General features: G+C 66.7%; 55 protein-coding genes and 2 tRNA genes (1 of these 57 only partly in view). 33 read left to right on the top strand and 24 right to left on the bottom strand.

Features of this window, described 5'->3' with window-relative positions:
• Nucleotides 1-536 carry the 3' portion of a DUF3592 domain-containing protein gene (locus AAHH99_RS12760; protein WP_418768931.1) on the top strand. Its footprint begins 4 nt before the window's first position, so the window shows 536 of its 540 coding nt (coding positions 5-540); the start codon falls outside the window, past its left edge; the stop codon is at nt 534-536.
• Between the two features lie 3 nt (nt 537-539).
• Here the strand turns inward: AAHH99_RS12760 and AAHH99_RS12755 are convergent, their stop codons facing one another.
• Nucleotides 540-1,208 (bottom strand): DsbA family protein, encoded by a 669-nt coding sequence (locus AAHH99_RS12755; protein WP_418769615.1) that lies wholly within the window; start codon nt 1,206-1,208, stop codon nt 540-542.
• A gap of 132 nt (nt 1,209-1,340) precedes the next feature.
• Here AAHH99_RS12755 and AAHH99_RS12750 point away from each other — a divergent pair, with 132 nt between their 5' ends.
• Both AAHH99_RS12750 and AAHH99_RS12745 read left to right on the top strand, forming a co-directional pair.
• A complete protein-coding gene (locus tag AAHH99_RS12750) occupies nt 1,341-2,534 on the top strand; it encodes a glycosyltransferase family 4 protein (RefSeq protein ID WP_418768930.1) in 1,194 nt (397 codons plus the stop codon).
• Nucleotides 2,535-2,622: 88 nt separating this feature from the next.
• On the top strand, nt 2,623-4,206 hold the full coding sequence (locus AAHH99_RS12745; RefSeq protein WP_418768929.1) for an HNH endonuclease signature motif containing protein: 1,584 nt from the start codon (nt 2,623-2,625) through the stop codon (nt 4,204-4,206).
• Nucleotides 4,207-4,238: 32 nt separating this feature from the next.
• On the opposite strand, the gene AAHH99_RS12740 is transcribed toward AAHH99_RS12745, so the two are convergent.
• A complete protein-coding gene (locus AAHH99_RS12740; protein ID WP_418768928.1) occupies nt 4,239-5,063 on the bottom strand; it encodes an SDR family oxidoreductase in 825 nt (274 codons plus the stop codon).
• Between the two features lie 69 nt (nt 5,064-5,132).
• On the opposite strand from AAHH99_RS12740, the gene AAHH99_RS12735 reads away from it, so the two are divergent.
• Both AAHH99_RS12735 and AAHH99_RS12730 read left to right on the top strand, forming a co-directional pair.
• Nucleotides 5,133-5,825 (top strand): demethylmenaquinone methyltransferase, encoded by a 693-nt coding sequence (locus AAHH99_RS12735; RefSeq protein ID WP_418768927.1) that lies wholly within the window; start codon nt 5,133-5,135, stop codon nt 5,823-5,825.
• A 40-nt stretch (nt 5,826-5,865) separates the two neighbouring features.
• Nucleotides 5,866-6,924 carry an alpha/beta hydrolase fold domain-containing protein gene (locus AAHH99_RS12730; protein ID WP_418768926.1) on the top strand — a complete coding sequence of 353 codons (1,059 nt, stop codon included), beginning with the start codon at nt 5,866-5,868 and terminating at the stop codon, nt 6,922-6,924.
• Here AAHH99_RS12730 and AAHH99_RS12725 read toward each other — a convergent pair.
• Together AAHH99_RS12725 and AAHH99_RS12720 are read right to left on the bottom strand one after the other, a co-directional pair.
• Nucleotides 6,921-7,166: a hypothetical protein gene (locus AAHH99_RS12725; RefSeq protein ID WP_418768925.1), complete on the bottom strand. Its 246-nt coding sequence runs from the start codon at nt 7,164-7,166 to the stop codon at nt 6,921-6,923. The two genes, AAHH99_RS12730 and AAHH99_RS12725, sit on opposite strands and share 4 nt — an antisense overlap.
• A 114-nt stretch (nt 7,167-7,280) precedes the next feature.
• Nucleotides 7,281-7,721, bottom strand: coding sequence for a GAF domain-containing protein (locus AAHH99_RS12720; protein WP_418768924.1), 441 nt, complete (start codon nt 7,719-7,721; stop codon nt 7,281-7,283).
• A gap of 21 nt (nt 7,722-7,742) precedes the next feature.
• Between AAHH99_RS12720 and AAHH99_RS12715 the strand changes: the two genes are divergently transcribed.
• Nucleotides 7,743-7,997 carry a hypothetical protein gene (locus tag AAHH99_RS12715; RefSeq protein ID WP_064418881.1) on the top strand — a complete coding sequence of 85 codons (255 nt, stop codon included), beginning with the start codon at nt 7,743-7,745 and terminating at the stop codon, nt 7,995-7,997.
• Here the strand turns inward: AAHH99_RS12715 and menJ are convergent, their stop codons facing one another.
• Nucleotides 7,998-9,212 carry a menaquinone reductase gene (gene menJ, locus AAHH99_RS12710; protein WP_418769614.1) on the bottom strand — a complete coding sequence of 405 codons (1,215 nt, stop codon included), beginning with the start codon at nt 9,210-9,212 and terminating at the stop codon, nt 7,998-8,000.
• 87 nt (nt 9,213-9,299) lie between these two features.
• On the opposite strand from menJ, the gene grcC1 reads away from it, so the two are divergent.
• Together grcC1 and htpX are read left to right on the top strand one after the other, a co-directional pair.
• On the top strand, nt 9,300-10,307 hold the full coding sequence (grcC1, locus tag AAHH99_RS12705) for a nonaprenyl/(2E,6E)-farnesyl/geranylgeranyl diphosphat synthase (protein ID WP_418768923.1): 1,008 nt from the start codon (nt 9,300-9,302) through the stop codon (nt 10,305-10,307).
• 68 nt (nt 10,308-10,375) lie between these two features.
• A complete protein-coding gene (htpX, locus tag AAHH99_RS12700; protein WP_418768922.1) occupies nt 10,376-11,254 on the top strand; it encodes a zinc metalloprotease HtpX in 879 nt (292 codons plus the stop codon).
• A 4-nt stretch (nt 11,255-11,258) separates the two neighbouring features.
• Here htpX and AAHH99_RS12695 read toward each other — a convergent pair whose 3' ends face one another.
• Nucleotides 11,259-11,771 carry a nitroreductase family deazaflavin-dependent oxidoreductase gene (locus AAHH99_RS12695; RefSeq protein ID WP_418768921.1) on the bottom strand — a complete coding sequence of 171 codons (513 nt, stop codon included), beginning with the start codon at nt 11,769-11,771 and terminating at the stop codon, nt 11,259-11,261.
• A gap of 258 nt (nt 11,772-12,029) precedes the next feature.
• On the opposite strand from AAHH99_RS12695, the gene AAHH99_RS12690 reads away from it, so the two are divergent.
• Nucleotides 12,030-13,007 (top strand): LuxR C-terminal-related transcriptional regulator, encoded by a 978-nt coding sequence (locus AAHH99_RS12690; RefSeq protein ID WP_418768920.1) that lies wholly within the window; start codon nt 12,030-12,032, stop codon nt 13,005-13,007.
• Here AAHH99_RS12690 and AAHH99_RS12685 read toward each other — a convergent pair.
• The gene (locus AAHH99_RS12685; protein ID WP_418768919.1) at nt 12,922-14,148 is read right to left on the bottom strand and encodes a flavin-containing monooxygenase; all 1,227 of its coding nucleotides are present in this window, start codon (nt 14,146-14,148) and stop codon (nt 12,922-12,924) included. The genes AAHH99_RS12690 and AAHH99_RS12685 overlap by 86 nt on opposite strands.
• 132 nt (nt 14,149-14,280) lie before the next feature.
• Here AAHH99_RS12685 and AAHH99_RS12680 point away from each other — a divergent pair, with 132 nt between their 5' ends.
• On the top strand, nt 14,281-14,856 hold the full coding sequence (locus tag AAHH99_RS12680; RefSeq protein WP_418768918.1) for a hypothetical protein: 576 nt from the start codon (nt 14,281-14,283) through the stop codon (nt 14,854-14,856).
• Between the two features lie 3 nt (nt 14,857-14,859).
• On the opposite strand, the gene AAHH99_RS12675 is transcribed toward AAHH99_RS12680, so the two are convergent.
• Entirely contained in the window at nt 14,860-15,885 is a 1,026-nt protein-coding gene (locus tag AAHH99_RS12675; protein WP_418768917.1) for an NAD(P)H-dependent glycerol-3-phosphate dehydrogenase, read from the bottom strand.
• Between the two features lie 85 nt (nt 15,886-15,970).
• Nucleotides 15,971-16,462: a YajQ family cyclic di-GMP-binding protein gene (locus tag AAHH99_RS12670; RefSeq protein WP_418768916.1), complete on the bottom strand. Its 492-nt coding sequence runs from the start codon at nt 16,460-16,462 to the stop codon at nt 15,971-15,973.
• Between the two features lie 105 nt (nt 16,463-16,567).
• On the opposite strand from AAHH99_RS12670, the gene AAHH99_RS12665 reads away from it, so the two are divergent.
• Nucleotides 16,568-16,650: transfer RNA gene (locus AAHH99_RS12665), tRNA-Tyr, on the top strand.
• Nucleotides 16,651-16,706: 56 nt separating this feature from the next.
• On the opposite strand, the gene AAHH99_RS12660 is transcribed toward AAHH99_RS12665, so the two are convergent.
• Complete coding sequence (locus AAHH99_RS12660) at nt 16,707-17,384, bottom strand: TetR/AcrR family transcriptional regulator (RefSeq protein WP_064396605.1); 678 nt, start codon at nt 17,382-17,384, stop codon at nt 16,707-16,709.
• A 79-nt stretch (nt 17,385-17,463) separates the two neighbouring features.
• On the opposite strand from AAHH99_RS12660, the gene AAHH99_RS12655 reads away from it, so the two are divergent.
• From AAHH99_RS12655 to AAHH99_RS12640, 4 genes are all read left to right on the top strand, one after another.
• Complete coding sequence (locus AAHH99_RS12655) at nt 17,464-18,207, top strand: carboxymuconolactone decarboxylase family protein (RefSeq protein WP_418768915.1); 744 nt, start codon at nt 17,464-17,466, stop codon at nt 18,205-18,207.
• Complete coding sequence (locus AAHH99_RS12650) at nt 18,207-19,040, top strand: mycofactocin-coupled SDR family oxidoreductase (RefSeq protein ID WP_418768914.1); 834 nt, start codon at nt 18,207-18,209, stop codon at nt 19,038-19,040. The genes AAHH99_RS12655 and AAHH99_RS12650 overlap by 1 nt, the downstream gene beginning before the upstream one ends.
• A 7-nt stretch (nt 19,041-19,047) precedes the next feature.
• Nucleotides 19,048-19,854 carry an SDR family NAD(P)-dependent oxidoreductase gene (locus AAHH99_RS12645; RefSeq protein WP_418768913.1) on the top strand — a complete coding sequence of 269 codons (807 nt, stop codon included), beginning with the start codon at nt 19,048-19,050 and terminating at the stop codon, nt 19,852-19,854.
• Nucleotides 19,855-19,952: 98 nt separating this feature from the next.
• Nucleotides 19,953-20,807 carry a phytanoyl-CoA dioxygenase family protein gene (locus AAHH99_RS12640; protein WP_418768912.1) on the top strand — a complete coding sequence of 285 codons (855 nt, stop codon included), beginning with the start codon at nt 19,953-19,955 and terminating at the stop codon, nt 20,805-20,807.
• A gap of 279 nt (nt 20,808-21,086) precedes the next feature.
• Here the strand turns inward: AAHH99_RS12640 and AAHH99_RS12635 are convergent, their stop codons facing one another.
• The gene (locus tag AAHH99_RS12635; RefSeq protein WP_418768911.1) at nt 21,087-21,416 is read right to left on the bottom strand and encodes a hypothetical protein; all 330 of its coding nucleotides are present in this window, start codon (nt 21,414-21,416) and stop codon (nt 21,087-21,089) included.
• 155 nt (nt 21,417-21,571) lie between these two features.
• Between AAHH99_RS12635 and AAHH99_RS12630 the strand changes: the two genes are divergently transcribed.
• The 6 genes from AAHH99_RS12630 (at nt 21,572) to AAHH99_RS12605 (ending at nt 26,070) form a co-directional block, all read left to right on the top strand.
• Complete coding sequence (locus AAHH99_RS12630) at nt 21,572-21,946, top strand: lipoprotein LpqH (RefSeq protein WP_238382103.1); 375 nt, start codon at nt 21,572-21,574, stop codon at nt 21,944-21,946.
• A gap of 117 nt (nt 21,947-22,063) precedes the next feature.
• Nucleotides 22,064-22,528: a MarR family winged helix-turn-helix transcriptional regulator gene (locus AAHH99_RS12625; RefSeq protein WP_418768910.1), complete on the top strand. Its 465-nt coding sequence runs from the start codon at nt 22,064-22,066 to the stop codon at nt 22,526-22,528.
• A 182-nt stretch (nt 22,529-22,710) separates the two neighbouring features.
• Entirely contained in the window at nt 22,711-23,619 is a 909-nt protein-coding gene (locus AAHH99_RS12620; protein ID WP_418768909.1) for a SigB/SigF/SigG family RNA polymerase sigma factor, read from the top strand.
• A gap of 58 nt (nt 23,620-23,677) precedes the next feature.
• Nucleotides 23,678-24,607, top strand: a complete 930-nt coding sequence (locus AAHH99_RS12615) for a metal-dependent hydrolase (RefSeq protein ID WP_418768908.1) — start codon at nt 23,678-23,680, stop codon at nt 24,605-24,607.
• Between the two features lie 32 nt (nt 24,608-24,639).
• Nucleotides 24,640-24,831, top strand: coding sequence for a ferredoxin (locus AAHH99_RS12610; RefSeq protein WP_418768907.1), 192 nt, complete (start codon nt 24,640-24,642; stop codon nt 24,829-24,831).
• A 3-nt stretch (nt 24,832-24,834) separates the two neighbouring features.
• On the top strand, nt 24,835-26,070 hold the full coding sequence (locus AAHH99_RS12605; protein WP_418768906.1) for an NAD(P)/FAD-dependent oxidoreductase: 1,236 nt from the start codon (nt 24,835-24,837) through the stop codon (nt 26,068-26,070).
• Nucleotide 26,071: 1 nt separating this feature from the next.
• On the opposite strand, the gene AAHH99_RS12600 is transcribed toward AAHH99_RS12605, so the two are convergent.
• The 3 genes from AAHH99_RS12600 to AAHH99_RS12590 all read right to left on the bottom strand — a co-directional run bounded on the left by AAHH99_RS12600 (nt 26,072) and on the right by AAHH99_RS12590 (nt 28,671).
• Nucleotides 26,072-27,535 (bottom strand): APC family permease, encoded by a 1,464-nt coding sequence (locus tag AAHH99_RS12600; protein WP_418768905.1) that lies wholly within the window; start codon nt 27,533-27,535, stop codon nt 26,072-26,074.
• A 214-nt stretch (nt 27,536-27,749) separates the two neighbouring features.
• On the bottom strand, nt 27,750-28,232 hold the full coding sequence (locus AAHH99_RS12595; protein ID WP_418768904.1) for a hypothetical protein: 483 nt from the start codon (nt 28,230-28,232) through the stop codon (nt 27,750-27,752).
• A gap of 52 nt (nt 28,233-28,284) precedes the next feature.
• Nucleotides 28,285-28,671 (bottom strand): DUF2237 family protein, encoded by a 387-nt coding sequence (locus tag AAHH99_RS12590; RefSeq protein ID WP_418768903.1) that lies wholly within the window; start codon nt 28,669-28,671, stop codon nt 28,285-28,287.
• A gap of 79 nt (nt 28,672-28,750) precedes the next feature.
• Between AAHH99_RS12590 and AAHH99_RS12585 the strand changes: the two genes are divergently transcribed.
• Nucleotides 28,751-30,001, top strand: coding sequence for a KasA/KasB family beta-ketoacyl-ACP synthase (locus tag AAHH99_RS12585; protein WP_418768902.1), 1,251 nt, complete (start codon nt 28,751-28,753; stop codon nt 29,999-30,001).
• 3 nt (nt 30,002-30,004) lie between these two features.
• Here AAHH99_RS12585 and AAHH99_RS12580 read toward each other — a convergent pair whose 3' ends face one another.
• The 4 genes from AAHH99_RS12580 to AAHH99_RS12565 all read right to left on the bottom strand — a co-directional run bounded on the left by AAHH99_RS12580 (nt 30,005) and on the right by AAHH99_RS12565 (nt 35,970).
• Nucleotides 30,005-30,880 carry a cyclopropane mycolic acid synthase family methyltransferase gene (locus AAHH99_RS12580; RefSeq protein ID WP_418768901.1) on the bottom strand — a complete coding sequence of 292 codons (876 nt, stop codon included), beginning with the start codon at nt 30,878-30,880 and terminating at the stop codon, nt 30,005-30,007.
• Between the two features lie 82 nt (nt 30,881-30,962).
• Entirely contained in the window at nt 30,963-31,907 is a 945-nt protein-coding gene (locus tag AAHH99_RS12575; RefSeq protein ID WP_064396577.1) for a cyclopropane mycolic acid synthase family methyltransferase, read from the bottom strand.
• Between the two features lie 123 nt (nt 31,908-32,030).
• The gene (locus tag AAHH99_RS12570) at nt 32,031-34,406 is read right to left on the bottom strand and encodes a flippase-like domain-containing protein (RefSeq protein ID WP_418768900.1); all 2,376 of its coding nucleotides are present in this window, start codon (nt 34,404-34,406) and stop codon (nt 32,031-32,033) included.
• Between the two features lie 106 nt (nt 34,407-34,512).
• Complete coding sequence (locus AAHH99_RS12565) at nt 34,513-35,970, bottom strand: aldehyde dehydrogenase family protein (protein ID WP_418768899.1); 1,458 nt, start codon at nt 35,968-35,970, stop codon at nt 34,513-34,515.
• A 42-nt stretch (nt 35,971-36,012) separates the two neighbouring features.
• Between AAHH99_RS12565 and AAHH99_RS12560 the strand changes: the two genes are divergently transcribed.
• Nucleotides 36,013-37,398, top strand: a complete 1,386-nt coding sequence (locus AAHH99_RS12560) for a cytochrome P450 (RefSeq protein ID WP_418768898.1) — start codon at nt 36,013-36,015, stop codon at nt 37,396-37,398.
• Here AAHH99_RS12560 and AAHH99_RS12555 read toward each other — a convergent pair whose 3' ends face one another.
• Nucleotides 37,399-37,917 carry a hypothetical protein gene (locus AAHH99_RS12555; protein WP_418768897.1) on the bottom strand — a complete coding sequence of 173 codons (519 nt, stop codon included), beginning with the start codon at nt 37,915-37,917 and terminating at the stop codon, nt 37,399-37,401. It lies immediately after the preceding gene.
• Nucleotides 37,918-38,321: 404 nt separating this feature from the next.
• On the opposite strand from AAHH99_RS12555, the gene AAHH99_RS12550 reads away from it, so the two are divergent.
• From AAHH99_RS12550 to AAHH99_RS12540, 3 genes are all read left to right on the top strand, one after another.
• Nucleotides 38,322-40,130 carry a protein kinase domain-containing protein gene (locus tag AAHH99_RS12550; RefSeq protein ID WP_418769613.1) on the top strand — a complete coding sequence of 603 codons (1,809 nt, stop codon included), beginning with the start codon at nt 38,322-38,324 and terminating at the stop codon, nt 40,128-40,130.
• Between the two features lie 143 nt (nt 40,131-40,273).
• Entirely contained in the window at nt 40,274-40,408 is a 135-nt protein-coding gene (locus tag AAHH99_RS12545; RefSeq protein ID WP_418768896.1) for a hypothetical protein, read from the top strand.
• Nucleotides 40,405-40,881: a DUF5994 family protein gene (locus tag AAHH99_RS12540; protein WP_418768895.1), complete on the top strand. Its 477-nt coding sequence runs from the start codon at nt 40,405-40,407 to the stop codon at nt 40,879-40,881. Before AAHH99_RS12545 ends, AAHH99_RS12540 begins: the two co-directional genes overlap by 4 nt.
• Nucleotides 40,882-40,884: 3 nt before the next feature.
• Here the strand turns inward: AAHH99_RS12540 and selD are convergent, their stop codons facing one another.
• Nucleotides 40,885-41,892 carry a selenide, water dikinase SelD gene (gene selD, locus AAHH99_RS12535; RefSeq protein WP_418769612.1) on the bottom strand — a complete coding sequence of 336 codons (1,008 nt, stop codon included), beginning with the start codon at nt 41,890-41,892 and terminating at the stop codon, nt 40,885-40,887.
• A gap of 51 nt (nt 41,893-41,943) precedes the next feature.
• Here selD and AAHH99_RS12530 point away from each other — a divergent pair.
• Nucleotides 41,944-42,038 (top strand) — tRNA-Sec (locus tag AAHH99_RS12530).
• Between the two features lie 13 nt (nt 42,039-42,051).
• Here AAHH99_RS12530 and AAHH99_RS12525 read toward each other — a convergent pair.
• A complete protein-coding gene (locus AAHH99_RS12525) occupies nt 42,052-42,573 on the bottom strand; it encodes a DUF488 family protein (RefSeq protein WP_418768894.1) in 522 nt (173 codons plus the stop codon).
• Between the two features lie 112 nt (nt 42,574-42,685).
• On the opposite strand from AAHH99_RS12525, the gene selA reads away from it, so the two are divergent.
• Nucleotides 42,686-43,966: an L-seryl-tRNA(Sec) selenium transferase gene (gene selA, locus AAHH99_RS12520; protein ID WP_418768893.1), complete on the top strand. Its 1,281-nt coding sequence runs from the start codon at nt 42,686-42,688 to the stop codon at nt 43,964-43,966.
• A complete protein-coding gene (locus tag AAHH99_RS12515) occupies nt 43,954-45,639 on the top strand; it encodes a SelB C-terminal domain-containing protein (protein ID WP_418768892.1) in 1,686 nt (561 codons plus the stop codon). The genes selA and AAHH99_RS12515 overlap by 13 nt, the downstream gene beginning before the upstream one ends.
• Nucleotides 45,640-45,910: 271 nt before the next feature.
• Here AAHH99_RS12515 and AAHH99_RS12510 read toward each other — a convergent pair whose 3' ends face one another.
• The 3 genes from AAHH99_RS12510 to AAHH99_RS12500 all read right to left on the bottom strand — a co-directional run bounded on the left by AAHH99_RS12510 (nt 45,911) and on the right by AAHH99_RS12500 (nt 48,813).
• Nucleotides 45,911-46,381, bottom strand: a complete 471-nt coding sequence (locus tag AAHH99_RS12510) for a DUF1348 family protein (RefSeq protein WP_418768891.1) — start codon at nt 46,379-46,381, stop codon at nt 45,911-45,913.
• A gap of 75 nt (nt 46,382-46,456) precedes the next feature.
• Complete coding sequence (locus AAHH99_RS12505) at nt 46,457-47,974, bottom strand: glycosyltransferase family 39 protein (RefSeq protein WP_418769611.1); 1,518 nt, start codon at nt 47,972-47,974, stop codon at nt 46,457-46,459.
• A complete protein-coding gene (locus AAHH99_RS12500; RefSeq protein WP_068193267.1) occupies nt 47,968-48,813 on the bottom strand; it encodes a glycoside hydrolase family 16 protein in 846 nt (281 codons plus the stop codon). Before AAHH99_RS12500 ends, AAHH99_RS12505 begins: the two co-directional genes overlap by 7 nt.
• Nucleotides 48,814-49,035: 222 nt before the next feature.
• On the opposite strand from AAHH99_RS12500, the gene fdh reads away from it, so the two are divergent.
• The 4 genes from fdh to AAHH99_RS12480 all read left to right on the top strand — a co-directional run bounded on the left by fdh (nt 49,036) and on the right by AAHH99_RS12480 (nt 55,581).
• Nucleotides 49,036-52,287: a formate dehydrogenase gene (gene fdh / locus AAHH99_RS12495; RefSeq protein ID WP_418768890.1), complete on the top strand. Its 3,252-nt coding sequence runs from the start codon at nt 49,036-49,038 to the stop codon at nt 52,285-52,287.
• Nucleotides 52,284-53,174 carry a 4Fe-4S dicluster domain-containing protein gene (locus AAHH99_RS12490; RefSeq protein WP_066845730.1) on the top strand — a complete coding sequence of 297 codons (891 nt, stop codon included), beginning with the start codon at nt 52,284-52,286 and terminating at the stop codon, nt 53,172-53,174. The genes fdh and AAHH99_RS12490 overlap by 4 nt, the downstream gene beginning before the upstream one ends.
• Nucleotides 53,174-54,130 (top strand): NrfD/PsrC family molybdoenzyme membrane anchor subunit, encoded by a 957-nt coding sequence (gene nrfD, locus AAHH99_RS12485; protein ID WP_418768889.1) that lies wholly within the window; start codon nt 53,174-53,176, stop codon nt 54,128-54,130. Before AAHH99_RS12490 ends, nrfD begins: the two co-directional genes overlap by 1 nt.
• 101 nt (nt 54,131-54,231) lie before the next feature.
• Nucleotides 54,232-55,581, top strand: coding sequence for an MFS transporter (locus AAHH99_RS12480; protein WP_418768888.1), 1,350 nt, complete (start codon nt 54,232-54,234; stop codon nt 55,579-55,581).
• Nucleotides 55,582-55,775: the final 194 nt, after the last annotated feature.

Raw genomic sequence — 55,775 nt, 5'->3', positions numbered from 1 at the left:
ACCGCTTGCGGAATCCGATCCGGTGGGCGCGGAGGTTCCTACCCCGGCTGACCGCCGACCCGGACGAGTCGCGCCGTCAGCGGGTGTTCCGCCGGATCCGCGTCGGCATCGTGATCGCGGCATGCCTGGTGACCCTGCAGTCGGTGCTGATGGTGTTGGGCGCGTGGCGCAATGACCGCCAGATCGAGCGGCACATGGCCGTCGCCGCCGCCGAGGTGCTCGACGCCGGCCCGCGCCGGTCGACGATCGAGTTCGTCACCCCCGACCGCGTCACTTACCGTCCCGAACTCGGTGTGCTCTATCCGTCAGAGCTCGAGACGGGGATGAACATCTACGTAGAATACGACACGAACAACCCGGATCTCGTTCGCGTGCAGCACCGAAATGCGGCGCTGGCGATCATCCCGGCGAGTTCGATCGCGGTCGTCGGCTGGCTGATCGCCAGTGCCGCATTGGCCGGTGTGACGCTGATCGAGCGCAGAACCTCGCCGCGTCCGACTTCGGATCGGGAAGCCGAGCTGTCGCGCACGAGCTGACGGTCAGGACTGGATCAGTTTGTCGAGCCAGGCGTTGTCGTAGATGTCGATCTTCTCGCCGGCGACCAGGTCGTAGACGGTCGGCGTGCCGGTGGCCAACGGATCGACGTCGAATAGGAAGCCGAAGTTGCTCTCGTCCATCTCGACGATGTTCACCGCCGAGCCGCCACTGGCGACCCGCTTCACGGCCTTGTCGGGCATGCCGGCCGCGCTGGCCATGTCGGCCATCTCGTCGTCGCTCGGGCCCTTCCCGCCAGGATCCTGGTTGGCCCACAGCTCTTCGACGAACCGCTGGAACTGGGTGCCGGTCGCACCGCTACCGGTGGCGAGGAACAGCGCATTGCTCACCCGCGACGAGTGGCCGTCGGTCGCCTCGTCGAGGAAGATCAGCGGCCGGTACGTGACGTTGAGTTGGCCGACGCCGATGTAGTAGGCGAGCTGATTTCCGAAATCGGCTTGTAGGTCCGCGCAATGGGTGCATTGCGGCTCGGTGAAGATCTCGATCTTGACCGGTGCGTCGTCGAATCCGGCCACCACTCCGAAACCGTCTTCACTGACCTTCAGCGGGGCCTGGGCGGGATCGCGCTTGGCGGTGCCTGCGACATGGTTGGTGCAGCCGACGGCGGCGAGCAGGGTGAGCGCCAAGACCGCCAATGCCCGCGAGAACCGCATGTCAACCGCCCTTTCTCTGGACGCACGATACTCGATGCGAAGGCGCCGCAGCACCCGTTGGCGCACCAGCTTTTCGCGTGCCATATTCCTGGCCGCAACCTTCACGACAGGCTCCGCTGAGACGATTTGTTCGTGCGCGTGGCAATCGTCGCAGAATCGTTCCTCCCGAATGTCAACGGCGTCACCAACTCGGTCCTGCGGGTGATCGAGCATCTGCGCCGCACCGGACACGAAGCCCTCGTCATCGCTCCCGACACACCGCGCGGCGAACCGCCCGCCGAACGCGTGCACGACGGAGTCCGTGTCCACCGCGTACCCTCGCGGATGTTTCCGAAGGTCACCTCGCTGCCCCTCGGCGTACCCAGACCCCGGATCGTCGGTGTGCTACGGGGATTCGACCCCGACATCGTGCACCTGGCGTCGCCCGCATTGCTCGGGTACGGCGGCCTGCACGCCGCGCGCCATCTCGGTATCCCGACCGTGGCCGTATTCCAGACCGACGTCGCCGGATTCGCCGAGAGTTATGGCGTCGGCTTCACCTCCCGCGCTGCGTGGGCGTGGACACGGCATCTGCACAGCCGGGCCGACCGGACCCTCGCGCCGTCCACCGCCGCGATGGAAGACCTGACGTCGCATGGCATTCCGCGTGTGCACAGGTGGGCACGGGGCGTCGACATCACCAGGTTCGTGCCGTCGGCGCGCGACGACGCGCTGCGGCGCAGGTGGTCGCCCGACGGTAAGCCGATCATCGGGTTCGTCGGTCGCCTCGCGCCGGAAAAACACCTCGAACGGCTGGCGGTGCTCGCACACCGGAACGATATGCAGCTGGTCATCGTCGGCGACGGTATCGACCGCACCAAGCTTCAAAGCCTGCTTCCCTCAGCGGTTTTCACCGGTGCACTGTACGGCGGGGAACTGGCCACCGCGTACGCCAGCATGGATGTGTTCGTGCACCCCGGCGAGCATGAGACCTTCTGTCAGGCCGTCCAGGAGGCGATGGCGTCGGGCCTGCCGGTCATCGCCCCGGACGCCGGCGGTCCGCGAGATCTCGTCGCCCCCTACCGCACCGGATTGCTGCTGGCGGTCGACGAGTTCGAGGCCCGCCTGCCCGATTCTGTGAAGCATCTGATCGCCGAGCGACACCGGTATTCAATCGCTGCGCGCCGCAGCGTGCTGACCCGCACCTGGCCGGCGATCTGCGATGAACTCCTCGGCCACTACGAAGACGTGATCGCCACCCATTCCCGCGACGGTGCGCGTCTGCACCCGACACGCCGTGGAAGTTCGACACTTCGCGCACGGTCGCGCCCCAGCGAGAGTGCGTAACCGTCGAACCTCGAGGGTGATAACTCGCACGACGATGCGATGCGCAGGCCCGGTGTTATGTCTTGGACCCGTGTTTGTCGGTGGTCGAATGTATGTTCGAAGTATGTCGGGTGATGACCTGCAGGCCGCGGTGACCGCGTTGCGTGCCGCCTTCGAGGAGGCGGCCGCCTGTGACGTCGACTTGCTGACCCGCCAGAATCTCGTCACGGCTCTTGATGAGCTCGAAGCTCTCGGGTGCCAACTCCCCGCGATGCGCCACCGCTTGCTCGCCCGCCTGCAGGTCGAGGGGACGCCGCAACAGATGGGTGCGAAATCGTGGAAAGAGGTGTTGACGGTCCGCTGGCGGATCTCGACCACCGAGGCCAACCGGCGCCTGACCGAAGCTGCCCTGCTGGCGCCGCGTCAGGCGTTGACCGGGCCGTCGCTGCCGCCGACGTTGCCTGCAACGGCCGTCGCGCAAGCTCATGGGCTGATCAACGGCGAGCATGTGGAAGTCATCCGCAAGGCCGTTGACAGGTTGCCGGGATTCGTCGATGCGGCCACCCGGGAGCAGTTCGAGGTCGATCTGGTCCGCACGGCGGTCGGCGTCGGTCCCAAGGAACTCAAGGACAGCGCCGATCTGACGCTGTTCTTGCTCGATCAGGACGGGCCCGAGCCCGATGACACCGAGCGCGCCCGCAAGCGCGGGGTCACGAAGGGAAAACAGCGCTCCGACGGGATGATTGACATCTTCGGAACTCTGACCCCCGAAGCGTGGGCCGTGTGGGAAGTGATCTTCGCGAAGTACGCGGCACCGGGTATGTGCAATCCCGACGATCCCGAACCCTGCACATCGGGGACCCCGACACAGGCTCAGATCGACAACGACCACCGCAGTCTGGCCCAGCGTCAACACGACGCGATGATCGCCGTCGGGCGCATCGCCCTGATGAGCGGCGAACTCGGCCAACTCAACGGTCTGCCCGTCTCGATCATCATCCGTACCACCTTGCAGGACCTGGAGTCACGGGCCGGGGTCGGCACCACCGGCGGCGGCACCGTCATGCCGATCGCTGATGTCATCCGGATGGCCGGCCACGCCAACCACTACCTCGCGGTGTTCGACCGCGCGACCGGGTCGGCCCTGGATCTGTTTCGCGCCAAGCGAATCGCCACTCCGGCGCAACGGATCATGCTCATCGCGCGCGATGGCGGATGCACCAAACCGTGCTGCACCGTTGGCGCCTATGGCTCCCAGGTGCATCACGCCAAAGCCGACTGGTCCAAAGGCGGCAACACCAACGTCGACGAACTCGGTCTGGCCTGCGCAGCGGACAACCGCAGCGTCAACGAGGATGGCGGCTGGTCCACCCGGATGAACGAGCGCTGCGAGGTCGAATGGCTTCCGCCGCCCGAACTGGACACCGGCCAGGCGCGGCTGAACTATTACCACCGACCTGAACGGCTCCTGCGCCCGCCGGACGAGCAGGAAAGTCGCAGCCACAACGACACCGCTGCGCCGAGCGCCGCACCGGCTGACGACAGCCAGCCCGGCGACACGCAAACCAGCGTCGCACCGCCCGAACCCGCTGAGGTCGGCCAGCCCGGCGACACACCATCGAGCGCCGCCTCGCCCGTCGACGGTGCCGGCGAGCCCGGTGGGCCCGCGCCTCCAGGAGATTGGGCGGCCTGACAGCCGCGAATCTCGAGCACCGTCTTCCGGACTCAGCCCTGCGCCTCGACGGCGACCGGTTGCCATTCCTCCCATGTCTTGAGCCGGTTCTTGTAGTCGGCCTTGGCCAACTGCAGCGGAAGCTCACCGAAAAACACTCGCAGCGGCGGGTTTTCGGCGTCGACGACCTTGAGTAGAGCTCGCGCCGACGCCTGCGGATCGCCGGGCTTGGCCACGCGCTGACTGCGGATCCGGTCTGCTTCCTCGTGCACCTCTTGGTAGTCCGGCAACGGCGTCGAGCGTCGAGACGACGAGCCCGCCCAGTCGGTCGAGTAGCCGCCCGGTTCGATCAGCGTGACGTGCACCCCGAACGGGGCCACTTCCTGCGCCAGCGACTGCGAGAAGCCCTCAAGCGCCCACTTCGATGCGTGGTAGATGCCGACGTTCTGGAACGCGACGATCCCGCCGATCGACGACACCTGAATGATGTGCCCGCTGCGCTGCGCCCGCAGATACGGCAGTGCGGCCTGGGTGACCCACAACGCGCCGAAGACGTTCGTCTCGATCTGGTCGCGCGCCTCCTGCTCGGTCAACTCCTCGATGAAACCGAAGTGCCCATAGCCGGCGTTGTTGACGACGATGTCCAGCCGGCCGAAATGGTCGTGGGCCTGCTTGACCGCCGCGAAGTCCGCCTCGCGATCGGTCACGTCCAATGCCAGGGGCAGCAGTGCGTCGCCGTACCTGTCGACGAGATCGTCCAGTGACGAGACGTTGCGCGCCGTCGCCGCGACCTTGTCGCCGCGCTCGAGCGCCGCGATCGTCCACTCGCGTCCAAAGCCCCGCGACGTTCCGGTGATGAACCAAACCTTTTCGCTCATGCTCCCTATATCTCCTCTAGACGGACTCCGCATTCCCGCTTCAAGCATCTTCACAGCTACGGTTGCCTCATGAGCCGGGCGACGCTGGAGAAGAACCCCCGCGATGTGGCATCGATGTTCGACGCGGTAGCCCGGCGCTACGACCTGACCAACACCGTCATGTCGCTGGGCCAGGACCGGTTCTGGCGGCGAGCGACGCGGGCAGCACTGCGCATCGGCCCACACGACAGGGTGCTCGACCTCGCGGCGGGCACGGCCGTGTCGACGGTCGAGTTAGCCACTTCGGGCGCGTGGTGCGTGGCCGCGGACTTCTCGGTCGGCATGCTGGCCGCAGGGGCCTCGCGGGATGTGCCCAAGGTCGCCGGTGACGCGACGAGACTGCCGTTCGACGACGGTGTGTTCGATGCGGTGACGATCAGCTTCGGTCTACGCAACGTCGTCGACCATGTAGCGGGGCTGCGCGAGATGGCGCGCGTCACCCGTCCCGGCGGACGGCTGGTGGTGTGCGAGTTCTCCACACCGACGAACCGGTTGTTCGCGACCGTGTACAAGGAATACCTGATGCAGGCGCTGCCGAGAATCGCGCGGGCGGTTTCGTCCAACCCGGACGCCTACGTCTACCTCGCCGAGTCGATCCGCGCCTGGCCCGATCAGACGCAGTTGGCCCGTCAGATCGCCGACGCCGGATGGTCCTCAGTGCGCTGGCGCAACCTCAGCGGGGGCATCGTCGCGCTGCACGCCGCCACCAAATCCCAGCGCTGATTGTCGGTCGGGTACCGCGATCGCGCGCTACGGTCTGGGCATGTACGGACGACTTGCTGACCCGGACCGCACGCTCGGAACCGATCCCCGGTCCGACCCCCGAATGGTCAAGGCGTTCGCGCAGTTCGGTCTTGAGGGCCGACTGCCCGCCGCACCGCTGAGCGTCGACTCCCCGCTCGAGGACCGGATCGCCTTCGCGACCATGAGCGAGGAGGGGATGGGCGCCATCCTCGAGGCGCTGGGTAAGGACCTGCCTGCCGTCTCCGGGGTGACCACGTCGACGACAACGATCACCGGACCGGACGGCAACGACATCATGCTCTACATCAGCCGCCCAGAGGATGCCGCCGGCGGCCCGCTGCCCGCCGTCGTCCATCTGCACGGCGGCGGCATGGCGATCGGCAGCGCGGCCGACATCGGTTACGTCAGGATCCGCGAATGCCTCGCCGCCACTGGGCTTGTCGTGGTCGGTGTGGAGTTCCGCAATTCCGGCGGCAAACTCGGACCGCACCCATTCCCGGCCGGACTCAACGACTGCGCGGCCGCGGTGCGCTGGGTGGCCGCCAACCGCGCAGAACTTCGTGTCAGTCACCTGGTCGTCTCGGGGGAGTCCGGCGGTGGCAACCTCACACTGACCGTCGCGCACAAAGCCAAACGAGAGGGATGGCTGCACGAGATCGCCGGCTGTTACGCGCAGTGCCCGTACATCTCGAACCGTTGGCTCGACGAGTGCGAGGACCTGCCGTCGCTGGCGGAGAACGACGAGTATTTCGTCAGCCGCCACCAACTCGCACTGCTCGGTTCGATTTACAACCCTGACGGCTCCCATGCCGACGACGCCACGTGCTGGGCTGCGGTCGCCACCGACGAGGAGCTCAGCGGGCTTCCGCCACATGTCATTTCGGTCAACGAACTGGACCCGCTGCGCGACGAGGGCCTCGCCTACTACCGCGGCCTGCTCCGCGCGGGTGTTCCCGCGGTCGGCCGGGTGGTGGCGGGAACCTGCCATGGCGGCGACCTATTGTGCGGCGCTTACCTGCCCGAGGTGTTCGACGCATCCATCCGTGACGTCAGCGGGTTCGCGAAATCGCTCGGCTAGTCGTCGATGTCGATCGCCGCTTGCTGGCTGCCGCCGGCCGGAGGGGCGGTGTTGACGGCCGGCAGGGGCGGTTCGGACTTGGCGTTTGAGGACGGCTTTCCGGTGGCCCCTCGATACGGTGTGCACACACCGACGAAAGGCACGTCCTGACACGGCCCCTGCGGCAGAGCGGGTGCGACGGGAGCCGACAAAAGCGCGGCAGCGGCGACCGCGATCGCGGCAACTGCCGATCGAACCGTCACACCGAGCATCGTGGTTTCCTTCCGCCGATGCATATATGAACGCCGCTGTGCTCCAGGATAATCCCCGCACGCCGCCGAAAACAGGTCATCTAGCTGGGCTTACAGTTAGCCTGGTTACGAATCCTGATCCCTGCGGGCATCCCAGACGCGTTCCGACTGCGGGCCGACATCGGGGTCGTGCGTTTGCTGAAAGTTGCGCCCGCCGCGTGCGTAGGTCGCGAGAACCGCTGCGGGAACGTCGGGTTCGAGGATGGGTTCGCTGAGCCAGCGGCACGGCCGTATGTGAACCAGGTCGACAGCGGCGGCCTCGTCGGTGTCGTCACGGCGGTACGGACCATCGATACGGCCCAACCAGTAAAGACCGTCCGCGTCGCGGGCCCACACGAACGACCCGTCCTCGACATCGGCGAACCGGTCCACGCGACGAGTCAGCCGCTCGCCGAAACCCGCATCGCCGAACCCGACGACGCCCAGAGCCAACGCCCGGTCGAGCGATGCCTGCGGGTCGATGTCGTCGCGGCGGGATCGCATCGGAGCCCGGTACACGGCGGTCATCCGCGATATTCTGCCTGCGACATGGAGACGTTCAAGCGCTATCTGATGTTTCAGGGCATGATGTTCGTCTTCGGCATCGTCGGCCCGATCTTCCTCGTCTTGTACTTCGCGTCCCAACCGGACCCCACCATGCGGTGGGCGTACTGGATCGGGTTGTTCGTCACCGCGGCCGACATTCTGATTGCCTTGGGGCTCACCGCTTCTGCACACACGAACCGGGAGCCCGCGCACACCCGCATCGCAGTGAAGCTCGCCGAGCGGCGTCGCCACGACTGACTAGCTGAACGGTGTGCGGGCGTCGATGCGCCGCGACATGCGGCCGGCTCCGCGCCAGACCCGGGCGGTCCAGTCCTCGTCCTCGTCGGTGACGAAGTTGCCCATCACCCGCACCGCGACGTTCATCAGCGTCTCCGATCGCATGGCGAGCGGCCCGGTCGACGGCAGGAACCGCGGAAACGTCAGCAGCAGCGCGAGCCGCCGAGCCACCGAGAACCCGCGCGCATAGTGCGCCGTCAGCACCGCGGGCCACGCCTGCGAGAGATCGCCGGTGCCCAGCAGTTCGGCGGCCAGCCGGCCGGTTTCGAGGCCGTAGTCGATGCCTTCGCCGTTGAGCGGGTTCACGCAAGCGGCCGCGTCACCGATCAGCATCCAGTTCGGTCCGGCCACGCCCGACACCGCGCCGCCCATCGGCAGCAGCGCAGACAGGCCGGCGCGCGGTTCCCCGACGAAGCCCCACTCCTCACGACGTAGCCCGGTGTAGTACGACATCAGGGGCCGCAGCGCGGCGTCGGCCGGCCGCTTGGCTGTCGCGAGCGCGCCGACGCCGATGTTCACCTCCCCGTTGCCCAGCGGGAAGATCCAGCCGTATCCGGGCAACACCGCACCCTCCGGCGAACGCAACTCCAGATGCGAAGTGATCCACGGTTCGCTCGCGCGCGGCGTGGCGATGTAGCCGCGGATCGCCACGCCGTACACCGTCTCCTGATGCCATTCGCGGCCCAGCACGCGGCCCAGCGTCGAGCGGGCTCCGTCGGCGACAATCAGCTCGCCGCACCCGATCTCGGCTCCCGAGTCGAGGATCACCGCCTCCACGCACCCGGAGGCGTCATGGCGCACGTCGACGGCTTTCACGCCGAGCATCATCTTCGCGCCGTCGTCGACGGCGACCATGCGGATGCGGTCGTCGAGTTCGGTGCGGGGGACCGCGCTCGACGTCGACGGGAACGACGGCCCCGGCCATTCGATCTCGACGTCGGCCCCGAAGCCGGACATCCGCAGGCCGCGGTGCTGCACTCGGTCCTCCAGCCACGGCCCGAGGCCGAGGCGGCGCATCTCCAGCACCGCGCGCGGAGTCAGCCCGTCGCCGCAGGCTTTGTCGCGCGGGAACTGCGCCTTGTCGATGACGAGGACGTCGCGGCCGTTGCGCGCCGCCCACGCTGCGGCGGCCGAACCCGCCGGCCCGGCCCCGACGACGACCACGTCCCCCTTCATCGATCCCCCGGTCGTCCCCTGCCCTTCGGGCGTGGGCCCATCGCTCCTGCCCGCCGAACCATCCATGGTTCCCAGTATGTTGGCAGGGTGAGGACGCCAGCGACGGTGGTAGCCGGGGTGGACTTCGGAGATCCCGAATTCGCGCAGGAAGTGCGCGACGGGGTCGCCCGCATCGAAGACCTGATGGCCACTGAGCTCGGCAAAGCCGACGAGCTGATGGCCGAAGCGGTACAACACCTGTTTCAGGCCGGCGGGAAGCGGTTCCGCCCGCTGTTCACGGTGCTCTCAGCCCGACTGGGCCCGGACCCGGATGCCTGGCAGGTCACCGTCGCGGGCGCTGTCATCGAACTGGTCCACCTCGCGACGCTGTACCACGACGACGTGATGGATGAGGCGGAGGTCCGTCGCGGTGCCGACAGCGCCAACGCGCGCTGGGGTAACAACATCGCGATCCTGGCCGGCGACTACCTGTTTGCGACCGCCTCGCGTCTGGTCAGCAGGCTCGGGCCCGACGCCGTGCGCATCATCGCCGACACCTTCGCCCAGCTGGTCACCGGCCAGATGCGTGAAACCCGCGGCGCGGCCGAGCACGTCGACTCCGTCGAGCACTACCTGAAGGTCGTGTACGAGAAGACCGCATGCCTGATCGCGGCGTCCGGCCGGTTCGGGGCGACGTTCTCCGGCGCCGACGAAGAGCAGATCGAGCGGTTGAGCCGGCTCGGCGGCATCGTCGGCACGGCGTTCCAGATCTCCGACGACATCATCGACATCGACAGCGATCCGGACGAGTCCGGCAAGGTGCCGGGCACCGACCTGCGCGAGGGAGTGCACACGCTGCCGGTGCTGTACGCGCTGCGTGACGACGGTCCCGCCGCCGACCGGTTGCGCGAGCTGCTGGCCGGCCCGGTGGAGAACGACGATGACGTGGCCGAGGCGCTGCGGCTGCTGCGCGGCTCGCCGGGCATGGCGAAGGCCAAGCAGACCGTCGCGCAGTACGCAGTACAGGCCCGCGAGGAGCTCGCCCAGCTGCCCGAGGGGCCGGGCCGTCAGGCCCTGGCGACCCTGGTGGATTACACGGTCAACCGGCACGGCTGAGCGCCGGAACTTGCGGAGCCCAACTAAGCGTTGACTCAGCGAAGTCTTTCTTTCTGGAGGAGGAAGCGATGACCTGGCATCCGCACGCGAACACGGCCAAGACGTTCGCTCTGCTGGTGGGGTTCTCGGCGCTGATCGTGTTCATCGCCGCGCTGTTCCGCAATACGGCACTCATCGGCCTGGCGGTGCTTTTCGCCGTCGGCATGAACGCCTACATGTATTTCAACAGCGACAAGATCGCGCTGCGGGCGATGCACGCCCAGCCGGTCACCGAGATGCAGGCGCCGGTGATGTACCGGATCGTGCGCGAGCTGGCCACCACAGCCCGCCAGCCGATGCCGCGGCTGTACATCAGCGACACCGACGCGCCGAACGCGTTCGCCACCGGGCGCAATCCGCGCAACGCCGCGGTGTGCTGCACAACCGGCATACTGCAGATCCTCAACGAACGCGAGCTGCGGGCGGTGCTCGGCCACGAACTGTCGCACGTCTACAACCGCGACATCTTGATCTCGAGCGTCGCAGGCGCGATGGCCGCGGTCATCACCGCACTTGCCAACCTCGCCTACTTCGCGACGATATTCGGCGGTAGCCGCGAGGGCACGAATCCCTTTGCGATCCTTTTGGTTTCGATGCTCGGACCCATCGCGGCGATGGTGATCAAGCTGGCCGTTTCGCGGTCGCGGGAGTATCAGGCCGATCAGTCCGGCGCCGAGCTGACGGGCGATCCGCTGTCGTTGGCCAGCGCGCTGCGCAAGATCAGCGCCGGTGTCGAGCAGGCACCGCTGCCGCCCGACCCCAAGCTGGCCGATCAGGCGCACCTGATGATCGCCAACCCGTTCCGCTCGGGCGAGAAGATCGGCAAGCTGTTCTCGACGCACCCGCCGATCGGGGACCGCATCGCCCGCCTGGAGTCGATGGCAGGTCGAGGCCCGGGTTACTACTGACGCCTCACCGGTCAGAATCTGTCAGCCGCAGCTCGACCATCGGCAGGGCGGTGTTCTCGGTCGTGATCGGTGCGCCCAAGGTCGATTCGAGGACCGGCTTCATCGTCTCCCACGCCCGGCGGTGCCGGTCGATGTAACGACGCAGCGCGGCGTCGGCTTCGCCGGTGCTGAGCGGACGTGCGATCGCGGGCATCGACACCTGGGCGCCCACGGACACCCTCACCCGGGGCTCGGCCTGCACGTTCCTGTACCACTGTGCGCGGGTGCCGAATCCGGAGGCGACGATGTAGGCGTCCGGGTGAGGACGGTCGAGCACCTCGAGGACCACTTGCCGGGTACGCCCTGACTTGCGGCCGATATGTTCGAGCAACAGGATCCGCGAGCCGAAGATGAATCCGAGGCGAGCTCGATACAACCCGATCGGGGCCCGCATCAGCCGACGTGACCGCAGAGCCCTGGTGCCTGCGCCCACCAACACGTCCGAGGCTGTGCGACCCAGGTTCGAAAGCGCACTCATCGAAATCCTCCTTCGCTGTTCGTAATGCGCCACTCCGTGGGAGTGCGTTTTGTGAGCCGCCCGCAGAGTCCTTGTCTGCGTGCGTCAAAGGGGAGTAGAACCGACAGTACGGACCACCCCGACGGACGGCGAACCCCAACGGAAGGGCGGTGGGTCGGTATGTCATCGGCTATGTCATTGAGCGGGGCTGCCCGGTTGGAGCAGCGGGTCGCACGCATCTGTGCCCGGGCTCACGATCCGCTCGAACTATTGGCTGCGGTGGCTACCGCCGTGAGGGGGGAGATCTCCTACGCCGCTGCGGGCTGGCTGCTGACTGACCCCGACACGCTGCTCATCACCGGGGTGCACGCCGAGAACGTCACACGTCAGCAGAACCTCGCCCTCATTGAATGCGAGTTGACCACCGACGACGTGAACAAGTTCGTCGACCTCGCGCGGCGGGATGTCCCGGCGGCGTCGCTCGGCATCGAGACCGCCGGCGACCTGAACCGCAGCGCGCGGTGGTCGAAGATCTACCAGCCCAACGGGTACGGCGACGAGATGCGCGGCGTCTTCAGTTCCGGGTCGGCCACCTGGGGGCACTTCTGCCTGACCCGGCGGGCCGAGGACGCGTTCTTCACCGAGGGCGAGGTCGCGACGATGGCGAGGCTCTGCCCGCACGTGGCCAACGGCATCCGGGCATCCCTTCAGCTCGGCGAGAAGCCCCTGCCCAGTGTTGCCGCAGCGCCCGCATTGCTGATGCTCGCCGACGACGGCAGCATCGAGTCGATGACACCGCAGGTCACCGAGTGGCTGGGTCCCGTGGAAGACGAACGTCTTCAGAGCGCCATCGTGCTGCACGAGGTCGCTCACCAGGCACGTGTTCTCGCCGAAACCGGTGTCGGTGAGCCGGCGATGGCGCGCACCAGGGCGCGCTCGGGTGACTGGCTCGTGGTGCGGGGAGTCCGTATGGAGCGGGAAGGCTCGCAAACAGATTGCACTGCAGTGGTTTTGGAGCAGGCGCGGCGTTCGGACATTGCGCCGCTGCTGGTTCACCTGAGGCAGCTGACCCGTCGTGAGAAGGAGGTCACCCAGCTGCTGTTGACCGGCATGTCCACCAGGGAGATCGCCGGCCGGCTGTGGATCACCGCCGAGACGTTGCGTGGTCACATCAAGGCGATCTTCGCCAAGCTCGGTGTGAACAGCCGTCCGGAGCTTGCGGCACTACTCTCGCAAGATCTCGTCCTTCGGCGATGACTCTCGAAGGAGCAGCCAGCTGTGCGGCGATGTCGTCGGCTACCCGTCTGGCCAGCGTTCCGACGAATCTCGTCAGCCCCGGCCGGTACACGTAGCCGACGAAGCGAAGCCCCGGCAGCACCTCGCCACCGCGCCCGTCACGCGGCATGCCCCGCTGCTCGAGGACACCGAGGTGAGAGACCATGGCGTCCAGCCCCGTTCGGTACCCCGTCGCCGCGACAACGGTGTCGACCCGGACGGTGGTGCCGTCTGCCAGGACCGCCCCATCGGATTGCAGTCGGTCGACGGCTGCTACCACACGAAGCGAGCGGTCGCGGATCGCGTCGATGACTTGACGGTCAACGATCGCCGTTCCGGCGCCGCGGCGTTTGAGACCGGCGATCGGCCCCTCCGGCGGCTTGGAGAACCCGAAATCGCTGAGGTCGCCGATGATTCCGCGCTGCACGACGAGCAACATCTTGTCGACGAGGCGGGCGGGCAGCCGGAGAAAGAGCGGCATCGGCAGGTCGAAGGGCAGCCCGCCGACTTCGCGCAGAAGGATGTTCGGTGGAGTGCGCACCGCCAGCAGCACCTCCCGGCAACCCGATCGGCTCAACTCGTAGGCGATCTCGAGTCCGCTGGAACCCGCGCCGGCGACCAACACACGCTCGCCGTAGAACGGGTCGGCGTTGCGGTACTGGGCGGCGTGCACGACCCTTCCGGCGAAGCGGTCGCCGGCTGCCCAGTCGGGGAGAGCGGGCTGATTGAAGATGCCTGTGGCAACGACGACATGGCGTGCTTTCCGCAGACCGGCGTTCGTCGTTACGCCCCACCCTCCCTCGGGGACCGGGTCGAGCCGCTGAACGTCGACGCCGAACTCGACGGCAACATGATGGCGTCCGGCGTAGGTCTGCAGATAGTCGACGTACTGGTCGCGGGTCGGAAACTGCCCGAAGTGACGCGGGAACGGAGCGCCGGGCAGGGCCGAGTTGCGCCGGCAGGTGTTGAACCGTAGGGCGTCGTAGCGGCCGGACCAGGCGGCGCCGATCTGCCCGCCGCGCTCGACGACGGTCGCATCGATCCCGCGCGCGTGCAGTTCAGCGGCGCAGGACAGTCCGGCCGGACCGCTGCCGATCACCAGCACGGTGTGCGCGGTTCTCATTCGGTTCCTCCGTGACTTTGCCTGACTACAGCGTCGGTCGAAGCCGCTCTCGGCACCACCCCGCAGGTGGGGGGTTCACACCCGCAGGTCGACGCAGGTAACAGCGCGCCGACCTGCGGCGATGTGATTCGTATGCTGCGAGTATCAGCCGCACCCCTTAGGGTGTGGAACGTGCTGAACCGGGTGTTGATCGGCGTCGTCGGGTCCGCGGGGGCGGCCCTGATCGGTGCACAAGGTATCGCCGTAGCTCAACCGTCCGAACCACCCCCGCCACCGCCGCCGAACGTCAATGTGCTCGCACCGGTGAAGCTGTCGGAGTTCGCGAAAATGGACGGCCACTGGTACGCGTTCAAGACCCCGGACGGGTTGACATGCGTCCTGCAGCGCAACGGCGGCTACGGCTGCAGCGGCGCGATCCCCGCCGCACCGGACGGCGCAAACTTCGTCAGCGGCGGCCCGGGTGTTCCACAGTTCTCCGCGACGACGGCCGATGTGTTCGCCGTCGTCGGCGACGCCAAGCCACTTCCGGCCGGTTCGCGGATCAGCTTCCAGACCGTCAGCTGCGGCAGTGACGGCGGTGTGACGACATGCTCGGACAGCCGAAACCAGTCCGGCTTCGTGTTGTCCCCCGCGGGCAGCTACATCATCAACGGCGGCAGGGATCCGCTGCTCGAGCGGCCCGAGGGCACGAACCCCTTCTTCAACTGAGCGCTAGAACCCCGCGCCGTGCACCTCGTGCCCGGGCTTTTCGACCATCAGGCCGCGGTAGGCCTCTTCGACACTGGAGCCGTGGTTGACCACGGCGTCGACCTCGCGAGCGATCGGCATCGAAATCCCGTATTGGTCAGCGAATTCCATGATGACGCTCGCGGCCTTGACGCCTTCGGCGACCTGGTTCATCGACGCGATGATCTCGTCGATCGGCTTGCCCGCGCCCAACTGCTCGCCGACGTGACGGTTGCGGCTGCGCTGGCTGGTGCACGTGACGATCAGGTCACCGATGCCGGCCAGGCCGGCGAACGTGTCGCGGTGCCCGCCGGTCGCCTCGCCGAGTTTGGACATCTCGCGGATCGCGCGGGCCATCACCATCGCCCGCGTGTTCTCGCCGATGCCGAGCGAGTAACCCATGCCGACCGCGATCGCGTAGACGTTCTTCAGTGCCCCGGCCATCTCCACGCCGACCACGTCATCGGTGGTGTAGGTGCGAAACCGCTTGGTGCGGAACAGTCGTGCCAGGTCCGCCGCGAGTTGCGGGTCGGGCATGGCGAGCACCGCGGCGGCGGCGTACCCCTCGGCCACCTCGCGCGCTATGTTCGGCCCGGCCAGGATCCCGGCCGGATGTCCCGGCAGCACCTCGGAGACGACTTGGCTCATCCGGAAGTTGGTGCCCTGCTCGAGACCCTTGACCAGCGACACCACCGGGACCCACGGCCGCAGCTCCCTGGCCAGTTCGGTGAGCACGGCGCGGAAGCCGTGTGACGGCACGCCCATGACGATGACGTCGGCGCACGTTGCCGCCTCGGAGAAGTCCGTCGTCGCCTTCAGACCGTCCGGAAGTTCGACCTCGTTGCCCAGGTATTTCGAGTTGCGGTGGTTGTCGTTGATGTCGTCGGCGGTCTCCGCAGAGCGCACCCACTGCAGCGTCGGCCCGCGGCGGGCGCAGATGGACGCCACGGTGGTGCCCCAGGAGCCTCCACCGAGAACGACGACTTTGGGTTCGCGTTGCGCAGGTGCCATGCCGATCAGGGTAGGTCGGACGGGCTCGAAACCAGGGCCGATTCGGAAACGACGTCGCTGCTCGGCCGACCGAGTGGTCACCCGCTCAGCGGTAATTGACGAACTGCAGCGCCACGTCGAGGTCGGCGCCTTTGAGCAGCGCGATCACCGCCTGCAGGTCGTCGCGCTTCTTCGAGCTGACGCGAATCTCCTCACCCTGAATCTGCGCCCTGACGCCCTTGGGGCCGTCGTCGCGGATCAGCTTGGTGATCTTCTTGGCCTGCTCGCTCGTGATGCCCTGCTTGATCTGGCCGCTGACCTTGTAGGTCTTGCCCGACGCCTGCGGGTCGCCGGCGTCGAACGCCTTCATCGAGATGTCGCGGCGGACGAGCTTCTCCTTGAACACGTCGACGGCGGCCTTGGCGCGCTCCTCAGTAGAGCTGGTGATGAGGACGGTCTCCTCGCCCTGCCACTCGATGGACGTGTCGGTGCCGCGGAAGTCGTAGCGGGTGGCCAGCTCCTTGGCGGCCTGGTTCAGAGCGTTGTCCACCTCCTGGCGGTCGACCTTGCTCACGACGTCGAACGATGAATCCGCCATTGGATCCGTCCTCCCTGATGGTCTGGTGCCGTTTTCGTCTTAGGCCCATCCTCGTTGTACCCTGCAAGTCGCACCAAACCGGGTCACCCGGCGGTGCAGCACCCAGGCAGGTTGCCCGAGCGGCCAATGGGAGCGGACTGTAAATCCGTCGGCTAACGCCTACGCAGGTTCGAATCCTGCACCTGCCACGCTATTCAGGTCGTTCGAGCGGGCCTGATGTGTTATGACCGCTCGCTTCCACCTCCTACGGCAATGCCCGAAGCACCACGCCTCGCTGCCGAGAGCCCTTTAGCGCAGCGAGCGTCTCCTCGGACGGTGCAGCGGTGAGCATGGCGACGAAGTCGTCGAGCAGTGCGCTCACGTGCAACGCGTACGACGCGACCGGTTGTCCGAAGGAGCGATACCGGTGCCGGTCGGCGCACGCGTGCACACACATTGCGGAGACCTTGTGGATCCGCTCGTCGCGGATGGCTCGCGGAATGTGCTTGGTGAGATCGCCGACCCTTCGGACGTACTCGCGATGGGACTGCGCGTGCTCCTCCGGTAGCGAGGCCAGCGGGCTGACTGACGAGTCATAGCGCAGTAGCTGTTCGAGGAACGATACGTAGAAGCAATTCTCGTCCTCGGCCATCTCGATGAGCGGCAACTGGTGCGCCTCGACAATGCCCCGCAGGTCATCGGAGCCGGCGCGCGCCGCCAGCAGCCGGCGTCGCTGCGTCAGGTGTTCCAGCCGGTTCAGCAGGATCGCTTGCACCAGAGCCTCTTTGGACCCGAAGTGGTACTGCACCGCCGACTTGTTGGCCATGCCCGCCTCGGTGCCGATTTGACGAAGCGGCACACCGTCGAGACCGCGTTGGGCGAACAGCCGCTCCGCGGTGAGCACCAACTGTTGCTTCGGCGACAGTTCCACTGACACGGACATGGCAAGACAATCTCATACTGGACGGATTAAGTCTAGGGACTTAAAGTGCAGTCATTCGTCTTCACCGAGAGAGGTGCCTGTGAGCACGAACCCGCCTTATCAGGACGTGATGGTCGCCGACCCGGTCGTCGGGCCGGTGTGGGAACGGCCGGGGTTGAGTCGGCGAGACCGCCGGTTCGTCACGCTGACCTGCGTATGTGCACTCGAAAGCGTCGACCTCATGAACCAGCACATGTACGCCGCACTGGCCAGCGGCGACATCACCTACGAGGAACTGCTCGAATTCGTCTTGCACTTCGCGGTGTACTGCGGCTGGCCGCGGGCGTCGGAAGCCGAAGGGGCGGCACGTAATGAGTGGGTTCGATTAGCTGAAGAGCGGGGTGAGGAAGTACCGCCGAGGCCAGAACTCCCGACGGAATCGCTTGGGCCGACGGATCACGACGTTCGCCTCGACGAGGGTGAGAAGTGCTTCGTCGACGTGAACCTGCTGCCGGCTCCGCCGCGGGACTCGCCGTACTTCCAGGCCGGCATCCTGGCATTCGTCTTCGGCCACCTCTGGCAACGACCGAACCTCGGCCGTCGCGAGCGCCGGTTGATCACGGTCGCTGCGGTCGGGGTGTCCGGTGCGCTCGGGCCGATCTATTCCCATGTCGGATCGGCCCTGGAGTCCGGCGACATCAGCCGTTCGGAGATGAACGAAGTCATTTTGCAGTTCTCTGCCTACAGCGGATTTCCCAAGGGCCGGGTCCTCCAGACAGCCGCACACGAGTCGTGGCAGCGCATCGCGGCCGCCATGCCAACCGCCAATGCGAAAGGAGTCTGATGTCGAAGTCACTGGCAGGAAAGGTCGCCTTCATCACCGGCGCGGCGAGAGGGCAGGGCCGTGCGCACGCCGTGCGGTTGGCTCGTGAAGGAGCCGACATCATCGGAGTCGATATCTGCGAGAACATCGCGTCGATGACGTATCCGAATGCCTCGATGGCCGACCTCGACGAAACCGAGAGGCTCGTCGAGAAAGAAGGTCGACGCATGGTGGCGCGCAAAGGCGATGTTCGGAGCTATCGCGACATGCTGACCGCGGTGGATGCCGGTGTCGAGCAGTTCGGCCGTATCGACATCATCATCGCCAATGCCGGAATCGTCCGTCTAGCAGGCGAATCAGACGATTTCATGCAGGATTGGCAGGATGTGATCGACACCAACCTGACCGGCGTCTACCACACCATCCGAGCCGCGTTGCCCGTCATGCGCGGGGGCAAACAAGGTGGATCGATTGTCATCACAAGCTCCACAGCGGGTCTTAAGGGCACCGCCTCGCTCAACGCCAGCGGAAACGCCTACGCCGCAGCCAAACGCGGCGTGGTCGCGCTGATGCAGAACCTCGCCAACTACCTTGCCCCCGAATGGATCCGGGTGAACACCATCCACCCCACCGGAGTGCTCAGCGGAATGACGCAGAACGACGCGATGAACGCGTTGATGGCGCAGGCGGCTGAAGGCGGCCAGAATGCGATCTCGGGCATGGAGAACGCGCTACCGCTGCCCATCCTCCAACCCGAGGATGTCGCCCACGCTGTAGCTTTCCTGGTTTCGGAGGAGGCCAAATTCATCACCGGCATTCAGTGGCCGCTCGACGCAGGCTTCACGGTTCGGTGAGGCAACCGTGAGATCACTAAACGGTGCGACGGCCGTCATCACCGGCGGAGCCAGCGGCATCGGATTGGCGACCGCGCACTCCGTGGCCAAGCGGGGAGCGCGGCTCGTGATTGCCGACATCCACGCCGACAACGCGGATCGGGCAGTGGCGGACATCAGGGCCGACGGCCACACGGCAGAAGCCTTCGTGTGTGATGTCGCCAAGGAGCAGGCATTCGCAGATCTCGGCGAATTCACGCGGCAGCGCTACGGATCGGTCGACATCGTCATGAACAACGTCGGCGTGTTGACCAGCGGCCGACCCGACCATCTCCCGGTCGGCGAATGGGAACGGATCATCAAGATCAACCTGATGTCCGTCGTTCGAAGTAACGCCGTCTTCCTGCCTCAACTCATTTCGCAGGGGCACGGCCATATCGTCAACACCGCCTCGTTCGCCGGGCTCTACACGTATTCCTATGATCGGATTCCGTACGCGGCGACGAAGGCCGCAATTATCCAGATCTCCGAAGGCCTCCGGCTCTACCTGCACCCCCTGGGCATCGGCGTCACCGTAGTGTGTCCGGGTCCGGTGGCGACGAACATCCTCGCGACGATGCCCCCTACCTTCGGGCCAGAGGTCCAGACCGGCCTGCCCGGAGAACAATTCGGCATCCTGCAACCCGAGGAAGTCGGCGAGCAGGTCGCAGAGGCGATTCTTAACGACACCTTCATGGTCTACACCGACGATCAGGTGCGTGATGTCCTCGTCGAGCGCGCGACGGACTGGAACTCCTTCATCGCAAAACAGACCGAGAAGCTGGCTCAACGCTGAGTTCGGCGCGGCCGCGCGAGACACTTGACCGGCGGTCCAGCCAGGTCCAGTGTTTTTGCATAGGCCGCCCACCGCGCGCCGGCCAGTGAGGACTGCTGATGAGCATCGACGACGATCCGGTCACCACGCTCGACGACCTGCGCAGCGATCTGGCGCGCCGGCACAAGTGGACACCCAGCGGCGGCGCCTCGGTGGACCCTGCGGTCGTCGACGCCGATATGGCGGCCCTCGACCGCGACGGCTACCTCATCTGGGAGAACCTGCTTGACGCCGACGAATGCCGGCAGATCAAAGCGACTGTCGCACCCTGGCTCTCACACACCGGACGCAACTCCTTCGAAGGACATCGCACCCAGCGCATCTACAGCCTGCTGAGCAGGACCCGCGTCTGCGACCGACTCGTCGACCACCCACGGGTGCTCGCAGTCCTCGACCGATTGCTGATGGACAACTACCTCCTGTCGGCCCTGCAGGCCATCAACATCCAGCCCGGCGAGACCGCGCAACTGGCGCATCACGACGACGGGTTCTACCCGATTCCGCGGCCCCGCGATCCCCTCGCCGCCGCGACCATCTGGGCGATCGACGACTTCACCGCGGACAACGGCGCCACGGTCCTCTACCCGGGCAGTCACCGCTGGGGCAGGCGGCGGCCGGAGCCGGACGATCCCGCGATCCCCGTCGTCATGCCTGCCGGCTCGTGCGTCTTCTTCGTCGGCACCCTCTGGCACGGCGGGGGCGCCAACACCACGGACAGCGCGCGACTGGCCGTCACCGCCCAGTACTGCCAGCCGTGGCTGCGGCCGATGGAGGCGTTCACGCTGTCGATCTCCCGCGACACGGCGCGAGAGGTCTCCGACGACATCCGGCGCATGATCGGCTACAGCATTCACCCGCCGTTCGTCGGCGCCGTCGACGGTCTGCACCCGCTGCGGCTGTTGGAGCAGCCGTAGTCGGCCTTCACAGGCGGTCGGCGGGAAAGACCTGCTCCGCCAACGCCAACCAATCGATGGCGTCGTTCTCCGTGGTGTGAATATCGGCTTGGGACATGATCGAACCTCTCGGTGGTGTCATACCGCTGCGGGCGGCTCGATCAATGGTGGCCGCCGAATGGCTGCTGCCGTAATAGCGCTCGCGGCAGACTTTGCCGCGTTCAAGGGAAGTATCAGCTATCCCGTAGGTAAGGCATCAGCGCGGTCGGGCACAGGCCACATCGGTAGACCCTTGTCTCGTCAGCCAGTCTTCTGTCGTGACCGCACCAGCATCGTCATCCCGGCAGCGAGGATCAGGACACCACCCGCCGCCAGTGTTATCGACAGAATCCGTCGGTCCTCCAGCTCCATTCGGCACAACTCGGTGTAATCGATGCCGACGACCACCTCGTCGCTCTGCGGCAAATCGCTGACGTAATCGTTTGCAGCCCGAGCGGCGGAGAAGTCAGGCGAAACCGCACTTCCGCAGCCGACTGTTTGCAGTTCCGGCGAGACGGACACGGGCGTGAGGAGACCGACCACACCCACGATCAGCGTGACGGCTCCGGCGAGCACAAGGATTAATCGCATGCTGCTCCGTTACCCCACAGCGCCGATCTCATACGCCAACGGCCACACAGATGCAGCCGTCTGCTCGGTATCGGCGCAGCCCCCGATGGGTACTTCCCTTCATGGACCGAATTCATCTCACATCCACGGTCGCAGCCCTAAGCGCTGCAGTTCTTGTGACATCGGGATGTTCGACGGGCTACGCCGCGCTCGGTACCCATACGGCCACGGTGCTCATCAACGGCGTCGAAATCGGTGAGCGACTACCTGTCCGGTGTGAACAGGTCGAGTGGACCTGGCGCATCGAGACGCTCGAAAGCGCGCCCGGCTTCGTCGCACAGATCCAGACCGGTGACTCGATCATTGCGCGTGGAGTTCAGATCGAGGAGCTCGGCGGTTTCACGGGAAGCTACTGGGCGGGCACGGTTGGACAGGCTGACGCCGATATCTCCGACGGCACATTCCGGATAACCGGATCAGCTGAGGGCTACTACCATCACGACCCTTCGGAAGACGCCACAGCCGACTTCGTCATACGGACCGACTGCTGACGCTTCTTACTGGCGCGGAGCCACGCGCCGAACAGCGAGTTGCATTGGACGGCAACGATGATGAAGATATCCGACATGAAAGCGCCGGAGAGGGACCGCACGGAAGAAAACGGGCAAATGGCCGAACAGGTCGATTCCGTACTTCGTGCGTCCCGTGCGCTGGTCGGGATCGCCGCGACGTCCCTGGCTGCCGTTGACGATGTAGTGACCGTCCCGCAGTGGCGTGTGCTGGTCCTGGTTCATACTCGCGGACCCATGAACCTGGCGGCGGTCGCCGCGGAGTTGAACGTCAACCCGTCCAACGCGAGCAGGACCTGCGACCGGCTGACCAAGGCGGGGCTGCTGAATCGGCAGGAATCCGAAGTCGACCGCCGCCACGTCACGTTGACGTTGACGCCCGCCGGCCAACGGTTGGTGCAGAAGGTGACTCGGCAACGCCGCGCCGCAATTCAAAAGGTGCTGGCCAGCATGTCGATCGCCGACCGAGACCGGCTGGCCGCCGCCTTGAAGACCTTCGCTGAGGCCGCCGGCGAGGGGACCGACGGCGCCCTTGTCGCCGCACTGTGGCCGCCGTCGCGCTGAAGTTCGCGCGTCATGGGCGACCGCCCATCTGCCCGTCCTTACCCATGGTGCCCGGCCGGTCCATGTCATTGCTGCAACACATTTATTGTGGTTTCGCAACGATTGCGCTCAGCCGTGTGTAGCTGGTTGTCGCCGGGTAGGCGCTCGGGAGATCCACCACATGCTCGACGAGGAAGCGAATCATGACCGTCGTTGCCAGCGACCCGCAGGCACCGCTACGAACAGACACGGATCGCCGCCACCGGTCCGAGGAACACCGGCACGCGCGTCGCGGGCAAGAGCGCTGCGGCGGCGAGCGGGACTCCTTCGAGGACCTCGGAGTCGACGAGCTCTTCGGACGACTCGCGCGCAGCACGGACTGTGTCGAACGACAGCGCTGGCGGCAACGCATCGTCACGGCATGCGTGCCGATCGCCGACCGCATCGCTTCACGGTTCATGGGCCGTGGCGAACCGTCGGAGGACCTGTTGCAGGTCGCCCGGATGGGCTTGATCCACAGCGTGGACCGGTACCAGGCAGGCAGAGGTCATTTCCTCGCATTCGCCGTGCCAACGATCCGTGGCGAGTTGAGGCGGCACTTCCGGGACAAGACGTGGACGGTCCGGGTGCCGCGCAGAGTGCAGGAAACTCAGCTGCGGATACGCGAAGCCGTGAGCACGTTGTCTCAGCGGCTGAATCGCTCGCCCACGACGATCGAACTAGCAGAGGAACTGGGCGTGGACACTGAAGCCGTTTGCGAATCGGAAGCGGTGGCCTCCGCCTACCAGCCCGTGTCGCTCGATGCGCCGGTCGCGTACACACAGTCCGAGACAACCGAAGCGGTCGGCTCCCTCCAGGGCTCCGACGATCCGGGCTACGAGCAAGTCGAGGACATGTTGATGATCAAGGAGGCGCTTGCAGCGCTGGAACCTCGCCGCCGGGCAGTCGTGGGCATGATCTTCTTCGACTGCCTCACACAGCGCGAGGTGGCGGACAAGCTCAACGTCTCCCAAGTGCAGGTCTCCCGGCTGCTGAACGACACGTTGTCCCGGATCAGGCAGCGGGTGTGCGTCGAGGCGCCCGCGGCGCTGCGCGTCTCCGGCCGCAAATGAATGGCGCGGCGTTTGAAGACCGACGCGGTTGTCTACAGACGTGGAAGAGGAGGAACTGATGCCTGAGGTGCAACTACATCAGGACGGACACCCGGCATACCGTCGGCAGGTTCGCTTCGACTGGTCGAACCTGCCGCGGCATTGGGTGCCCGGTGATCCGTTTACGACCCACATGATCAACGTGTTGCATCTGCTGCTGCCCGAGGGCGAACGGCACTTCATCAAAGCCGTCCTCGAGGCGTCGTCACTGGTCGACGATCCAGAACTCGAGGCGGCCATCAAGCCCTTCATCCAGCAGGAGTCCTGGCACGCCTGGGCGCACCAGGTGGTGTTGGACCGGTTGGCCGAGCAGGGCATCGACACCGCTCCTTACACCGAACGGCTCGGCCGATCCTTGTCGATCATCCTCGGTGATCCGCCGAAGTTCTTTCCAGCGCCACTCAAGCGATGGTGGCTGTACCGGCGGCTGGCCGACGTGGCATCGCTGGAGCACTTCACCGCGGTGTTGGGGCAGTGGGTGCTGCGGAACAAGGGGCTGGAGCACGCGGGCGCCGACCCCGTCATGCTCGATCTGCTCCGCTGGCATGGAGCTGAAGAAGTGGAACACCGCTCGTTGGTGTTCGACGTCTACCAGCACGTGTGCGGAAGCTATTGGATCAGAGCCTTTTCGATGTTGATGACCGCACCGCTGTTCGTCGGCTGGTGGATCGCCGGAGCCCGCTATCTCATGAGCAACGACGACACGATTGACCAAAAATGGCGATGGCGGGACTGGCGGCGGGCCGCCCGCAAGGACCTGCTGCCGGGGCCGTGGAATTTCATATTCGTCGTGCCCCTGCGGTACATGCGCCGTGGTCATCATCCTGGGCCCGAGGCCGATACGCAGCTGGCATTGGAGTACCTCGAGTTCTCGCCGACGGCCCGCGAGGCACGCGAACGGGCCCAGGCGCACGAGCGGGCAATGGCCGCGCAGGCTGCGCACGACTGAACCGCGACCGCGACCAACCGAGAGGAGCGTCGATGATGAAGGTCTGGGTTGACTTCGACACCTGTGACGGCAACGGCGTGTGCATGAGCATCTGCCGGGAGGTGTTCGACGTCCGAGACGACGGTCTTCACCTCCTGCAGGAGCAACCGGGCGAAGAGTTGCGAAAACAACTGGTCGGCGCGGAAGTGTCGTGTCCAACCCGCGCGATCACGGTGGAGGACTGACGGATGTCGCCGAGTCGTCAGCTCAGCAAGGTCGTCGTCGTCGGGACCGGAGTGGCGGGCACGATGGCGGCGCAGACACTGCGGGCAGAGGGTTATGACGGTGAGCTGACGATCGTCGGCGGCGAACGCCATGCGCCCTACCACCGGCCGGCCCTGTCGAAGAAGTTGCTGACCGGTGAGGTGCACCGGGCCGGCATCGACATGGCGCCGCAGAGCGCACTCGAGGCGCATGCGCTGCGAGGGGCCACCGCCGTCGGTGTCGATATGGCGTCGCGCATTGTTCGCGTACGTGACGTCGGCCAAGACCGATCGCTGCCGTTCGACGGACTCGTCATCGCCAGCGGCGCGGTGGTACGCCAGTGGCCGGTCGGTCCGGTTCCCGATGGCGTGATGACGCTTCGGACGGTCGACGACTGCCTTGCCATCCGTTCGAAGCTCGGCAGGCGCAAGCGTGTCGTCGTGATCGGTGGCGGCTTCATCGGTGTCGAAGTCGCCGCGAGCCTGCGTTCGATGGGACTGAAGGTCACCCTGCTGTCCCGGACGGATGCCCTATTGCAGTCCGCTTTGGGTGAGGAGATGGGCCGCTACTGGACCGACCTGCATCGCCGCCATGGGGTGGATGTGCGATGCGGTGTCGAAGTGGATGGCTTCGTCGGTACCCGCCACGTCAAAGCGGTTCGCCTGAGCGACGGTTCGAAGGTGAAGGCCGATCTTGTTCTCATCGGGCTGGGAGTCGAGCCGGCCACCGATTGGCTGCAGGGCTCTGGGATCAAGGTGGATCGGGGTGTGGTGTGCGACGCCACCGGTGCCGCACAAGGTGCGACGGACGTCGTCGCCGCCGGCGATGTCGCGCGGTGGTGGCACCCGCTGTACGAGCAGCACTTGCGTATCGAGCACTGGGATCAAGCCTCCCGTCAGGGCATCACAGCGGCGCGCAATCTGTTGGTCGGACCCGCCAAGGCCCAAGAATACGATGCGGTGCCGTACTTCTGGTCTGACCAATACGACACCAAACTCCAACTACTCGGAGTACCAACGGATTACGACAGTGTTGAGGTCATCGAGGGAAGCACTTCGAGTGGAGGGTTCGTTGCCGCGTACGAGAGAGCCGGGCGGACGGCCGCGGTGCTCAGCACCATTCCCGGCCGGGTGAACGACTACCGCAGCGAAATCGCCCAACGGGCGGCCTTTCCTCCGCACTTCCACGCGGGCCAACCGGCGGCGAGTTCTTCACGCTGACTCAAAACGCGTCGGGATCACCGGGCTCGGTTTCGAGCACCTCACGGTTGAAGATCATCATCTTGGCGAAGTACAGCCCGCCCGCCGCCACGACGCCCAAGACAATCAGGTCGGGGACCAGTGAGTCCGAGGGCGACATCAGCGCGACCAACGAGAACACCACCCAGATGATGGCGGCGATCGCCACGGGGACCTCGAAGCGTCCCAACCCGAACGCACCCTCCCTGCGGCCCAGCCGCTTTCGCACCGACAGGTACAACACGGTGATGGCTCCGTAGATCAGCGCCGGAAGGATCGTCGACCCGACGATCAGCTGCAGCAAGGCCTGACCTGGCAGCTCCACCATGAGAGCGACGCCCACGACGAACATCAGCACGGTCGCGGGAATCGGCGTACGGGTGCGCGGGTTGACTCGGCGGAACAAGGTGTAGCCCGGGAAGCGGGAATCACGAGCCATGGCGAACACGATGCGAGAACACGAGGCCAGCATCACCATCCCCGCACCGAACATCGCAAACGCGATTCCCGACAACAGGATTCGCTCAGTGAGGGATCCCAGCTGATCGCGGATGATCGTCGCCACCGGTGATTCACTGTTGCTGACCTCCGGAATGCTCTTGATCCCGACGGTGAGGGTGAAGATGAAGATGAAACCCAGGACGGCCGATGCCAGCACCGAGGTGACGATCGCCCGCGGGACGCTGCGGTAGGGGTCCTTGGCCTCCTCGGCCAGGTTGGCCGCCGAGTCGAAGCCCACCAGCGTCACCAGTCCCATGACCATCCCGGCCATCAAGCCGCCGCCGATCGCGAAGTAGTCGGGTGAGCCGGCGGCGATGCCCTGCGAGACCATGTTGTCGACGGTTCCGCTGCCGCTGAACACCATCACAGCACCGAGTCCGATCACCAGCACCACGACGATCGTCAACTCCAGCGCCACCGCGGTCGAGGTGACCATTCCGAGCAGCCGGGTCGAGGCGATGACGAGCACGGTTTGCGTCGCCAACACCGCCAGCGTGATCAGCCGCGCCACATCCTCGTCGGGCGCCATACCCAGCAGCGGCATGAGCGCCTGACTGGCGAGCGCGTTGTCCATGGCCACCACTCCGATGGCCAGAAACCAGAACGTCAACCATCCGAAGAACCAGCCGACCTTCGGGTTCGCCAGCCTCGATGCCCACTGATAGGAGGAGCCGCTGAGCGCGATCCGAGCGGCGAACTGGGCGACGACGAGCGCGACCAGGGTCTGACCGATTGCCGCGACTAACCACAGCCAGATGCCGACGGGTCCCGAACTCTGAAGCACCGCACCATAACTGGCGAAGACACCGACCGCAACCGAGATGAACGCGAACGAGATTGCGAACACCTGGAACGAGCCGAGACTCCGCTTCAGTTCGGGCGTATAGCCGCATTCCCGAGACTCGTCATCGGCGGATTGACCCTGCACGACGCCCTCTATGGTCATCCGCCCACCCTTCTGAATTTAGTGAACAGCAAGGCACCAGAGTTTACGCGAACGTCAATTCCGCGATTGTTTTCGTGGCTCATCTGTTCGTTCGTGGAACGGTCCTCAGTCTTCGGAAGGTCAACGGTCATGACAGAGGTTGAACCGGACGATATAGATGGCGACGAATTACGTGAGGACGGTGGTTATGCGAGGTCGTCGGCAGACGTGTCGGTCACGCGGGGGTGAACCGCACCGCCGCGATGCGTTCCCGGCGAACCGCATCCGCGAAATCCTCGGCCGACGGGATGCCACCGTCGCGGAATTTGAGGCCCATCATCGTCGGCGCACGCTTCGGGCCCCAGGCCTTCGCGCAGCGGTGCGACAACTCGGCGACGAGCGCGGTGTCGGTCAGCAGTTCACCGCGCATCGGCGTCGTCCGCCCGTCGAGCAGCACGTCCGCCGTCGCCCCGTCACGGAAGTTGTTCTTCCACGCCGCTGCAGTCAGCGCATACAGTTCGCCGTCAATCCTGTGGGCGCTCAACGGGATTGAGTATCGACGCCCGCTCTTACGCCCGACGACGTTGATCACCATCATCCGACGACGCAGCGGCCCTGCCAGCGGCGTGCGCAGCAACCTGCCGATCAACGGATTCACGATCCGCAGCACCCTGTCGGACGGGTGCGCCGCCGCGACGGCGTGGGTTTGTTCAGCCATGGGTTCACGGTAGGACGGGCGCGTCCGGTTGACCGGGTTCTGGCGAAAGCGACTAGAGCGATCCGAGGTCGTCGGGCACGTCGACGGCGTGTTCGCGCAGCGCCTCCAGCGGAATCACCTCGAGCGTGCGTTCATGCGTCGACGCCAGCACCACCGGCGCGGCGAAGCCGTCCCGATAGGCCTTCAACCAGTTCACCGCGGTCACGCACCAGCGGTCACCCGGCCGCAGACCGGGAAAGCGGTACTCCGGTCGCGGCGTGGACAGGTCGTTGCCGATTGACCGTTGGTGCCGGAGGAACTCCGCCGTCACCACCGCACAGATGGTGTGGCTGCCGAGATCCTCGGGCCCGGTCGAGCAGCACCCGTCCCGGTAGAAGCCGGTCATCGGGTCAGAACTGCACGGCTCCATTGGCCCGCCGAGCACATTGAGGTCAGCCACAAGTCGTCCATCGTTTTGGAGGGTCCTAATATTCAGTACTACCCGAACATATTCTGGCGAGTGACGAGGAGCATCCGGCATGGCCGCGCTCAGGACTGGCGACGGATTTCCCGACATCGTCGTGACCGCTGTCGCCTCGACGACAGCGTTGGCCACTGACGCCGAAGAGACCTGGCAGCTGCTCCAGCAGGGCAGAAGCGGCATCCGGGCGCTCGACAAGTGGTTCGTCGACGAGTTCGACTCGCCGGTCCGCATCGGGGGCGCGATCCTCGAGAATCTCGACGAGCACCTGGACCGCGTCGAACGGCGCCGGACGTCGTACATGCAGAAGATGTCGACCGTCCTGAGCCGCAGGCTCTGGGAAATCGCGGGCGACCCCGACGTCGACACCCGCAGGCTGGCGGTCTCGGTCGGCCTCGCGCTCGGCAGCACCGAGGAAATCCCGCTCCAGCACGATCTCTGGCGGCAGAAGGGCCTGCGCGCCGTGTCGCCGCTGACCATCCAGATGTACATGCCCAATGGGGCGGCCGCGGCGGTCGGCCTGGATCGGAAGGCGAAGGCGGGCATCATCTCGCCGGTGATGGCCGATGCATCGGGCGCCGCGGCCATCGCACAGGGCTGGCGACACCTCGTCCTGGGCGAGGCCGACATGGTGATCTGCGGCGGGGTCGAGACCCACATCGAGGCGGTCCCGATTGCGGCGTTCAGCCTGCAGGAGCTGTTGTCGACCAACAACGATGATCCCGCGGGCGCCTGCCGACCCTTCGACAAGGACCGCGACGGCATGGTGTTCGGCGAGGGCGGTGCGCTGATGCTCATCGAAACCGAGGAGCACGCAAAGGCGCGCGGTGCGCAACCGCTGGCCCGGCTGATGGGCGCGAGCATGACCTCGGACGCCTACGACATCACCGAGCCCGATCCCGACGGCGAGCGCGCCAGCGACGCGATCGCCCGGGCGATCGAACTGGCAGGCCTCAGCCCGACCGACATCGACCACATCAACGCCAACGCCACCGGCACCGTCCACGGCGACCTGGCCGAGGCCAAGGCCATCCGCAAGGCGCTCGGCGACCACTCGCCTGCGGTGTACGCGCCCAAGGCGGCGCTGGGGCATTCACTGGGATCGGCCGGTGCGATCGAGGCCGTGTTGACGGTGCAGGCGCTGCGCGACGGGCTCGTTCCGCCCACGCTCAACCTCAAGGACCTCGATCCGCAGATCGACCTCGACGTGGTTGCCGAGAGTCCGCGCCGCGCCGACTACCGGTACGCGGTCACCAACTCGTTCGGGCTCGGCGGCTACAACGTGTCGTTGGTGTTCGGCGCCTACTAGCGGCTATTTGGTCAGCGTGAACTGTCCGACGTAGCTGACGTTGCGGCTGAAGAAGTCCGAGCAGCCGCGCAGGTACTTCATGTAGCGGTCGTAGACCTCCTGCGACGTCACCGCGATCGCCTGATCCTTGGCGGCCTCGAGCTTTTCGGCCCACGTGTCCAGGGTGCGGACGTAGTGCGGGGTCATGTCGTCGAAGTCGGCGACGGTGAAGCCGGCGTTCCCCCCGAACTCGTAGACGTCCTCGTCACACGGCACGGCGCCGCCGGGGAAGATCTCCTTGGCGATGAACCGCATGAACTTCAGGTCCGACATCACGATCGGGATGCCCAGCTCGGGCCAGCGCTTGAGCGGGTGCCCCATGATCGTCTGCAGCACCATCCGGCCGTCGGCGGGCATGACGCGGTAGCAGGTGTCGAAGAACGCCTTGTACTTCGTCTTGGGCCACGCCTCGAACGCCTCGATGGACACGATGCGGTCGACCGGCTCGTCGAACTCCTCCCAGCCCTTGAGCAGCACCCGCCGCGAGCGGTCCGTCTCGACCGCGTCGAGAATCTGCTGGCCGAGTGCGTGCTGGTTACGGCTCAGCGTCAGCCCGACGACGTTGACGTCGTAGGTCTCGATCGCGCGCTTCATCACCGAAGCCCAGCCGCAGCCGACGTCGAGCAGTGTCATCCCGGGTTTCAGGTCGAGCTTGGCGAGCGCGCGGTCGATCTTGGCGTACTGCGCTTCCTCGAGGGACATGTCGTCGCGTTCGTAGTACGCACAGCTGTAGGTCCGCGTCGGATCCTGGAAGAGGCCGAAGAAGTCGTTCGAAAGGTCGTAGTGGGCTTGAACGTCCTCGTACGCCACCTTCATCGTCGTCCCCGAACTATCCGACATCTTCCTTTGGCCTCCTATGCGGTTACGCGACCCCGACGACCCCGTAACGACCAAGCTTTATATCGCACTTTTCGTAAACCGGCTAAGCAGCCGCCTTCTCACACGTGAACTGAGCGACGTCGGTGTAGCCGTCGCGGAAAAGGTCGGCACAACCGGTCAGGTATTTGCGGAAGCGCTCGTAAATCTGCTCGGAGGTGATTTCGATCGCCTCGTCCTTCTTGGCCTCGAGGTTCGCTGCCCAGGTATCGAGCGTCTTGACGTAGTGCGACTGCAGGTGCTGTTCACGCGTCACCGTGTAGCCGGCCTTGTTTGCGTGCTCGCGCACCATCGAGGCCAGCGGCAAACGTCCGCCGGGGTAGATCTCGTCCATGATGAACTTGATGAATCTCACCCGGGACATGGTCAGCGGCAGTCCTTTTGCCTTGATCTCCTCGTCCTCGGGAATGATGATTGTGTGTAGCATCATCACGCCGTCGTCGGGCATCCAGTTGAAGGTCTTCTTGAAGTAGTCGTCGTACTTGTTGAAGCCGAAGTGCTCGAACGCCCCGATGGAGACAATCCGGTCGACCCGGCCCTCGAATTCCTCCCACGGCTGCAGCCGGACTTCCATCTTCCGGTCGCTCTTGATGTTGGCGAACCGGTTCTCCTCGATGTGGCGCTTCTGGTTCTCGCTGAGCGTGAGGCCGATGACGTTGACGTCGTACTTCTCAACGGCCCGCTGAATCGTCGAACCCCAGCCGCAACCGATGTCGAGCAGCGTCATTCCGGGCTTCAAGCCCAGCTTGCCCAATGAGAGGTCGACCTTCGCGAGCTGCGCCTGCTCCAGCGTGTAGTCGTCCTTCTCGAAGTACGCGCAGCTGTAGGTCTGCGATGGATCCTGCCAGAGCTTGAAGAACTCGTTGGAGATGTCGTAGTGGAACTGGACTTCGTCCTTGTCCGATCCGCGCGTCTGCGATGCGGATTTGGATAGCCACTTCGACTGCGCCTGGTCTGTCGAGCTCTGCTGTGTATCTGAGGTTCCCACCACGGCCCACCCTTAGAAACTGATCGAGGGACGAATATTCGACTATCGCGCAGTTTTCTTCGACACGATGGTGAAACAGTACCTCTGGCCGCTGCGGTAGTGAGTGGCGGCACCACGACATCAGGCCTAGATTTTCGAATTCCTGGTCATCCAGCGCATCACCTGCCAACCGACGAATACCGGCAGCCAGATCGTCAACACGCGATAGAGCAGAACCGACGGTACGGCCACGGCGGCGGGCATGCCGAACGCCGCCAAGCCGCCGATCAGCGCCGCTTCGACCGCGCCGATCCCGCCCGGAGTGGGCGCGGCCGAGGCCAGCGTGCCGCCCACCATCGTCACAACGGTGACCGTGATGAACGACGTGTCACCGCCGAAGGCTTCGATCGCCGCCCACAGCGCGAACGCGTTGCCCAGCGTCGTCGCGGCGCAGCCCGCCATGATGATCGCCAGCCGTCGCGGTTCCCGGGCCAGCGCGATGAGGTGCCCGATCACCTCCTCCAGCCGCGGCCGCACCGCCGTCGACAGCCACCGCCGCAGCTTCGGCACCAACAAGAACGTGCCGACCAGCCCGAGCAGCACACCGGCGATCAGGTACAGCAGCGTCACGTTGGGTACGAAGCGCGACAGGTCCGCCGACACGCCGGCCGCGGTGGAGAAGAAGATGAGCAGCCCGAGGTGGGTGATGACCTGGACAGACTGCTGCAGCGCGACGGCGGTGGTGGCACGCATCGGGCTGACACCGCCCTTCTGCAGGTACCGCGCGGACAGGGCCAGCCCGCCCACCCCCGCGGGCGTCGTGGTGGCGGCGAACTTGTTGGCCACCTGCATCACGATCAGCCCCCACAGGCTGACCAGCCCATCGGCACACGCCCAAAGTGCCGCCGCCGCACCGAGGTACGTCAGGCTCGTAGCGGCCAGGCCCAGTAGTGCCCACCACCAGTTCGCGGTACGCAGTTCGGTGACGAACGTCGGCACTGAGGACAGGAACGGGTACGCGACGTAGACCAGCGCGGCCAGCAGTACCAGCTGAATCACCTGGCCGCGGGTGAACCGCGTGACGGTCTCGGTGCGGATCTCGTCCACCAGGGTCTGACGCTTCACCTCGTCACGGGCGGCGGAGATGACGGTCTTGGCGGCGGTCACGGAGTTGCGGATGCGCATCGGCATCGCGGCCATGGTCAGCCGCCGCGACGCGGTCAGCACCGCTTCGTTGCCGAACGCGTCGATCGCCGCCCGCACTGCCGAACCCGCGTCGTAGAGATGCGTCGTCGTCACCAGCAGCTGAGCGATGTCGCTGCGCAACTGGGCGTCCGTGGCGCCGTACTCGGCGTTGTCGAATCCGCCGAACAACACCGTCTCTGCGTCGACGGTGATCTCGCTGCTGCGCAGGTCACCGTGGGAGATCTGGCAGTCGTGCAGTTCGCGCAGCGACTCCCACACCCGGCCGACGGGTATCGAGTCGGCACACTCGCTGATCGGAATTCCGCGCGGCGGGGTGTGGGCGTACAGCGTCCAGCCCCGGTCCAGCGCCGCGACGGCGATCGTCGACGCGTTGGCGATCTTGAGCTCGCCGATTGCGATGGCCATCAGGGCGCGGTGTTCGACGAGGCGGCGCATCGACGCGTGCAGCGGCGCGGTCTCGCGGTCGCGCAACCGCACCTTGCGCCACAACTGCAGCAGCACGCCGCCGCCGCGCTGATGGGGCCCGTACAGTTCCATCACCGCCGCGGTCTGCTGGCCTTCGCAGGTGGCGGTGAGTACGAGCGGTCCGGCGCCGGCGGGGCGCACCACCCGCAAGCCGGTGACGACGCATCCGCGCCGAGCCATCGCCCGCACAGCGCCGTCGAGGGGCACCTCCAGCCCGGGGGTTCCGACGACGAGCACCACCAGGGCGCCGACGAACCAGCCGGCCGTCAGCCCGACCAGCGAGCGGGCCGGCACCACCGCGCTGACCACCAGGTGGATCGGCACGAACGCCAGCAGGAGCGTCCACCACCAGCGCCGCCATCGGGCAGGCAGCCAGGGTCCGGAGACGGTGAGCACGGCGGCGAGCATCGCGATCCAGCGCGGGTCGTCGACGAATTGGGACGCGAACGTGTCGAGGCGCCCGGACAGGTCGAAGTGCCAGCGCGGCGCCGTCAGCCCCAGGCCGCTGATCGACAGCGCGGCTCCGGCGAGGACGGCCGCCGCTGCGTAGGCAGCTAGCAGCTTCCACTGTCGCGACAGGATCAGGCTGACCAGGATGACGAACGGCAGCGCGACGATCGCGATGCCGTAGACGAGGTAGACCAGGTTGGCCTGGGTGGGTGTCAGAACCGCGACGATCTCGGAGATCGAACGTTCCAGCGCCACCCACTCGTTGCGGGTGATGACCGAGCCGGTGATGACGACAGCCAGGAACAGCGCGGCCAGCACGACGCGGACGATGTCGTTGGTCCGCCTCGTCAAAGGCTGCAGCAGGCTGCCCGAGACGGCCACGTCCCGTCCGTCAACGCGCATGTATCAACGATCTTCTCCGGTCGGGGGCCACGTCGGTAGCGACCCGCCGTCAACTTAACCGCTGACCCGAGGAAAGCGGCTCATTGGCCGACCGGGACTGGAGAAGTCAGATCGCGTACTGCCTCGGCTCGTGCTGCACGGAGATCCAGTGCTCGGTGGTGAACTCGTCGATGGCCCACTGGCCGCCGAAGCGACCGATCCCGGACGCCTTCTCCCCGCCGAACGCCGTGTTGGCGTCGTCGTTGACCGGTGCGTCGTTGACGTGGGTCATCCCGGTGTCGATGCGACGGGCAAACCGCACCGCGCGCTCGACGTCGCGGCTGAACACCGCCGACGACAGCCCGTACTCGGTGGCGTTGGCCAGTTGCAGCGCGTCCTCGTCGTCGTCGGCCCGGATCACCGTCATCACCGGCCCGAACACCTCCTCGCGGGCGGTCGCCACGTCGTTGGAGCCGGTGAGGATGTGCGGTGGCAGGCACTGGCCGGTCGGGCCGAAGGGGTCGCCGCCGATCAGCAGGGAGGCGCCGTCGCTGCGGGCGCGTTCGAGTTTGTCCTGGATCGACTCCACCTGCGAGGTGTTGATGATCGGTCCCAGCTGGGTCTCGGGATCGCGCGGGTCGCCGACGCGCATCGCCTTCGTCCGCTCGACGAAGCGGTCGAGGAACTCGTCGAAGACACTGCCGTCGACGATCGTCCGGTTGCCGATCATGCAGATCTGGCCCTGGTGGAAGAACGAGCCGAAGACCGCGGCCCGGGCGGCGAGGTCCAGATCGGCGTCCTCGAGCACGACGATGGGGCCGTTGCCGCCGAGTTCGAGCGCGGTGCGCTTGATCCCGGCCTTGGCCGCGATGCCCTCGCCGACGGGCGTGGAGCCGGTGAACGAGACGACGCGCGGCGTCGGGTGTGCCACGATCGCGTCGCCGATGTCCGAGCCGGAGCCGACGACCACCGAGAGCAGGCCCGGCGGCAGGCCGGCCTCCTCGAAGATCCGCGCGAGCAGCAGTCCGCCGGTGACCGGGGTGTCGCCCGCCGGTTTGAGCACCACCGCGTTGCCGACGGCGAGCGCGGGCGCCACCGACCGGTTCGACAGCTGCATCGGAAAGTTCCACGGCGAGATCACCGCGACGACGCCGACGGGCTCGCGGTAGATGCGGCTCTCCTTGCCGGGGATGTCCGAGGGCATGATCTTGCCCTCGACGTGGTGAGGCATTGACGCGGCTTCCCACAGGACCGAGCGCACCAGGTTCCACTCGAGTTCGGCTTTGGCGAGCGTACCGCCGGACTCGCGGACCAACCAGTCGGTGATTTCGTCCTTGCGGGCGCCCATCACGTCGGCGGCGTCACGCATCACCTGCGCGCGGGCCATGGGCGGTTGGGCCGCCCAATCCCGCTGTGCCTCAGAGGCTGTCGTGTAGGCCTCGTCGAGGTCGTTCGCGTCGGCCTGCGGGATCTCGGTCAGCACGTCGCCGGTGTAGGGGTCGGTGTCCTGCCGGATCTTGCCGGACGAGCCTGCTCGCCACTGCTTGCCGATCGGCATGGTGTCGTAATCGGGATAGCGGGTCATTTTCATTGCCTACCCGCTGCCGGCGGCATTACTCTATTAGGCATGAGTCCAACAACGGCGTCGGCGCTGCCGCCGGGACCTCGGCTCCCGTCGTTCGCACTGCTATTGCTGATGATGCGGTGGTGGCCGCGGATCGTGTCGATCTGCCAACGCCGTTACGGCAACGTGTTCACGCTGACCAATTCGATGGTCGGCTCGATGGTCTACCTCTCCGATCCGGCCGACATCAAGACGGTGTTCGCCGGCGACCCGCGGATTTACCATGCCGGCGAGGCGAATTCGATGCTGGTGGGGTTGCTGGGGGACAGCTCGGTGCTGGTCGTCGACGACGAGGTGCACCGCGAGCGTCGCCGGCTGATGATGGCGCCGTTCCATCGTGACGCGGTGGCGTCCCAAGCCGACGTGATGGCCGGGATCGCGGCGCAGAACATTGCCGGGTGGCCGGTGGGAGAGCCGTTCGCAGTGGCGCCGAAGATGTCGGAGATCACCCTCGAGGTGATCCTGCGGACGGTGATCGGCGCCAGCGATCCGGATCGGTTGGCCGCGCTGCGTGAGGTGATGCCGCAACTGCTGAACGTAGGGCCGTGGGCGTCGGTGGCGATCGCCAAACCCAAGCTGTTGAGACATCGCCTGTGGCAACGGTTGCGCCGCAACATGGATCACGCCGACCGGCTCCTGTATGCCGAGATCGCGGACCGCCGCGCAGATCCCAACCTCGCTGAGCGCACCGATGCGCTGGCGATATTGGTGCGCGCGGGGGTTGACGATGGCGCCGGGATGACCGACCGGGAGCTGCGCGACCAACTGATCACGCTGTTGGTTGCCGGGCACGACACGACCGCGACCGGGTTGTCCTGGGCACTGGAGCGGTTGACCCGCAATCCGGATGTGTTGTCAAAGGCCGTGCGGGCCGCCGAATCCGGCGACGACGAGTATCTGGACGCGATCGCCAAGGAGACGCTGCGGAATCGCCCCGTCGTCCCCGATGTCGGCCGGATCCTCACCGAGCCGGTGGAGATCGCCGGTTACCGGCTGCCCGCGGGGGTGATGGTGGTGCCGAGCATCACGCTGGTGCACGACGACGCCGGCATCTATCCCGATCCCGACCGCTTCGACCCGGACCGCATGGTCGGCGCGACCCTGAGCCCGACGACGTGGTTGCCGTTCGGCGGCGGCAATCGCCGTTGTCTCGGAGCGGGATTCGCGATGGTGGAAATGCGGGTGGTGCTGCGTGAGGTGTTGCGCCGCGTCGAACTGGCGACGACCAGAGCCGCAGGCGAACGGCCGAAGCTCAAGCACGTGATCATGACACCGCACCGCGGTGCGCGAATCACGGTGTCGGCGAAGAAGACTGTCGTGTCGACGGCGACGGATCAAGCTGCATCAAGATCCGCCACCGCCGACACATCATCCGCGACGCAGAGCTGATCAGGGGATGTCGGTAGCGGGCACGCTGCCGCAAGCGACTCCGGGAATGCACCCGGCGGCGCCTTGCGGTCCGGCCACGCCGGACGGTCCGCCCGGAATGGCGCCCGCGGCGCCCTGCGGTCCGGCTGTGCCGCCCGGGCCGCCGGGGATGGCACCCGTCGCGCCTTGCGGTCCGGCTGCTCCCGCGGGACCGCCGGGGATTGCACCCGCGGCACCCTCGGGTCCGGCCACCCCGGCAGGTCCACCGGGAACGGCGCCGGCCGCGGCAGGAGCGCCAGGAGGCGGCGGCGGTGTCCACACACCCGGCGCGGGAGGAGGCGGCGGGGGAGTCCACATACCCGGCGCGGGCGCCGGGGCCGGAGCGACCGCGCAACCTGTGCCCGCGGGGTCGACGCAGCCCGAGGGGCCACCGGTCGGAAGGAACGACGGCGAAGCAAAGCCTGCAGGCGCGGCAGCGATCGCGGCAGCCGCCGCGCCGGCCACCAGGAGCGGTGAAAACTTCTTCAGGTTGGTCAACATGCCGGTGCTTTTACCACTGTCACCAAAGCTCAAACCTCAAATTTGCGCGTGAGCTCACCTCAAACCCCGCATGAGCCCACCTCAAACCCCCGCATGAGCCCACCTCAAACCCCCGCGAGCGACCGTGTTTGTGCGCCGACACGCCGCGTTTGGCCGTACAAGAGCGGTCGCTCGCGGGGTTGAGTGGCCGCGCGACGGCTCGAAGGACCGACGACATACGACATTCCTCACCGACAGCAACCTCTCCCACCAACCCTGAAAACCCCGTCGGGAGCATCACCTCGGCAGGCCCGAGGCCGCCCGCCAATAACGGCGAAGAATATTCAAAGATTCTGGCAAACATGATGTAACTTCAATCGACACACGATGCGGGGTTGGCCGCTGTCGAGGGGTTAATAGAGACGGTGGACGCGACACCATTCGGGCACTACCAGCTGCAGGAATTGATCGGCCGCGGCGGCATGGGCGAGGTCTACCGCGCCTACGACACCAAGACCGACCGCATCGTCGCGCTGAAGGTGTTGCCGCCCAGCATGGCCGCCGACGAGATCTTTCAACAGCGGTTCCGGCGCGAGTCGCAGGCCGCCGCCGGGCTCAACGACCCGCACGTCGTGCCCATTCACGGGTTCGGCGAGATCGACGGCCGCCTCTACCTCGACATGCGCCTCATCGAGGGCCGCAACCTGGGCGCCATCCTCAGCGACGCCGGTAAACGCCCGCTCGACACCACTCTCGCGGTCAAGATCGCCGAACAGGTGGCGACGGCTCTCGACGCCGCGCATGCCCGCGGTTTGATCCACCGCGACATCAAGCCGTCGAACATTCTGGTCACCGAACGCCAATTCGTGTACCTCATCGACTTCGGCTTGGCGCGCAGCGCAGGCGAGAAAGGCCTGACCACCGCGGGCAGCACACTCGGGACGATGGCGTACATGGCCCCCGAACGCTTCGAGGGCAAACCGGTCGACCAGACCGCCGACATCTACGCGCTGGCCTGCGTGCTCTACGAGTGCCTGACCGGCGTGCGCCCGTATCCCGCCGACACCCTCGAGCAGCAGATCGCCGGCCACATGAGCAAGGACGTGCCGAAGCCGTCGGCGGTCGATCCGCGATTGGCGGCCTTCGACGAAGTCATCGCCAAAGGTATGGCCAAGACGCCTGCCAAGCGCTACCAGAAGGCCGGCGACCTGGCCGACGCCGCACGCCGTGCGCTCACCGCACCGGTACGCACCGCAGGCAGCGGCAGGCACCAGGCGCGACGGGCGCCGGCAACGGCACGTGTCCGGCGGGTGCCACGCCGGATGCTGGCCGTGGCGGCGTCGGTCATGCTGGTCGCGGCGCTTGGCACGTTCGGCGTACTGCAGTGGCGCGGCGGCCAGGACGGCAGCGCCAGACCGGCCGGCGTCGAGGAGACCACGACGCCGCCGCCCGCCGTCGACGGCGCGGTGGCATCGATCGCAGCGACGGTGCCCGAGGAGATCCGGTCGACGGGCAAGCTCGTCATCGGCGTCAACACTCCTTATGCGCCAAACGAATTCAAAGATGCCGACGGTCAGATCGTCGGCTTCGACGTCGATCTGATGAACGCGATCGCCCGAACCCTGGGGCTAGTCCCCGAATACCGCGAAACCGCATTCGAGGCGATCCTGCCGTCGGTTCGGGCCGGCGACTTCAACGTCGGCATGTCATCGGTCACCGACACGAAGGAGCGCGAGGAGTCGGTCGACTTCGTCACCTACTTCCAGGCGGGCACGCTGTGGGCGCAGCGGACCGGGTCCGGGTTCACCCCGGCCGACGCGTGCGGGCTCCGTATCGGCGTGGCGTACGCGACGCTTCAGGAGACCGAGGAGATTCCGGCGAAGAGCAAGGAGTGTGTGGCTGCCGGATCAGCGCCCATCGACGAAGTCGTCTACGTGACGCAGGACGATCTGACCAAGGCGCTGATCAACGGCGAGGTCGACGTCATGGCCACGGACTCACCGGTCGCGGGGTTCGCGATCAAGACCTCGGGAGGTGCACTGGAGGCCGCAGGCGACGTCTTCAACTCCGCGCCCTACGGCTGGCCGGTGGCCAAGGGGTCCGGGCTGGCCGAGTCGCTGCGCCAGGCGTTGGCGCACCTCATCTCCACCGGCGAGTACCGCACCATCGCCCTGATGTGGGGCGTGGAGAAGGGCATGATCTCCACGCCGCAGATCAACGGCGCGACCCGTTGATCACATGGTTCTGGGTACGGGTGTAACCTGAAGGCAGCCGTTTCCGGTTAGCAGCCATCTTTTCCACGCGATGGAACTGCGCTTTGACACCGCGCGCCACTTTCGACATCGGCCGCAGCGGTACGTAACGAAGGACTTGCTACATGCAGTCGAATGACCTGTTTTCACACCCTCAGCAGCCCGAGTACGTCTCGAGCGAGGACCACACCAACGAACCCGTGTCGAATCCGGTGTTCTCCGACCGCTCCGAACGCGGTCCGTCCACACCCTCGGCATGAACGGCCTCACGGGGACGCGACGGCTGGCCCGCCCCGTCCGCCTCGTGCTCGCACCACAACTCGGCTCCGACATCGACGGCGCCTGGTGGCCCCACACCGGTTCGGTGGCCGGTGAACTGCCCGAGCTGATCGAAACCCTGCACAAGACGCTCGGTGAGATCATCGACATCCGGGTCAACTGGGCGGCCACCGAGGGCACGCTGGACTACAACTCGATCCTGTCGAGCACCCGGACCAAGAATCCCGCCCCCCGCCGACCGCATCGACTGATGGTCGTCGCCGGACGCTCGGCGTCGGTGAAACTCCTTGTGATACCGCATATGACGACGCCCGCACTCGGCGCGATGGTCATGCGGTGCGCGGTCGGCAAATCGAACGACGGCACACCGGAATGCGAGCAGTGGAGCGATGCCGCCGACACGGTCGTCCGCGACGCCCAATCCGACTGCGTGGCCTGGACGGCCCGGGCATAAGTCTCAGCGCACGACGATCGTGTGCTCGCCACGCGGCAGCAGTTCGCCGATCACGGGCGCGCTCGGGATCTCCCCGGCGATCAGCAGGCCACCGGAGGTCTGCGCATCGGCCAGCAACAGCGCCTCGTCCTCGTCGACGGCGGTCAGGTCGATGTGCGGCGCCACCCAGTCCAGGTTGCGCCGAGTTCCGCCGCTGACGTAGCCCTGCGCCAATGCATCTCGCGCACCGTCGATATAGGGCACTGCCGCGCTGTCGATCACCGCGGTGACGCCGCTGGCGCGAGCGAGTTTGTGCAGGTGTCCGAGTAGCCCGAAACCCGTGATGTCGGTGGCGCATTCGGCTCCGGCGTCGACGGCGGCCCGAGCGGCATCGGCGTTCAGCGTGGTCATCACCGCGATGGCCTCCGGAAACGTCTCACCCGTGTTCTTGTGCCGACTGTTGAGCACCCCGATGCCGAGCGGCTTGGTCAACGACAGGGGCACACCCGGCTTACCTGCGTCGTTGCGCAGCAACCGATTCGGATCGGCGACGCCGGTGACGGCCAACCCGTACTTCGGTTCCGGGTCGTCGACGCTGTGCCCGCCGGCCAAGTGGCAACCCGCCGCCCCGCACACATCCAGTCCGCCGCGCAACACCTCGCTGACCAACTCGAACGGCAGGACTTCGCGCGGCCAGCCCAGCAGGTTCACCGCGACGACCGGACGTCCGCCCATCGCATACACATCCGACAGCGCGTTGGTGGCGGCGATGCGGCCCCAGTCATACGGGTCGTCCACCACCGGGGTGAAGAAGTCCGTCGTCGCGATCAGCGCCAGCCCTTTGTCTGGGAAACCGCCGTCGATGCGCACCGCCGCCGCGTCGTCACCGTCGTCGAGGCTCACCAGCAGCTCGCCGACCGGATCGCGCGGCGCTGCGCCGGTCAGCCCCCGGACCACGTCCTCGAGCTCGCCGGGCGGGATCTTGCACGCGCATCCGCCGCCGTGGGCGTACTGGGTCAGTCGGTAGGTCATCTGCTCGGTCACAGCCTCCATGCTGCCTGGCATGATCGGGCGGTGGGTCAGGGAGGCGTATCCGGTCTGGTGACCGGCGCGGTCTTCAAAATCGCTGAGCGGCAGATCCTGTCGCTGGCGGGTTCGATTCCCGTCCGCCTCCGCCACCCTTTCCGGTGATCACCCGTCCCACACCACCAGGCCGTCGTCGCGGATCCGGGCCCCATCCGACGGCTCGTGCGGCACCAGCCGACCGTCGTGCATCAGGTGCTTGACCGGTACCGAGAACCGCAACACCGCGACGTCGGCGACAATCCGGCGGTGGCACCGCCACCACACCGACTCGCTGCACATCATCGCGGTGTGTTGTCGCTGCGACTGTTCCACGAGCTCGCCGATGGCGTCGTCGAACTCCTCGGTGCGCGTGTAGGCGGCGTAGGCGGCGAACTGCTTGACCCGCCACCACGGATCCTCGGGTTCGGACCCCGCCGGCAGGCTTCTGCGTCCGCCCAGTCGCTGCTCCCAGCGGTAGGCCAGCCCCGCGTCTTCGGCCCACTCGGTGATCGCGGCCATCGCGACGTCGGGGTTGTGCCGGCTGTTCGGATAGCGGCGGATGTCGATGAGCGCCTCGACCTCGGCTTCGCGCAGCAGCCGCGCGAGCTCGGACTTATCGAGCGCACCGTGGCCCACCGACGTCAACACACCACCGGTGTACCCGATCGACGCGGTTGCGCCATGATGGCTTCATGCGATTTGTGCACGTTTTGTTGCGCTGGGCGCGCCTGAAGGTGCACAAATCGCAGGGGGTGGCCCAGTGACCGATCCGCGACGACGGGTGCCGCGCACCGACGCGCTGCTCGCCGATCCACGGCTGGCCGAGGCATCGCGGGTACTGGGCCGGACACTGGTGAAAACCGTTGTGGGGCAATCGCAACAGCGCGCACGAGCCGGTGAGATCGAGCCTGAGCGGGTCGCCGACGACGCGGTCGCATCGCTACCGGCAAGCGCGGCCACCCTACGCCCGGTCATCAACGCCACCGGGGTCGTCGTGCACACCAACCTGGGTCGGGCGCCCCTGTCGAAGGCCGCGGTCGACGCGGTCGTCACCGCGAGCGGTGCCACCGACGTGGAGTTCGACCTCGAAACCGGACGCCGGGCCCGGCGCGGTCGTGGGGCGCTCGCCGCGTTGGCCCGTGCGGTTCCGACGGCCGGCGGCGTGCACGTTGTCAACAACAACGCCGCCGCGCTGCTGCTCACCGCGATGACGCTGGCACCCGGCAAGGAGATCGTCGTCAGCCGCGGCGAACTGATCGAGATCGGCGACGGCTTCCGCCTGCCCGAACTGATGGAGTCCACCGGCTCGCGCATCCGCGAGGTCGGCACCACCAACCGCACCCACCTGCGCGATTACTCCGACGCGCTCGGCCCAGACACCGGTTTCATCCTCAAGGTGCACCCGTCGAATTACTCGGTCACGGGATTCACCTCGACGGTCGGCGTGCCCGAGCTCGCCTCCCTCGACGTTCCACTCGTTGCCGACATCGGCTCCGGTCTCCTCACTCCGCATCCGTTGCTGCCCGACGAGCCCGACGCGACCACGATGCTCCGTGACGGCGCCGACGTCGTCACCGCCAGTGGGGACAAGCTGCTCGGCGGGCCCCAGGCAGGCCTGCTGTTCGGCTCGGCGGAGCTCATCGAGCGGCTGCGCCGCCATCCCGCCGCGCGGGCGCTGCGCGTCGACAAGCTGACACTGGCCGCGCTGGAGGCCACACTGGTCGGCCCGCCGCCGCCGGTCATGCAGGCGCTCGACGCCGACGTCTCCGAGTTGCGGACCCGCGCGCAGAAGCTGGCCGCCCAGCTCCCGGGAGCCGAGGCCGTCGACTGCACGGCCGCTGTCGGCGGTGGCGGCGCACCCGACGTCGCGCTGCCGAGCGCCGCGGTCAGCCTGCCGGAGTCCTACGCCGCGCCCCTGCGCACCGGCGCACCCGCGGTCGTCGGACGGCTGGAGGGCGGCCGGTGCCTGCTGGACCTGCGCACGGTGGCCCCCGACGACGACGGCCTGCTCGCGCAGGCGGTGCTGGCGTGTACGTCGTAGCGACCGCGGGCCACGTCGACCACGGCAAGTCCACGCTCGTCGAACGCCTCACCGGCATGTGGCCGGACCGGCTCGCCGAGGAGCAGCGGCGCGGCCTGACCATCGATCTCGGCTTCGCGTGGACCACGCTCGACGGGCGTGAGGTCGCGTTCGTCGACGTTCCGGGCCACGAACGGTTCGTCGCGAACATGCTCGCCGGCGTGGGCCCCGTCCCCGCCGTCATGTTCGTCGTCGCCGCGACGGAAGGCTGGATGCCGCAGTCCGACGAACACCTCGACGCGCTGAAGGCGCTTGGGGTTCGGCACCTGCTCGTCGTGATCAGCAAGGCTGACCTCGCCGAGCCCGCAGACGCGATCGGACAAGTCCGCGAGCGACTGCCCGACGTTCCGGTGGTGCTCGGCACGGATCTGGAAGCCGTTCGCAGCGCGGTGATTTCGCTTGTCGACGCGCTGCCTGCGCCCGATCGCGACGCCGACGTGCGGCTGTGGGTCGACCGGTCGTTCACCGTCCACGGCGCGGGCACGGTGGCGACGGGGACGCTGGCGGCGGGCACCTTGCGTGTCGGCGACGAGCTCGAGCACGCGGGACGACGGTTGACGATCCGCGGTCTGCAGTCGCTCGGCCAAGACCGGCGGGAGGTCGGCGCCATCGCACGGGTCGCGGTGAATGTGCGGGGTGTCGACCGCAGGCATATCGGCCGCGGCGACGCCATCCGCACGCCAGGCGCATGGCTCGACACCACCGAAATCGACGTTCGGCTAAGGAAACCCGACGAACTGCATCGGCAACTCGTGCTCCACATCGGGTCAGCCGCGGTGCCGGTGCGCGTACGACCGCTCGGCGCGGCCGGCGCACGGCTTCGGCTGATGCATCCGCTTCCGCTGCGGGTCGGTGACATCGGCTTGTTGCGTGACCCCGGCGAGCACCGCATCGCCGCGGGCGTCGAGGTGCTCGACGTGCGGCCGCCCGCGCTGCGGCGTCGCGGTGCGGCACGCGAGCGCGGTGAGGAACTGGCGACCGGGCGTGTGCGTCCGCCACCGTGTGTCCTCGTAACCGAGTTGCGCGCCATGGGCTTTGACGCCGACGGCACCCGCATCGGGAAGTGGATGGTCAACGACGACTGGTGGGATCAGCGTCGCCACCAGATGACGGCGGCGCTCAACGACTGGACAGCCGGTCACGACATCGCGGCGGGAATGCCGCTGGAAGCTCTACGCCAGCAGTCCGGTGTGCCCGCCGCCGAACTCCTGCTCGCGCTGTTGGAGGGCACCGGACTTCAGGTGGCCAACGGGATGGTGCGACGCCCTGACGCGGAGTTGCCCGCACGCGTCGATAAGGCGGTGCGAACGGTCGAGGAGTGGTTGGCGGCCGAGCCGTTTCACGCACCGGAGGCCGACGAACTCACCGACCTGAAACTGGGACCGCGCGAACTCGCGGCGGCGATCCGCGCCGGACGGCTCACCAGGATCGCCGACGGCGTCGTCCTCGGCCCTGATGCCGTCGACCGCGCCGCGAAGATCCTCGCGACGCTGCCGCAACCGTTCACCGTCGCCGCAGCCAAGCGCGCGCTCAACACCACCCGCCGGGTCGCGGTGCCGTTGCTCGAACACCTCGACGCTCGAAAGATCACCCGCCGCGACGCCGACGGCACCCGAACGCTTCTTCCGCAGTAGCGCTCAACGCCCAAGCCTCATTAGCTCCACCAGCCTCACTGGTTCTACCAGTCCCACTGGTTACTGGTGGGTTCCGCATCGCAAGTGCCCGCCTCAGAGCGAATTATTCGCTCCGAGCGAATAATTCGCTGCGAGCCGGGCAGCGTCGAAGAGCTCTCTGATGGAGACAATCACGTCGGGGGGCTCTCTGCTGGAGGCTGCTGAGGGCGACTGTGACTGCTGACTTACGCGAGCGTCCGCACGCTTCGTACTTGACCGAGCGCTCGTCCCGTCACAAGCCCAGGTCGCTCAGTCCCGGATGGTCGGCCGGCCGCGGGCCGGAGCGGTCCCAGTGGAACAACCGTTGCTCGTCGGTGATCGCGACATCGTTGATGCTGGCATGGCGCGTCTTCATCAGCCCGTCGGCGGCGAACTCCCAGTTTTCGTTGCCGTACGCCCGGAACCACCGGCCCTCGACGTCGTGGTATTCGTAGGCGAACCGGACGGCGATGCGGTCGTCGCCGTAAACCCACAGTTCCTTGATCAGTCGATACTCGAGTTCTTGCTCCCACTTGCCGGTCAGGAACTCGATGATCTCTTCGCGGCCCTGAAGAAAGGTCGATCGGTTGCGCCACCGGCTGTCCGGCGTATAGCCCTGCGCGACGCGCGCGGGGTCGCGAGTGTTCCAATTATCCTCTGCAGCACGAATTTTCGCGACAGCGGTGTCGTGAGTGAATGGCGGTACCAACGGCGGTGTGCTCATCGCGCGTCCTTCTCCGTGTATTGAAACGGGTTCACGTACAAACCGTACGCTCGGCGTGCACATTCCGACGCGCGGCTAGCGTTCCGCCCTGATCACCTGCGCCAAACTGAACTGCCACCGCTCGACCAGTCGGAAACCCATGTCGTGGCTGACCGCGAACGCCCGTGTTCCGCCGAAAAGAGGGCCGGGGGGAATCGCCACCCCCTCTTCGTGTTCGGGGGCACCCGGGTCGGCCTGCGTGATGATCCAGACGACGCCGCAGTGTTCGAGCGGTCCGACCGAGGCCTCGGGGATCAGGTTGGTGTCGAACACGTGGCGGCGGTCCGCGGCGCGTTGCCACAGGCTGACGTCGACGAGGCCGGCGTAGGCGTCGGGACGTGCGGCCATCAGCGGTCGCATCGGCGCGGGATGGAAGGTGACGGTGTCGTTGACCAACAAGCAGTCACCCGCGCCGGCCTCCGCGGAGATCAGGTCGGCCACTTGGCTGTAGTCCATGTCGTACTTCGCGTACGGACCACGTTGCACGGCAATGAAAGTGGGGGCCGCAACCAAGGCGAACACCACCACGACCGCCGTCGCCACCCACGGGGAACGCGCCACCGCGATGATGCAGGCGCCCAGCAGCAGCGCCATGGCCGGAGCGGTGAAGCACAGATACCTCGGGGTGTAGAGCGGTTCGCGCACCGCCGAGTACGCAACGATCAGCGCCGTCGGGATCACCAGCCACGCGACGGCCAACACGACGGCTTCCCGTTCCCCGACAGCCGGACGCCTCGCGAGGACCCACACCCCGATCGCCGCAAGTACCACGACCGCGGACAGCGCCGCGAAATACGGGTTCCGATCGAAATACTGTTGTACGGCAATGTCTTCGAACGTGCGCGAGCCGATCGGCGTGATCCAGCTGATCTGCTGGGCCTGCGAGGCGACCATCGCGACGAATGGCGCCATCACCGCGGCGCTCACACCCGATGTGACCGCAAACGGCAGCACCACCGCCCGGCGCCGCCGGAACGCGAGCACGAACACCGCATGCGCGGGGACCAGCAGCGCCAGGTAGACGTCGAACAGGATCGACACGGCCAGCAAGGCGCCGTAAGCCCCCCAGATCCACCGGGATTCACGTCCGGCGGCCCACACCAGCACCACGGCAAGCCAGACCGCGAACATCATCGTCAGCGCATACGGGCGCGCCTCGATACCCGCCCACGTCGCCCGGGGCAGGATCGCGCAGATGACGCCGGCCGTGAGCCCAACCGCCCGCGACGACAGCTGCCGACCCAGCACCACCACACCAGCCGCGGCGGCCCCGACGGCCAGGCCGCTGGGCACCCGTGACCAGAACTCGGTCGGCGGCACGATGGTGAACCAGCCGTGCATCAGCACGTAGTACAGGCCATGTACGGCGTCGACGTCGCCGAGCATCTGCCACAACGCAGACAGCGACCGGCTGTAGGACGCCGAGATCGTCGCGGCTTCGTCGTACCAGAACGACGGTTGTCCAGCGTCCGCGAGGCTCACCGCGGCACCGAGAATGCCGACCAGCAACGGTTCCAGCCGCGCGAGCCGACCGCGGGCGGCGACGTCTACCAGACGCGGATCCAGTCGATGAGCATGGCCGACGGGTAGGGCGCCTGACGCGGATCCCCGCCGCCCGAACCGCCGACCGCGAGGTTGAAGATGGCCTGCAGCCAGTAGCCGGGGATACCGAACGGCCACCGCAGGTCACCAGGCCGGCCGTGGACCGGGATCGGGTTGTTGTTAACCGTGAAGTACGGCTCGGCGCCGTCGACGTAGTCGCGCCAGAAGCTGAACCCCTCCTCGCCCCAGTGCACTCGCCAGTTGTGCCAGGCAGGGTCGACCAGCCCGGGAATGGACTTCCCCTTCCAGGTCCGGCCGTTGGACGCGGCGTGCACGGTGGTCCCCGGTGGCCAGTCACCGTTGCCGTAGTACTCCAAAACGTCGACCTCGCCGTCCGGCAGCGGGTCCTGGTTGAGCAACCAGTAGGCGGGCCAAAGACCCGGGTGCATGCAGTCCAACTTGATGCGCGCTTCCCAGGTGGTGCCGATCTGGCCGCGGAAGTGGCTGAGCACCTTGCCGCTGAAGTACTGGTCGCCTTCCTGGGTGGCGCACAGCACGAGGTTGGAGTTGCCGTCGATGAACACGTTGCGGCGGTCGTCGCGGTAGTGGCCCGCGATCGGCGGGTTCACCGGGTCGTCCCAGCTCTGGATGATCCACTTCGACCGGTCGGGCGCCGATCCGGCCGGACCGTCGAATTCGTCCTGGAAGAGGTAGGTTCCGGCCGCCGCGTCCGGTGGTGGTTGCGACGGCGGAGACGGCCGAACCGGCGAGGCGTTGGCCAGCGGCGAAGGGATAGCGGCCGCGCCCAGGGCGGCGGCTCCGGTCATCATCATCAGGGTGCGACGGTCGATTTCGGCCACAGCAGCACCATAGAGGGTGCAAACCTTGATCGGGTCGGGTTCCGACCACCGTGGCGCCTACAGCAGTCGTCCGACGACCACGGCCGTTCGCGTCGCACCCCGTGTGACTAGGCGCAACGCCGAGATAAGCCCGGTTCGTAGCAACCGCAGTCCGCACGCGGTTTGATGGGAGCAACGTCGGGTAATGGGCCTTCGAGGCCTGAAGGAGGCGCAGTGGACATCAAGGGGTTGTTCCAGTCGTGGCCGGTGTACCGGCAGCTCACGGGCCAGGACCCGTTGGGGCGCGGCCACGCCGCCCTGTCGAAGCGCTCGATCGAGTTGGCCCCCCGAACTGTCGAAGCCGACCGGGTCGCGCACTCCGTATGCCCGTACTGCGCGGTCGGCTGCGCGCAGAAGGTCTACGTCAAGGACGAGAAGGTCATCCAGATCGAGGGCAACCCCGACAGCCCGGTTTCACGAGGCCGCTTGTGCCCCAAGGGATCTGCGAGTAAGCAGCTCGTCACCGGTCCGCAACGGTTGACCAAGGCGCGCTACCGACCGCCGTACGCCACCGAGTGGCAGGAGATCGACCTTGACACCGCGATGGACATGGTCGCCGACCGGGTGCTCGACGCGCGCGACAAGGGTTGGCAGCAGTTCGACGCCGACCGCAACACGCTGCGCCGGACCATGGGCATCGCGAGCCTCGGCGGCGCGACGCTGGATAACGAAGAGAACTACCTGATCAAGAAGCTCTTCACCGCCTTGGGCGCGCTACAGATCGAGAACCAGGCGCGTATTTGACACAGCGCCACGGTTCCCGGTCTGGGAGCCTCCTTCGGTCGCGGCGGGGCGACGGACTACCAGCAAGACCTCGCCAATTCGGACTTCATCGTGATCATGGGTTCGAACATGGCCGAAGCCCATCCGGTCGGGTTCCAGTGGGTGGTCGAGGCCAAGGCGCGCGGCGCGAAGGTCGTGCACATCGATCCGCGGTTCACCCGCACCAGCGCGCTGGCCGACCGGCATCTCACGCTGCGGGCGGGCAGTGACATCGCCTTCCTCGGCGGGGTCATCAACTACATCCTGAGCAACGACCTCGACTTCCGCGAGTACGTCACCGCCTACACCAACGCCTCGTTCCTCGTCGACGAGCGATTCCAGGACGCCGAGGACCTCAACGGGTTGTTCTCCGGTTACGACGACGAATCGGCCTCCTACGACCCGTCGACGTGGCAGTACCAGCGGACCGATCGCGAAGGCGGCGGGTCCGGGGCCAAAGAGCAGGCCGCACCGGACCAGCAGGGGTCCGGCGGCGCACCCATCGACGACACCGCGCACCGGATCCCCAGCGATCCGACGCTTCAGCACCCGCGCTGCGTCTTCCAGATCCTGAAACGGCATTACGCCCGCTACACCCCGGAGATGGTGGAGCGCGTCTGCGGCGTGTCCGCAGAGGATTTCCTCGACGTCGCGCGGGCGTGGGCCGAGAACTCCGGCCGCGAGCGCACTGCCGCGCTGGTGTACAGCGTCGGGTGGACCCAGCACACGCTCGGAGCGCAGTTCATCCGCGCCGGGTCGATCATCCAACTGCTGCTGGGCAACATCGGCCGCCCAGGCGGCGGAGTGTTCGCACTCCGCGGGCACGCCAGCATCCAGGGCTCGACCGACCTGCCGACGCTGTTCAACCTGTTGCCCGGCTACCTCGCGATGCCGCACGCCGGTCAAGAGACGCTCGCGCAGTACGTCGACGACATCCGCGGCGACAACCAGAAAGGCTTCTGGCACAACGCCGATACCTACATGGTGTCGCTGCTCAAGGAGTACTGGGGCGAAAACGCCACCGCCGACAACGACTTCTGCTTCGACTATCTGCCCCGCATCAACGGCGACCACGGCACCTACCGCACGGTGATGGACATGGTTGACGGCAACGTGTTCGGGTACTTCCTGCTGGGACAGAACCCCGCGGTCGGGTCTGCGCATGGCCGACTGCAGCGCCTCGGCATGGCCAACCTGGACTGGCTGGTGGTGCGCGACCTCGTCGAAATCGAAAGCGCGACATTCTGGCAGAACGCGCCGGAGATCGAGACCGGCGAGATCGACCCGCAGACCTGCCGCACCGAGGTGTTCTTGTTCCCCGCGGCTTCGCACGTCGAGAAGTCCGGCACATTCACCCAGACGCAGCGCAAGCTGCAATGGCGCGAACAAGCGGTCGAACCGTCCGGCGACGCCCGCTCCGAGCTGTGGTTCTTCTACCACCTGGGCCGGATTCTGCGCGAAAAGCTGGCCGGCTCAACCGATGAACGGGACCGGCCGGTGCTGGACCTGTCGTGGGACTACAAGCTGGACGGTGACGAGCCGTCAGCCGACGACGTGCTCCGGCGCATCAGCGGCGTGGATCTGACGACCGATCGGGCCGTCGACGGCTACACCTCGCTGAAGGCCGACGGCTCCACGCTGTGTGGCTGTTGGATCTACAGCGGCGTGTACGCCGACGAGGTCAACCAGGCGGCGCGGCGCGAGCCACACGACGACTCCCAATGGGGTTGGGCGTGGCCGATGAACCGCCGCGTGCTCTACAACCGCGCGTCGGCCGATCCGCAGGGCAGGCCGTGGAGTGAGCGCAAGAAGCTGGTCTGGTGGGACGCCGAAAAGAGGGAGTGGACCGGTAACGACGTCCCGGATTTCGAGAAGAACAAGCCGCCGGACTACGAACCACCCTCTGAGGCAGTCGGTGTCGAGGCGCTGCGCGGCGACGACGCGTTCGTCATGCAGGCCGACGGCAAGGGTTGGCTGTTCGCGCCCAACGGTGTGCTCGACGGACCGTTGCCGACGCACTACGAACCGCACGAGTCGCCGATGGCCAATGCGCTCTACCAGCAGCAGGGCAACCCGGCGCGAAAGGTGTACGGGCGCGCGGACAACCCGTCGAACCCATCGCCGCCGGAACTGCACGGCGAGGTGTTCCCCTTCGTCTTCACCGCCGCACGGTTGACCGAGCATCACACGGCGGGCGGGATGAGCCGCCAGCTGCCGTATCTGAGCGAGCTGCAGCCGGGCTTGTTCGTCGAGGTGTCACCGGAACTGGCGGCCGAACGCGGTCTGACGCATATGGAATGGGCGCACGTGGTGACCAGTCGCTCGGCGGTCGACGCGCGGGTGTTCGTGACCGATCGGATGCGACCGCTGCGGGTCGAGGACCGGGTGGTGCATCAGGTCTGGATGCCGTACCACTGGGGCAGCGTCGGGTTGATCGACGGCGACGTCGTCAACGACCTGCTCGGGGTGGTGGCCGATCCGAACGTGTTCATCCAGGAGAGCAAGGTCGCGACGTGTGACATCCAGCCGGGGCGGCGGCCGCGGGGCCCGGCGCTGCTTCAGTACATCGCGATGTACCGCGAGCGTGCCCGCATCACTCCCGAGACCGGTACCAACCTGGACACCACCGAGCCGTCGGAAGACCACACCGAGGAGCAGTCATGAGCCACAACAGCTTCTACGGTCCTCTCGACGACGTCGCCGCCGACGCGGGTTACGACGAGCATCCGCCGAGGATGGGCTTTTTCACCGATACCTCGGTGTGTATCGGCTGCAAGGCGTGCGAGGTCGCGTGCAAGGAGTGGAACGAGGTACCTGACAGCGGTTACAACCTCCTGGGCATGTCCTTCGACAACACCGGTGAGCTGGGCGCGAATTCGTGGCGGCACGTCGCGTTCATCGAGCAACCGTCACAGGAACGCGTGGACCTCGGCATCCCCGGATTCGAGCGCCCCGGCGACACGATGAGCGCCGAGACCCGCCAGGACTTCCGTTGGTTGATGAGCAGCGACGTCTGCAAGCACTGCACCCACGCCGGGTGTCTGGATGTGTGCCCGACGGGCGCGCTGTTCCGCACTGAGTTCGCTACCGTCGTTGTGCAGCAGGACATTTGCAACGGCTGCGGTTACTGCGTGTCGGGCTGCCCGTACGGGGTGATCGAGCGGCGCGAGGGCGACGGCCGGGCTTGGAAGTGCACGCTGTGCTACGACCGTCTGCGTGACGGGTTGGAGCCGGCCTGCGCGAAGGCGTGCCCGACGGACTCCATACAGTTCGGTGTGCTCGACGAGCTGCGGGAGCGAGCCGCGTTGCGCGTCAACGAGTTACACGAACGCGGCGTCACCGAGGCGCGGCTGTACGGCGAGGACCCCAACGACGGCGTCGGCGGTGACGGCGCGTTCTTCCTCCTGCTCGACGAACCCGAGGTGTACGGGCTGCCGCCGGATCCTGTGGTGCCGACACGCGACATGGGCGCGATGTGGCGCTACGCGGGGATGGCGGCGTCGGCGATGATCGGTATCGCCGTGTCCTCGTTCTTCGGACGGCGCAGCTGATGCCTCGCGAACAACTCGCTGTGCCGAAGGCCGAATTCCGTTCCTACTACGGCAAGCAGATCCTCAAGACCCCGGTGTGGGACTGGAGGATTGCTGCGTACCTGTTCTGCGGCGGGCTGTCCGGCGGCGCGGCGATGCTCGCCGCGGGAGCGGACCTGACGGGGCGGACCGAGCTGCGCAAGGTCACCCGAATCGGTTCGCTGGTCAGCGTTTTGGCGAGCCTGTACTTCCTGATCGCCGACCTCGGGCGACCGGAGCGCTTCCACCACATGCTGCGGGTGGCCAAGCCCAGCTCTCCGATGAGCATGGGCACCTGGATCCTGTCGGCGTACGGTCCGGGATCGGGCGTGATCGCGGTGGCCGAGCTGATGCCGCGTCGGCTGCGCAGGACAGCGTTGGGCCGGCTGGTGGAGCGGGCGGCGCGACCGGCCGGGCTGTGGGCGGCGGGAACGGCGTCGGGGGTGGCGTCGTACACGGCAGTTCTGTTGTCGCAGACGGCGGTTCCGGCCTGGAGGGAGGCTCACCCGTATCTGCCGTTCGTGTTCACGGGTTCGGCGGCGGCCAGCGGCGCCGGGCTGGGGATGTTGTTGGCGCCCTACGACGAGACCGGCCCGGCCCGGCGCATGGCGGTACTGGGCGCGGGCATGGAGGTGGGGGCGTCGCGGCTGATGGAGCGGCGGATGGGTGTGGAAGGCGAGGCGTACACCACGGGGCGGCCGCACCGGTTGCGTCAGGCGTCGGAGGTGCTGACCGTCGGAGGAGCCGTCGGCGCTCTGCTCGGGCGTAACCGAGCGACAATCGTCGCGTCGGGAGCGGCCCTGCTCGCGGGCAGTGCGCTGCAGCGGTTCGGGGTGTTCGAGGCCGGTGTGGCGTCGACACGCGACCCGAAGTACGTCGTGGTTCCGCAGCGAGAGCGGGTGGATGCCCGCGAGCGCCTACGCACGAGAATGCACTGAGGGCTGTTCGCGACCGGCCACGACCCTGAGTGCAATCTCGCCCATAGGACCACGAACAACATCCATCCGACCGCTTGCTCCGTCGGATACCGTGTCCGTCCATGACCGTACCGACCACCGAAGCGCAGCCGCCGCGGTCGACTCCTGCGCAGACCCGGCGGGCGATTTGGAACACGATCCGCGGCTCGTCGGGCAACCTCGTCGAGTGGTACGACGTCTATATCTACACGGTGTTCGCCTCGTACTTCGAAGCGCAGTTCTTCGACGAGTCCGAGAAGAACTCGACGGTGTACGTCTACGCGATCTTCGCGGTGACCTTCGTGATGCGGCCGGTCGGGTCGTGGTTCTTCGGGCGGTTCGCGGACCGGCGGGGCCGACGCGCCGCGTTGACGGTCAGTGTGTCGCTGATGGCGTTCTGTTCCATGGTGATCGCGCTGGTGCCGTCGCAGGCGACCATCGGGGTCGCCGCGCCGATCGTCCTGGTGCTCGCGCGCCTTGTGCAGGGATTCGCGACCGGGGGCGAGTACGGGACGTCGGCGACGTATATGTCCGAGGCCGCGACACGAGAACGTCGCGGGTTCTTCTCGAGCTTCCAGTACGTCACGCTGGTGGGCGGGCATGTACTGGCGCAGTTCACGCTGCTCGTGCTCGATGCGTTCCTCAGCGAGGACCAGCTGCGCGACTTCGGCTGGCGCATCGGTTTCGCGATCGGTGGCGTCGCCGCGGTCGTCGTCTTCTGGCTGCGCCGCACCATGGACGAGTCGCTCAGCGAGGACGTCATCGAGGCGACGAAAGCCGGCGAGGACAAGGGCGCCGGCTCGATGCGCGAGCTGTTCACCCGTTACTGGAGACCGCTGCTGCTGTGCTTCCTGATCACCATGGGCGGCACCGTCGCGTTCTACACCTACAGCGTCAACGCCCCGGCGATCGTGAAGACGGCCTACAAGGGCGAGGGTATGACGGGCACATGGATCAACCTGATCGGCCTGATCTTCCTGATGCTGTTGCAGCCGGTCGGCGGAATGATCAGCGACAAGGTCGGGCGCAAACCGTTGCTGTTGTGGTTCGGTTGCGGCGGGCTGGTCTACACCTACATCCTCATCACCTACCTGCCCGAAACCCGTTCGCCGCTCACCTCTTTCCTGCTGGTAGCGGTTGGGTACGTCATCCTCACCGGCTACACCTCGATCAACGCGTTGGTGAAGTCCGAGCTGTTCCCCGTGCATGTTCGCGCGCTCGGCGTCGGTGTGGGATACGCGTTGGCCAACTCGATGTTCGGCGGTACGGCGCCGTTGATCTACCAGGCGCTCAAGGAGCGCGACCAGGTGCCGCTGTTCATTGGATACGTGACTGTGTGCATCGCGATCTCGCTTGTCGTCTACCTGTTCTTCCTGAAGAACAAGTCCGAGACGTTCCTGGACCGCGAGCGCGGCGCCGCGTTCGTCCGGTAATCACTGCTCTTCATAGCCCGTATGGATTCGACTGCGCACCAGGCTGTTTGGCTGGTTCAGTTCACCTGTGGTGGTGGTTGGGGTTGGAAGGGTTCGTACCAGCGCCATTGGGCGTGTTCGCCGAGGGGTCCGGGGCAGGGCGCGACGTCGGGTGGGGGTTGGGTGGGTGTGCGTGCCAGGGATCCGGGGTGGAG

The sequence above is a fragment of the Mycobacterium neumannii genome, assembly GCF_048452905.1.
In the GTDB taxonomy this organism is placed as follows: domain Bacteria; phylum Actinomycetota; class Actinomycetes; order Mycobacteriales; family Mycobacteriaceae; genus Mycobacterium; species Mycobacterium neumannii_B.
This window is presented reverse-complemented; position numbering and strand designations above follow the sequence as displayed.

What these genes read in the sequence shown, in the direction of transcription:
- AAHH99_RS12755 (WP_418769615.1), bottom strand. Translation starts at nt 1,208, where the DNA reads ATGCGGTTCTCGCGGGCATTGGCGGTCTTGGCGCTCACCCTGCTCGCC.
- AAHH99_RS12745 (WP_418768929.1), top strand. Translation starts at nt 2,623, where the DNA reads ATGTATGTTCGAAGTATGTCGGGTGATGACCTGCAGGCCGCGGTGACC.
- AAHH99_RS12740 (WP_418768928.1), bottom strand. Translation starts at nt 5,063, where the DNA reads ATGAGCGAAAAGGTTTGGTTCATCACCGGAACGTCGCGGGGCTTTGGA.
- AAHH99_RS12735 (WP_418768927.1), top strand. Translation starts at nt 5,133, where the DNA reads ATGAGCCGGGCGACGCTGGAGAAGAACCCCCGCGATGTGGCATCGATG.
- AAHH99_RS12730 (WP_418768926.1), top strand. Translation starts at nt 5,866, where the DNA reads ATGTACGGACGACTTGCTGACCCGGACCGCACGCTCGGAACCGATCCC.
- AAHH99_RS12720 (WP_418768924.1), bottom strand. Translation starts at nt 7,721, where the DNA reads ATGACCGCCGTGTACCGGGCTCCGATGCGATCCCGCCGCGACGACATC.
- AAHH99_RS12715 (WP_064418881.1), top strand. Translation starts at nt 7,743, where the DNA reads ATGGAGACGTTCAAGCGCTATCTGATGTTTCAGGGCATGATGTTCGTC.
- menJ (WP_418769614.1), bottom strand. Translation starts at nt 9,212, where the DNA reads ATGAAGGGGGACGTGGTCGTCGTCGGGGCCGGGCCGGCGGGTTCGGCC.
- htpX (WP_418768922.1), top strand. Translation starts at nt 10,376, where the DNA reads ATGACCTGGCATCCGCACGCGAACACGGCCAAGACGTTCGCTCTGCTG.
- AAHH99_RS12695 (WP_418768921.1), bottom strand. Translation starts at nt 11,771, where the DNA reads ATGAGTGCGCTTTCGAACCTGGGTCGCACAGCCTCGGACGTGTTGGTG.
- AAHH99_RS12685 (WP_418768919.1), bottom strand. Translation starts at nt 14,148, where the DNA reads ATGAGAACCGCGCACACCGTGCTGGTGATCGGCAGCGGTCCGGCCGGA.
- AAHH99_RS12680 (WP_418768918.1), top strand. Translation starts at nt 14,281, where the DNA reads ATGCTGCGAGTATCAGCCGCACCCCTTAGGGTGTGGAACGTGCTGAAC.
- AAHH99_RS12675 (WP_418768917.1), bottom strand. Translation starts at nt 15,885, where the DNA reads ATGGCACCTGCGCAACGCGAACCCAAAGTCGTCGTTCTCGGTGGAGGC.
- AAHH99_RS12670 (WP_418768916.1), bottom strand. Translation starts at nt 16,462, where the DNA reads ATGGCGGATTCATCGTTCGACGTCGTGAGCAAGGTCGACCGCCAGGAG.
- AAHH99_RS12660 (WP_064396605.1), bottom strand. Translation starts at nt 17,384, where the DNA reads ATGTCCGTGTCAGTGGAACTGTCGCCGAAGCAACAGTTGGTGCTCACC.
- AAHH99_RS12650 (WP_418768914.1), top strand. Translation starts at nt 18,207, where the DNA reads ATGTCGAAGTCACTGGCAGGAAAGGTCGCCTTCATCACCGGCGCGGCG.
- AAHH99_RS12640 (WP_418768912.1), top strand. Translation starts at nt 19,953, where the DNA reads ATGAGCATCGACGACGATCCGGTCACCACGCTCGACGACCTGCGCAGC.
- AAHH99_RS12635 (WP_418768911.1), bottom strand. Translation starts at nt 21,416, where the DNA reads ATGCGATTAATCCTTGTGCTCGCCGGAGCCGTCACGCTGATCGTGGGT.
- AAHH99_RS12625 (WP_418768910.1), top strand. Translation starts at nt 22,064, where the DNA reads ATGGCCGAACAGGTCGATTCCGTACTTCGTGCGTCCCGTGCGCTGGTC.
- AAHH99_RS12620 (WP_418768909.1), top strand. Translation starts at nt 22,711, where the DNA reads ATGACCGTCGTTGCCAGCGACCCGCAGGCACCGCTACGAACAGACACG.
- AAHH99_RS12615 (WP_418768908.1), top strand. Translation starts at nt 23,678, where the DNA reads ATGCCTGAGGTGCAACTACATCAGGACGGACACCCGGCATACCGTCGG.
- AAHH99_RS12610 (WP_418768907.1), top strand. Translation starts at nt 24,640, where the DNA reads ATGATGAAGGTCTGGGTTGACTTCGACACCTGTGACGGCAACGGCGTG.
- AAHH99_RS12605 (WP_418768906.1), top strand. Translation starts at nt 24,835, where the DNA reads ATGTCGCCGAGTCGTCAGCTCAGCAAGGTCGTCGTCGTCGGGACCGGA.
- AAHH99_RS12600 (WP_418768905.1), bottom strand. Translation starts at nt 27,535, where the DNA reads ATGACCATAGAGGGCGTCGTGCAGGGTCAATCCGCCGATGACGAGTCT.
- AAHH99_RS12595 (WP_418768904.1), bottom strand. Translation starts at nt 28,232, where the DNA reads ATGGCTGAACAAACCCACGCCGTCGCGGCGGCGCACCCGTCCGACAGG.
- AAHH99_RS12585 (WP_418768902.1), top strand. Translation starts at nt 28,751, where the DNA reads ATGGCCGCGCTCAGGACTGGCGACGGATTTCCCGACATCGTCGTGACC.
- AAHH99_RS12580 (WP_418768901.1), bottom strand. Translation starts at nt 30,880, where the DNA reads ATGTCGGATAGTTCGGGGACGACGATGAAGGTGGCGTACGAGGACGTT.
- AAHH99_RS12570 (WP_418768900.1), bottom strand. Translation starts at nt 34,406, where the DNA reads ATGCGCGTTGACGGACGGGACGTGGCCGTCTCGGGCAGCCTGCTGCAG.
- AAHH99_RS12565 (WP_418768899.1), bottom strand. Translation starts at nt 35,970, where the DNA reads ATGACCCGCTATCCCGATTACGACACCATGCCGATCGGCAAGCAGTGG.
- AAHH99_RS12560 (WP_418768898.1), top strand. Translation starts at nt 36,013, where the DNA reads ATGAGTCCAACAACGGCGTCGGCGCTGCCGCCGGGACCTCGGCTCCCG.
- AAHH99_RS12555 (WP_418768897.1), bottom strand. Translation starts at nt 37,917, where the DNA reads ATGTTGACCAACCTGAAGAAGTTTTCACCGCTCCTGGTGGCCGGCGCG.
- AAHH99_RS12545 (WP_418768896.1), top strand. Translation starts at nt 40,274, where the DNA reads ATGCAGTCGAATGACCTGTTTTCACACCCTCAGCAGCCCGAGTACGTC.
- AAHH99_RS12540 (WP_418768895.1), top strand. Translation starts at nt 40,405, where the DNA reads ATGAACGGCCTCACGGGGACGCGACGGCTGGCCCGCCCCGTCCGCCTC.
- selD (WP_418769612.1), bottom strand. Translation starts at nt 41,892, where the DNA reads ATGACCTACCGACTGACCCAGTACGCCCACGGCGGCGGATGCGCGTGC.
- AAHH99_RS12510 (WP_418768891.1), bottom strand. Translation starts at nt 46,381, where the DNA reads ATGAGCACACCGCCGTTGGTACCGCCATTCACTCACGACACCGCTGTC.
- AAHH99_RS12490 (WP_066845730.1), top strand. Translation starts at nt 52,284, where the DNA reads ATGAGCCACAACAGCTTCTACGGTCCTCTCGACGACGTCGCCGCCGAC.
- nrfD (WP_418768889.1), top strand. Translation starts at nt 53,174, where the DNA reads ATGCCTCGCGAACAACTCGCTGTGCCGAAGGCCGAATTCCGTTCCTAC.
- AAHH99_RS12480 (WP_418768888.1), top strand. Translation starts at nt 54,232, where the DNA reads ATGACCGTACCGACCACCGAAGCGCAGCCGCCGCGGTCGACTCCTGCG.